This is a genomic window from Streptomyces regalis, from assembly GCF_001509475.1.
Lineage (GTDB): Bacteria > Actinomycetota > Actinomycetes > Streptomycetales > Streptomycetaceae > Streptomyces > Streptomyces regalis.
Genome location: NZ_LLZG01000373.1, coordinates 1 through 51,440, shown reverse-complemented (window position 1 = coordinate 51,440; position 51,440 = coordinate 1). Strand labels below are relative to the sequence as shown.

44 protein-coding genes and 3 pseudogenes are annotated in these 51,440 nt (G+C 70.8%); 18 read left to right on the top strand and 29 right to left on the bottom strand.

What is annotated here, in order from left to right:
• The 4 genes and pseudogenes from ADL12_RS36020 to ADL12_RS36010 all read right to left on the bottom strand — a co-directional run.
• Positions 1-421: pseudogene (locus tag ADL12_RS36020) on the bottom strand (integrase); the annotation flags it as partial.
• A gap of 162 nt (positions 422-583) precedes the next feature.
• Positions 584-970: a hypothetical protein gene (locus tag ADL12_RS36015; protein ID WP_159053388.1), complete on the bottom strand. Its 387-nt coding sequence runs from the start codon at positions 968-970 to the stop codon at positions 584-586.
• A 62-nt stretch (positions 971-1,032) separates the two neighbouring features.
• Complete coding sequence (locus ADL12_RS54420; RefSeq protein ID WP_159053387.1) at positions 1,033-1,182, bottom strand: hypothetical protein; 150 nt, start codon at positions 1,180-1,182, stop codon at positions 1,033-1,035.
• 72 nt (positions 1,183-1,254) lie between these two features.
• On the bottom strand, positions 1,255-2,328 hold the full coding sequence (locus ADL12_RS36010; protein ID WP_062710460.1) for an ADP-ribosylglycohydrolase family protein: 1,074 nt from the start codon (positions 2,326-2,328) through the stop codon (positions 1,255-1,257).
• Between the two features lie 235 nt (positions 2,329-2,563).
• Here ADL12_RS36010 and ADL12_RS36005 point away from each other — a divergent pair, with 235 nt between their 5' ends.
• Positions 2,564-3,682: a glycerate kinase gene (locus ADL12_RS36005; protein WP_062710478.1), complete on the top strand. Its 1,119-nt coding sequence runs from the start codon at positions 2,564-2,566 to the stop codon at positions 3,680-3,682.
• Positions 3,683-3,966: 284 nt separating this feature from the next.
• Here the strand turns inward: ADL12_RS36005 and pssA are convergent, their stop codons facing one another.
• The 9 genes and pseudogenes from pssA to ADL12_RS57090 all read right to left on the bottom strand — a co-directional run.
• On the bottom strand, positions 3,967-4,782 hold the full coding sequence (pssA, locus tag ADL12_RS36000) for a CDP-diacylglycerol--serine O-phosphatidyltransferase (RefSeq protein WP_062710457.1): 816 nt from the start codon (positions 4,780-4,782) through the stop codon (positions 3,967-3,969).
• Between the two features lie 22 nt (positions 4,783-4,804).
• Positions 4,805-5,461, bottom strand: coding sequence for a phosphatidylserine decarboxylase (locus ADL12_RS35995; protein WP_062710451.1), 657 nt, complete (start codon positions 5,459-5,461; stop codon positions 4,805-4,807).
• 169 nt (positions 5,462-5,630) lie between these two features.
• Entirely contained in the window at positions 5,631-6,836 is a 1,206-nt protein-coding gene (locus tag ADL12_RS35990) for an acyl-CoA dehydrogenase family protein (RefSeq protein WP_062710448.1), read from the bottom strand.
• Positions 6,836-7,363 carry a MaoC family dehydratase gene (locus ADL12_RS35985; RefSeq protein ID WP_062710445.1) on the bottom strand — a complete coding sequence of 176 codons (528 nt, stop codon included), beginning with the start codon at positions 7,361-7,363 and terminating at the stop codon, positions 6,836-6,838. The genes ADL12_RS35990 and ADL12_RS35985 overlap by 1 nt, the downstream gene beginning before the upstream one ends.
• 5 nt (positions 7,364-7,368) lie before the next feature.
• Positions 7,369-8,343 carry an HpcH/HpaI aldolase/citrate lyase family protein gene (locus ADL12_RS35980; protein ID WP_062710442.1) on the bottom strand — a complete coding sequence of 325 codons (975 nt, stop codon included), beginning with the start codon at positions 8,341-8,343 and terminating at the stop codon, positions 7,369-7,371.
• On the bottom strand, positions 8,340-10,388 hold the full coding sequence (locus ADL12_RS35975; protein WP_062710439.1) for a protein meaA: 2,049 nt from the start codon (positions 10,386-10,388) through the stop codon (positions 8,340-8,342). Before ADL12_RS35975 ends, ADL12_RS35980 begins: the two co-directional genes overlap by 4 nt.
• 31 nt (positions 10,389-10,419) lie before the next feature.
• On the bottom strand, positions 10,420-11,757 hold the full coding sequence (ccrA, locus tag ADL12_RS35970) for a crotonyl-CoA carboxylase/reductase (RefSeq protein ID WP_208614685.1): 1,338 nt from the start codon (positions 11,755-11,757) through the stop codon (positions 10,420-10,422).
• 399 nt (positions 11,758-12,156) lie between these two features.
• Positions 12,157-12,825, bottom strand: coding sequence for a PucR family transcriptional regulator (locus ADL12_RS57095; RefSeq protein WP_244188166.1), 669 nt, complete (start codon positions 12,823-12,825; stop codon positions 12,157-12,159).
• 111 nt (positions 12,826-12,936) lie between these two features.
• Positions 12,937-13,304, bottom strand: a pseudogene (locus tag ADL12_RS57090) (sugar diacid recognition domain-containing protein); the annotation flags it as partial.
• A 58-nt stretch (positions 13,305-13,362) separates the two neighbouring features.
• Between ADL12_RS57090 and ADL12_RS58170 the strand changes: the two are divergent.
• Positions 13,363-13,707: pseudogene (locus tag ADL12_RS58170) on the top strand (hypothetical protein); the annotation flags it as partial.
• A gap of 13 nt (positions 13,708-13,720) precedes the next feature.
• Here the strand turns inward: ADL12_RS58170 and ADL12_RS35960 are convergent.
• The 3 genes from ADL12_RS35960 to ADL12_RS35950 all read right to left on the bottom strand — a co-directional run bounded on the left by ADL12_RS35960 (position 13,721) and on the right by ADL12_RS35950 (position 16,846).
• Positions 13,721-13,939: a hypothetical protein gene (locus ADL12_RS35960; RefSeq protein WP_062710436.1), complete on the bottom strand. Its 219-nt coding sequence runs from the start codon at positions 13,937-13,939 to the stop codon at positions 13,721-13,723.
• A gap of 140 nt (positions 13,940-14,079) precedes the next feature.
• A complete protein-coding gene (locus tag ADL12_RS35955) occupies positions 14,080-14,892 on the bottom strand; it encodes a TetR family transcriptional regulator (RefSeq protein ID WP_062710472.1) in 813 nt (270 codons plus the stop codon).
• A gap of 136 nt (positions 14,893-15,028) precedes the next feature.
• Positions 15,029-16,846: a 3-hydroxyacyl-CoA dehydrogenase family protein gene (locus ADL12_RS35950; RefSeq protein ID WP_062710433.1), complete on the bottom strand. Its 1,818-nt coding sequence runs from the start codon at positions 16,844-16,846 to the stop codon at positions 15,029-15,031.
• A gap of 408 nt (positions 16,847-17,254) precedes the next feature.
• Here ADL12_RS35950 and ADL12_RS35945 point away from each other — a divergent pair, with 408 nt between their 5' ends.
• Complete coding sequence (locus ADL12_RS35945; protein WP_062710430.1) at positions 17,255-17,830, top strand: adenylosuccinate lyase; 576 nt, start codon at positions 17,255-17,257, stop codon at positions 17,828-17,830.
• Between the two features lie 54 nt (positions 17,831-17,884).
• On the opposite strand, the gene ADL12_RS35940 is transcribed toward ADL12_RS35945, so the two are convergent.
• From ADL12_RS35940 to ADL12_RS35925, 4 genes are all read right to left on the bottom strand, one after another.
• Positions 17,885-18,418, bottom strand: coding sequence for a GNAT family N-acetyltransferase (locus ADL12_RS35940; protein ID WP_062710427.1), 534 nt, complete (start codon positions 18,416-18,418; stop codon positions 17,885-17,887).
• A gap of 40 nt (positions 18,419-18,458) precedes the next feature.
• The gene (locus ADL12_RS35935) at positions 18,459-18,857 is read right to left on the bottom strand and encodes a RidA family protein (RefSeq protein ID WP_062710424.1); all 399 of its coding nucleotides are present in this window, start codon (positions 18,855-18,857) and stop codon (positions 18,459-18,461) included.
• A 73-nt stretch (positions 18,858-18,930) separates the two neighbouring features.
• Positions 18,931-20,508, bottom strand: coding sequence for an alpha/beta hydrolase (locus tag ADL12_RS35930; protein WP_062710419.1), 1,578 nt, complete (start codon positions 20,506-20,508; stop codon positions 18,931-18,933).
• Positions 20,509-20,644: 136 nt separating this feature from the next.
• Positions 20,645-21,688 carry an Rv2578c family radical SAM protein gene (locus ADL12_RS35925; protein ID WP_062710417.1) on the bottom strand — a complete coding sequence of 348 codons (1,044 nt, stop codon included), beginning with the start codon at positions 21,686-21,688 and terminating at the stop codon, positions 20,645-20,647.
• A gap of 217 nt (positions 21,689-21,905) precedes the next feature.
• Between ADL12_RS35925 and ADL12_RS35920 the strand changes: the two genes are divergently transcribed.
• The 4 genes from ADL12_RS35920 to ADL12_RS35905 all read left to right on the top strand — a co-directional run bounded on the left by ADL12_RS35920 (position 21,906) and on the right by ADL12_RS35905 (position 28,385).
• On the top strand, positions 21,906-22,349 hold the full coding sequence (locus ADL12_RS35920; RefSeq protein WP_062710414.1) for an SRPBCC family protein: 444 nt from the start codon (positions 21,906-21,908) through the stop codon (positions 22,347-22,349).
• A gap of 146 nt (positions 22,350-22,495) precedes the next feature.
• Positions 22,496-24,880 carry an MFS transporter gene (locus ADL12_RS35915; RefSeq protein ID WP_062710411.1) on the top strand — a complete coding sequence of 795 codons (2,385 nt, stop codon included), beginning with the start codon at positions 22,496-22,498 and terminating at the stop codon, positions 24,878-24,880.
• Between the two features lie 187 nt (positions 24,881-25,067).
• Positions 25,068-27,506: an ATP-binding SpoIIE family protein phosphatase gene (locus ADL12_RS35910; RefSeq protein WP_062710408.1), complete on the top strand. Its 2,439-nt coding sequence runs from the start codon at positions 25,068-25,070 to the stop codon at positions 27,504-27,506.
• Between the two features lie 153 nt (positions 27,507-27,659).
• The gene (locus tag ADL12_RS35905) at positions 27,660-28,385 is read left to right on the top strand and encodes a class I SAM-dependent methyltransferase (RefSeq protein ID WP_062710405.1); all 726 of its coding nucleotides are present in this window, start codon (positions 27,660-27,662) and stop codon (positions 28,383-28,385) included.
• Positions 28,386-28,447: 62 nt separating this feature from the next.
• On the opposite strand, the gene ADL12_RS35900 is transcribed toward ADL12_RS35905, so the two are convergent.
• The 4 genes from ADL12_RS35900 to ADL12_RS35885 all read right to left on the bottom strand — a co-directional run bounded on the left by ADL12_RS35900 (position 28,448) and on the right by ADL12_RS35885 (position 33,470).
• Positions 28,448-31,003 (bottom strand): immunoglobulin domain-containing protein, encoded by a 2,556-nt coding sequence (locus ADL12_RS35900; protein ID WP_062710403.1) that lies wholly within the window; start codon positions 31,001-31,003, stop codon positions 28,448-28,450.
• 14 nt (positions 31,004-31,017) lie between these two features.
• Entirely contained in the window at positions 31,018-31,560 is a 543-nt protein-coding gene (locus tag ADL12_RS35895) for a hypothetical protein (RefSeq protein WP_062710401.1), read from the bottom strand.
• Positions 31,561-31,660: 100 nt separating this feature from the next.
• Entirely contained in the window at positions 31,661-32,683 is a 1,023-nt protein-coding gene (locus ADL12_RS35890; RefSeq protein ID WP_062710397.1) for an HtaA domain-containing protein, read from the bottom strand.
• Between the two features lie 43 nt (positions 32,684-32,726).
• Entirely contained in the window at positions 32,727-33,470 is a 744-nt protein-coding gene (locus ADL12_RS35885; RefSeq protein WP_062710393.1) for a hypothetical protein, read from the bottom strand.
• Between the two features lie 145 nt (positions 33,471-33,615).
• Between ADL12_RS35885 and ADL12_RS35880 the strand changes: the two genes are divergently transcribed.
• A complete protein-coding gene (locus ADL12_RS35880) occupies positions 33,616-34,707 on the top strand; it encodes a heme/hemin ABC transporter substrate-binding protein (RefSeq protein WP_062710391.1) in 1,092 nt (363 codons plus the stop codon).
• Positions 34,708-34,730: 23 nt separating this feature from the next.
• Here the strand turns inward: ADL12_RS35880 and ADL12_RS35875 are convergent, their stop codons facing one another.
• A complete protein-coding gene (locus ADL12_RS35875) occupies positions 34,731-36,212 on the bottom strand; it encodes an APC family permease (protein WP_062710388.1) in 1,482 nt (493 codons plus the stop codon).
• Positions 36,213-36,375: 163 nt separating this feature from the next.
• Here ADL12_RS35875 and ADL12_RS35870 point away from each other — a divergent pair, with 163 nt between their 5' ends.
• The 6 genes from ADL12_RS35870 (at position 36,376) to ADL12_RS35845 (ending at position 44,142) form a co-directional block, all read left to right on the top strand.
• Positions 36,376-37,209: a M55 family metallopeptidase gene (locus tag ADL12_RS35870; protein ID WP_062710385.1), complete on the top strand. Its 834-nt coding sequence runs from the start codon at positions 36,376-36,378 to the stop codon at positions 37,207-37,209.
• Complete coding sequence (locus ADL12_RS35865) at positions 37,202-38,506, top strand: M20/M25/M40 family metallo-hydrolase (RefSeq protein ID WP_062710382.1); 1,305 nt, start codon at positions 37,202-37,204, stop codon at positions 38,504-38,506. The genes ADL12_RS35870 and ADL12_RS35865 overlap by 8 nt, the downstream gene beginning before the upstream one ends.
• Before the next feature lie 5 nt (positions 38,507-38,511).
• Positions 38,512-40,569, top strand: a complete 2,058-nt coding sequence (locus tag ADL12_RS35860; RefSeq protein ID WP_062710381.1) for a S9 family peptidase — start codon at positions 38,512-38,514, stop codon at positions 40,567-40,569.
• An 8-nt stretch (positions 40,570-40,577) separates the two neighbouring features.
• The gene (locus ADL12_RS35855; RefSeq protein ID WP_107120111.1) at positions 40,578-41,501 is read left to right on the top strand and encodes a S66 peptidase family protein; all 924 of its coding nucleotides are present in this window, start codon (positions 40,578-40,580) and stop codon (positions 41,499-41,501) included.
• 146 nt (positions 41,502-41,647) lie between these two features.
• Positions 41,648-43,426: a CocE/NonD family hydrolase gene (locus ADL12_RS35850; protein WP_208614683.1), complete on the top strand. Its 1,779-nt coding sequence runs from the start codon at positions 41,648-41,650 to the stop codon at positions 43,424-43,426.
• A 167-nt stretch (positions 43,427-43,593) separates the two neighbouring features.
• On the top strand, positions 43,594-44,142 hold the full coding sequence (locus ADL12_RS35845; protein WP_062710375.1) for a GNAT family N-acetyltransferase: 549 nt from the start codon (positions 43,594-43,596) through the stop codon (positions 44,140-44,142).
• On the opposite strand, the gene ADL12_RS35840 is transcribed toward ADL12_RS35845, so the two are convergent.
• Positions 44,120-44,467, bottom strand: coding sequence for a DUF6204 family protein (locus ADL12_RS35840; RefSeq protein ID WP_062710372.1), 348 nt, complete (start codon positions 44,465-44,467; stop codon positions 44,120-44,122). The two genes, ADL12_RS35845 and ADL12_RS35840, sit on opposite strands and share 23 nt — an antisense overlap.
• A gap of 89 nt (positions 44,468-44,556) precedes the next feature.
• Between ADL12_RS35840 and ADL12_RS35835 the strand changes: the two genes are divergently transcribed.
• Positions 44,557-45,456 (top strand): arginase family protein, encoded by a 900-nt coding sequence (locus tag ADL12_RS35835; protein ID WP_062710466.1) that lies wholly within the window; start codon positions 44,557-44,559, stop codon positions 45,454-45,456.
• Here ADL12_RS35835 and ADL12_RS35830 read toward each other — a convergent pair.
• The gene (locus ADL12_RS35830) at positions 45,447-45,794 is read right to left on the bottom strand and encodes a VOC family protein (protein WP_062710370.1); all 348 of its coding nucleotides are present in this window, start codon (positions 45,792-45,794) and stop codon (positions 45,447-45,449) included. The genes ADL12_RS35835 and ADL12_RS35830 overlap by 10 nt on opposite strands.
• 191 nt (positions 45,795-45,985) lie before the next feature.
• On the opposite strand from ADL12_RS35830, the gene ADL12_RS35825 reads away from it, so the two are divergent.
• Both ADL12_RS35825 and ADL12_RS35820 read left to right on the top strand, forming a co-directional pair.
• Positions 45,986-46,507, top strand: coding sequence for a phage holin family protein (locus ADL12_RS35825; protein WP_062710367.1), 522 nt, complete (start codon positions 45,986-45,988; stop codon positions 46,505-46,507).
• A 6-nt stretch (positions 46,508-46,513) separates the two neighbouring features.
• Complete coding sequence (locus tag ADL12_RS35820) at positions 46,514-47,668, top strand: SDR family oxidoreductase (RefSeq protein WP_244188165.1); 1,155 nt, start codon at positions 46,514-46,516, stop codon at positions 47,666-47,668.
• Positions 47,669-47,818: 150 nt separating this feature from the next.
• On the opposite strand, the gene ADL12_RS35815 is transcribed toward ADL12_RS35820, so the two are convergent.
• Both ADL12_RS35815 and ADL12_RS35810 read right to left on the bottom strand, forming a co-directional pair.
• Complete coding sequence (locus ADL12_RS35815; RefSeq protein WP_062710365.1) at positions 47,819-48,943, bottom strand: enolase C-terminal domain-like protein; 1,125 nt, start codon at positions 48,941-48,943, stop codon at positions 47,819-47,821.
• Between the two features lie 19 nt (positions 48,944-48,962).
• Positions 48,963-49,919 (bottom strand): LLM class F420-dependent oxidoreductase, encoded by a 957-nt coding sequence (locus tag ADL12_RS35810; protein ID WP_062710362.1) that lies wholly within the window; start codon positions 49,917-49,919, stop codon positions 48,963-48,965.
• A 198-nt stretch (positions 49,920-50,117) separates the two neighbouring features.
• Here ADL12_RS35810 and ADL12_RS35805 point away from each other — a divergent pair.
• Positions 50,118-51,440 (top strand): NAD(P)/FAD-dependent oxidoreductase (locus ADL12_RS35805; protein ID WP_159053386.1); only part of this gene is annotated, 1,323 nt, incomplete at its 3' end.

Sequence of the window (51,440 nt, the reverse complement as noted above, 5' to 3'; positions counted from 1 at the left end):
CGCCGACGCGGTGGCCCAGGCGCCGCAGCTCGCCCTGGATACGGGTTGAGCCCCAGGTCGGGTTCTCGCGGGCCTGGCGCAGGATCAGGGCGGTGAGTTTCTCGGAGATCGGCGGGCGGCCGGTCCGTGCGGGTTTCTGCTTCCACTTCCAGCGCAGTAGTCGCCGGTGCCAGGTGAGCAGGGTGCCGGGTGTGAACAGGCGGTGTCGGCGCAGCCGGGAGGGTAGGTGCCGGGCGAGGGCGGCGAGCACTGCGCGGTCCGGCCAGGTGAGGTGTGGCCGGACGCCGAGCTGGCGGCGCAGCACCGCGTTCTCGTGGCGCAGCGCGAGCAGCTCGGCGTCCTTGGTCTGCTGCGAGCGGGAGAGCAGCAGGAGCAGTCCGAGGAGTCGGAGGAAGACCAGGTAGAGCATGCGCAGTGCCATGGGGTCCGAGCTTGTCGTGATCGCCCGGAGTCGCAAAGTGCCTGGTCAGATGCTGTACGTCACTTCTGGAACCCTACAGGGAGGGTGCCCCCTGCGGGCAGGGCCGCCGCGCGAGTGGATAGGGGTGGTGGCCGCGCCCCGCTCTGGGCGCGGCCGAGGTCGTCAGCCGGTGGCGGGTCCGGCCGCCAGGTGCTGCAGGAGTTCGAGTTCGGCGAGCGCGTTGATGAGGGCGCTTCCGCATACGCCGTCGATCTCGGTGTCCGGCCCGACGGGTACCGCCCCGGCGACGGCGTCATGGAGGATGGCCAGGTCGTCGGTCTCCAGGTGCGTCACGCCGGCTGCTGCGTCGCGGCCGAGCCGTGCGTCGCCAGCCGGGTGTTCGCGCTGCAGCTTGGCCCGCGCTTCGAGCGCGGCGGGGTAGAGGCTGCCGGTGGTCGAGATCGCCGAGATGATGTCGTGAGAGTCGCTGCTGGTGTCTGCCGTAGTGGTGGGGTCCGTTTTTTGTTGGGGGCCCGGTCGCTGGCGAGCGAGAAGCCGGGCCTTCGGCATGTGCGGGATGGAATGGGCCCTGTCGGTCTGGTGCTGGAACACCGGCCTGGTGGGGGCCGCTTCTAGGCGGCGATTGGCTTCGACTCGGTCGGCTTGCGCCGGAGCAGGGCTTGTAGGCGGTCCCGCTGCTCGGGGGTGAGTGGGGGCGCCTGGTCGGCCAGTTCCTGGGCGTAGTGCCGAATGTCGGCGATCTCCGCAGCGGTCAACGCCATCAGTGAACTCCTCACCAAGGCGTACATCCCCAACGAAGTCTGGCGTGGAGGTCATCCAGACCAGCCCGGCCTCTACGGCTCTGCCTGCGCCAGCCGCACCGTCCTTTCCGCCAGCTCGCTGATGCGCACCCCGTCGAAGCCGAACACCGCGCTGCGGACCGTGTCCTCCAGCGGCTCCTTCCACTGCGTCGGAATCGCGTCCGCCCCGGTCAGCACGCCCGCCACCGAGCCGGCCGTCGCCCCGTTGGAGTCGGTGTCCAGGCCGCCGCGGACGGTCAGCGTGATGGTGCGGGTGAAGTCGCCGTCGCCGTACAGAAGCCCCGCGGTGAGTACGGCGGCGTTCGGGATGGTGTGGATCCAGCCGAGCCCGGCCGTCTCCTCGGCCACCGTCGTGAGCGTGTCCTCCCAGGCCATCCGCGTGTCGTGGAGGGAGACGACCCGCCGCACGGTACGGGCGAGCCGGCTGCTCGCCGGGATGACCGCCAGGGCCTGGTCGACCGCGTGCCGCACGGTGGGCGCGGTGAACGCCGCCGCAATCAGCGCCGCCGCCCACGTCGCGCCGTACACCCCGTTGCCGGTGTGCGACAGCACCGCGTCCCGGCGGGCGAGGGAGGCGGCGCGGCGCGGGGCGCCCGGGCAGGTCCAGCCGTAGATGTCGGCGCGGATGAGGGCGCCGATCCACTCCTGGTACGGGTTGTCGTACGTCGCCGTGAGCGGCGGTTTCAGACCGTTCGCGAGGTTGCGGTACGCGGCCCGCTCCGCGGTGAAGGTCTGCAGATACGGCAGGCGCAGCAGCCACAGGTCGCCGACCTGCTCGGTGCTGAAGCCGAAGCCGTGGGTCTCCAGCAGGTCGAGGCCGAGGATGGCGTAGTCGACGTCGTCGTCGCGGCAGCTGCCGTGGATCCGGCCGCGCACGCACTGGCGCCACTCCGGGCGCAGCTCGAACCCGTCGCTCTCGCTGACCGGCTCGGGCAGATAGTCGGTGAGGGGCAGGGCTGCGGCCTGCCGCAGATAACGGTCGATACGGTCCCGCGTCCACAGGTCGCCCTGCTCGACCGGCTTGCCGAGCATGTTGCCCGCGATCCGGCCCAGCCAGCCTCCGAGGACGCGGTCGGCGAGCTCTGGCTCAGTGCCCACAGGGGTCATAGGACCGGTTTACCCAATTCCGGGGGCGTTCGCGCGGGGTCCGGCCGTCCGCACAGGGGGCGCGCAGGACGTCCAGAGGGCGCTCGTACGGCGTTCTCAGGGTCCGGTCGGCGCATGACGGAGGGGGCGTCCTCCGGTTAAGGTCGCAGCGGCGCGACTGGCTCCCACCTGTGCGGGGCCCGGAGAGCAAGGGGAAGACAAGGTGGCGAACGCTGCAGTGAACGGTGCCCACAGGGTGCTCATCGCCGCGGACAAGTTCAAGGGCTCGCTCACGGCCGTACAGGTCGCCGAGCGGGTGACGGCTGGTCTGCGCCGGGTCGTGCCGGGCCTCGAGGTCGAGGCCATGCCTGTGGCCGACGGCGGCGACGGGACCGTGGACGCGGCGGTCGCGGCCGGCTTCGAGCGGCGCGAGGTACGGGTCGCCGGGCCCCTCGGGCACGAGGTGACGGCGGCGTTCGCGCTGCGCGGCGACACGGCGGTCGTGGAGATGGCGGAGGCGAGCGGCCTGCAACGGCTGCCCGCGGGCGTCTTCGCGCCGCTCACGGCGTCCACGTACGGCTCCGGCGAACTCCTGCGGGCCGCGCTGGATGCCGGCGCCCGCACGATCGTCTTCGGCGTCGGCGGCAGCGCCACCACGGACGGCGGCGCCGGCATGCTGACCGCGCTGGGCGCGCGCTTCCTGGACGCCGACGGGGAGCCGGTGGCGCCGGGCGGCGGGGGCCTGGGTGACCTGGCCACCGCCGATCTGTCGGGCCTGGACCCGAGGCTGGCCTCGGTCGAGCTGGTGCTCGCCAGCGATGTCGACAACCCCCTGACCGGCCCGAAGGGCGCGCCGGCGGTGTACGGACCGCAGAAGGGCGCCTCGCCGGACGACGTGGAGACGCTGGACACCGCGCTCGCGCACTTCGCGAAGGTGCTGGAGAGGTCGGTCGGCCCCAAGGCGGCCGAGCACGCTGCCTCGCCGGGTGCGGGGGCGGCGGGCGGCATCGGCTACGGTGCGCTGCTGATCGGCGCGGGCTTCCGGCCCGGCATCGAGGTCATGCTGGACGTCCTGGGCTTCGCGCCCGCGCTGGAGCGGGCCGATCTGGTCATCACCGGCGAGGGTTCCCTGGACGAGCAGACCCTGCACGGCAAGGCTCCCGCGGGCGTCGCGGCCGCCGCCCGCGCGGCCGGCAAGGAGGTCGTCGCGGTGTGCGGCCGCCTCGCGCTGGCGCCGGAGGCGCTGGGGCGGGCCGGGATCCGGCGGGCGTACCCCCTGACGGAGATCGAGCCCGACGTGACCAAGTGCATCGCGGACGCGGGACCGATCCTGGAGCGGTCGGCGGAGCGGATCGCACGGGACTTCCTGTCCTGACACCGGGTTTCCTCGCCCCCGCCGCCCCTACCCGTCCCATCCCCCAGGGGGCTCTGCCCCCTGCACCCCCGCTCCTCAAACGCCGGAGGGGCTGATTTCAGCCCCTCCGGCGTTTGAGGACGAGGCCCGTTCAGGGCCGAAGCGGGGGTCTGGGGGCGGCAGCCCCCAGGGACGGGACGGGTAGGGGCGGCGGGGGCGAAACCCGTGGCCGGCCCCGGTGCCGGGTGCCGGAACATGCGTAGGGCCCCGAACCAACCCGGTCCGGGGCCCTACGCAGCAAAGCACTACGGAAGCTGCGCCGCCCGCGCCTCACGACGGTTGTCGCGGAAGTTGTTCACCCGGCGAGCCGTGGCGAACAGCGGAATCACCGCGCCCATGACCAGCTGCAGCGCGCAGCCCGTCTGGAGCAGAAGCTGACCGCTCGGGGCGTCGAAGGCCCAGGCCGCCAGCAGGCCCATCGACACGACGATCCAGGACAGCATCGCCACCGCGAGCCGCCCCCGCGGCTTCGGGTACTCGACACGGCTCACCATCAGCCAGGCCGTACCCAGGATCGCCAGCAGCGTCGCCACGAAGGGCAGCTCGAGGAGCACGATCGAGACCACCGTCAGCGCCCCGAACGGCGAGGGCATGCCCTGGAACATGCCGTTCGGCACCGTCACACACGAGAACCGCGCGAGTCTCAGCACCACCGCCAGCAGAACCACGATCGCCCCGACCGCCGCCACCCGCTGGTGCGCGTCGTTGGCGACCATGCCGTAGACGAGGACGAAGTACGCCGGTGCCAGACCGAAGCTGATCAGGTCGGAGAGGTTGTCCAGCTCCGCGCCCATGGGGGAGGAGCGCAGCTTCCTCGCCACCAGGCCGTCGAACAGGTCGAAGACAGCCGCGCACAGCATCAGTATCACGGCCGTGGCCGCGCTGTTGCGGGCCATGCCCGAATAGTCACCCGAGAGGTGCGGGATGAGGATGCCGGTGGTGGTGAAGTACACCGCCATGAAGCCGCACGTGGCGTTGCCGAGGGTGAGGGTGTCCGCTATCGACAGGCGGAGAGAGAGGGGCATCTCCTCCTCTTCGTCCACCTCGTCGGCCTCGGGCACCCAGCCCGCCTGAGTATCAGGATCAATCACGGTCAATGCGAGTCACCCCAGCCACGGTCCTCTGGCCGACCTCGACCGCGACCTCCACGCCCTCGGGCAGGTAGATGTCGACGCGCGAGCCGAAGCGGATCAGACCGATACGGTCACCCTGCTCGACCTTCGTGCCCTGCGGGATGTACGGCACGATGCGGCGGGCCACCGCGCCGGCGATCTGGATCATCTCGATGTCGCCGAGTTCGGTGTCGAAATGCCAGACTACGCGCTCGTTGTTCTCGCTCTCCTTGTTGAACGCCGGAACGAATCCGCCCGGGATGTGCTCCACGGACGTGACCGTGCCGGAGAGCGGCGCGCGGTTCACGTGGACGTTGAGCGGGCTCATGAAGATCGCGACGCGGGTGCGGCCGTCCTTCCACGGCATGATGCTCTGCACCACACCGTCGGCGGGCGAGATGACCCGGCCCTGGGCGATCTCGCGCTCGGGGTCGCGGAAGAACCACAGCATGCCCGCCGCGAGAGCGGTGGCGGGCACGGCGACGGCCTTGGCGACGCCGGAGCGGCGTGCGCGCAGCAGGCTGACGGCTGCGGTGGCGACGGTCGGGAGAAGCCACGGCGATGCTCCGCGCGCGAGGCGTACGCCGGCCCGGCTGTCGCGTGGTGCAGAGGTTTGGCTGTGGGGCATGGATGACCTTCGTAGCGGATGATGCCGCGCGGTATCAGGGGACGGCGGCTTTCCCGGGATCGTACCGGTCGCAGGCCACAACTGGGCAAGCCAGGAAGTCGAGTCGGCGGCTGAAGAGTGTTGACGGGGTGTGATCTTCTTCTCCAAGAAACACCCCGTATACGGACAATCAGCCCTGGAACCGATACTCTTCGAGCAACCTGCGACCAATGATCATTTTCTGGATCTCGGCGGTACCTTCACCGATAAGCAGCATCGGAGCCTCTCGGTAGAGGCGCTCGATCTCGTACTCCTTGGAGAAGCCGTAGCCGCCGTGGATTCGGAAGGCATCCTCCACGACCTCCTTGCAGTACTCGGAGGCGAGGTACTTCGCCATCCCAGCCTCAAGGTCGTTTCGTTCCCCAGAGTCCTTTTTGCGTGCCGCGTTCACCATCATGGCATGCGCGGCCTCGACCTTGGTAGCCATCTCGGCCAGCTTGAACTGGATCGCCTGGTGCTGAGCGATCGGCTTGCCGAAGGTGTGACGCTGCTGGGCGTACTGGACACCGAGCTCGAACGCACGCTGAGCGACGCCACAGCCACGCGCCGCCACATTGACGCGCCCGACTTCGACGCCGTCCATCATCTGGTAAAAACCTCGGCCCGTTTCGCCGCCGAGCACCCGATTGGCCGGAATTCGTAGGCCGTCCATGATGAGCTCGGTCGTGTCGACGCCCTTGTAACCCATCTTGTCGATCTTGCCCGGGATGGTGAGGCCGGGGCGGACCTCGCCGAAGCCGGGCTCCTTCTCCACGAGGAAGGTCGTCATCGACTTGTGGGGCGCGGTGCCCTCGGGGTGTCCTTCGTCACTTCGGACGAGGACGGCGACCAGACTTGACGTTCCGCCGTTCGTCAGCCACATCTTCTGGCCGTTCAGGACGTACTCGTCGCCGTCCTTGACCGCCTTCGATGTGATGGCCGACACATCGGATCCCAGGCCCGGCTCCGACATGGAGAAGGCGCCGCGGATGTCGCCGGCCGCCATGCGGGGCAGGAAGTGGTCCTTCTGCTCCTGCGTGCCGTGCTGCTTGAGCATGTACGCCACGATGAAGTGCGTGTTGATGATGCCGGAGACCGACATCCAGCCGCGGGCGATCTCCTCGACGCACAGGGCGTACGTCAGGAGCGACTCGCCCAGACCGCCGTACTCCTCGGGGATCATCAGGCCGAAGAGGCCCAACTCCTTGAGGCCGTCGACGATCTGCTGCGGGTACTCGTCGCGGTGCTCCAGCTCGGTCGCGACCGGGATGATCTCCTTGTCGACAAAGTCCCGGACGGTGGAGAGGATCTCCTGCTGGATGTCCGTCAGACCGGCGGTCTGGGCGAGGCGCGCCATTACTTCTCCGTCTTCTTATCCGCAGGTGCGGTCAGCTCGGGGCGGCCGGGCTGCTCGCCGCCGCGCTCCTTGATGTAGGTCTCGGTGGGGACCATGACCTTGCGGCGGAACACGCAGACCAGCGTGCCGTCCTGCTTGTAGCCCTTGGTCTCGACGTAGACGATGCCGCGGTCGTTCTTCGACTTCGACGGCCACTTGTCGAGCACGGTCGTCTGGCCGTAGATCGTGTCGCCGTGGAAGGTCGGCGCCACGTGCTTGAGCGACTCGATCTCCAGGTTGGCGATCGCCTTGCCGGAGATGTCCGGCACGCTCATGCCGAGCAGCAGCGAGTAGATGTAGTTCCCGACGACGACGTTCTTGCCGAAGTCCGTCGTCTTCTCCGCATAGTTCGTGTCCATGTGGAGCGGGTGGTGGTTCATGGTGAGGAGACAGAACAGGTGGTCGTCGTACTCCGTGACCGTCTTGCCCGGCCAGTGCTTGTACGTCGCCCCGACCTCGAACTCCTCGTAGGTGCGTCCGAACTGCATCGCGCTCAGGCCTCCGGGATCTCGAACTTGCCGGTGCGCTGCATACCCGCCGCGCGACCCTTTCCTGCAATGACCAGGGCCATCTTGCGGCTGGCCTCGTCGATCATCTCGTCGCCGAGCATCGCCGAGCCCTTCTTGCCGCCGGCCTCGGACGTGTAGTAGTCGTACGCGTCCAGGATCAGCTCGGCGTGGTCGTAGTCCTCCTGCGAGGGCGAGAAGATCTCGTTGGACGCCTCGACCTGGCCCGGGTGCAGCACCCACTTGCCGTCGAAGCCGAGGGCCGCGGCGCGCTGGGCGACCTCGCGGTAGCCGTCGATGTTGCGGATCTGCAGGTAGGGGCCGTCGATCGCCTGGAGGTTGTTGGCGCGGGCGGCCATCAGGATCTTCATCAGGATGTAGTGGTAGGCGTCCGCCGGGTAGCCGGGCGGCTGCTCGCCCACGACCAGCGACTTCATGTTGATCGACGCCATGAAGTCGGCTGGGCCGAAGATGATCGTCTCGACACGCTGGGACGCCGTGGCGATCTCGTTGACGTTGTTCAGACCCTGCGCGTTCTCGATCTGCGCCTCGATGCCGATCTTGCCGACCTCGAAGCCCATCGTCTTCTCGATCTGGGTCAGCAGGAGGTCGAGGGCGACGATCTGCTCAGCCGTCTGCACCTTCGGCAGCATGATGCAGTCGAGGTTCTGGCCGGCACCCTCGACGACCGTGACGACGTCGCGGTACGTCCACTCGGTCGTCCAGTCGTTGACGCGCACGACCCTCGTCTTGCCCGTCCAGTCGCCCTCGTTGAGGAACTTGACGATGGTGTGCCGCGCCTCGGGCTTGGCGAGCGGGGCGCACGCGTCCTCCAGGTCCAGGAAGACCTGGTCGGCGGGGAGGCCCTGGGCCTTCTCCAGGAAGCGGGGGTTGCTTCCCGGCACGGCGAGGCAGGAGCGCCGCGGGCGAAGGCGGTTGACCTGCGGGGCGGGCGTGGTCATGCGGGGACCTCCAGGGGGTCGAGCTTGTTCGCTTTGCGGATCTCGTCGACGATGCGGCCGATGATTCCGGTGATGTCGAAGTCCTTCGGGGTGAAGACGGCGGCCACACCGGCTGCCCTGAGCTGCTCGGCGTCACCATTCGGGATGATGCCACCGGCGATCACCGGTATATCTGTGGCACCTGCCACACGGAGCCGTTCCAGCACGTCCGGCACCAGCTGCGCGTGCGAGCCGGAGAGGATCGACAGGCCGACCGCGTGCACGTCCTCCGCGAGGGCCGCGTCCACGATCTGCTCGGGCGTCAGGCGGATGCCCTGGTAGACGACCTCGAAACCGGCGTCACGGGCCCGCACGGCGATCTGCTCGGCGCCGTTGGAGTGCCCGTCCAGGCCGGGCTTGCCGACCAGGAATCGGAGCTTGCCGACGCCGAGGTCCTTGGCCGTCAGGTCGACCTTGCGGCGCACCTCGGACATGGCCGAGCCCTCCTCGGCGGGGACCGCCACCGGAGCCGACGACACGCCGGTCGGCGCCCGGAACTCGCCGAACACCTCGCGCAGGGCCCCGGCCCACTCGCCGGTCGTGACACCGGCGCGGGCGCACTCCAGAGTGGCCTCCATGAGGTTGCCGGTGCCCTTGGCGGCCTCCTTCAGCTTCTCCAGCGCCTTGCAGGGGCGCGGGTGGTTGAAGGGCGGCTGATAGCGGGTGTCGCGCCAGTGCTGGAGCGAGGCGATGACGCGGGCCTCGACGGCCGGGTCGACCGTCTGGATGGCCGTGTCGAGATCCGCCGTCAGGGGATTCGGCTCGGTCGTCTCGAAGATGTTGACGCCGATGATCTTTTCCTGCCCGGACTCGATACGGGCCCGGCGCTCGGCGTGCGAGGAGACGAGCTGCGACTTGAGGTAGCCCGACTCGACGGCGGCCATCGCGCCGCCCATCTCCTGGATCCGGTCGATCTCCGCGAGTGACTCCTCGACCAGCTTGGTCACCTTCGCCTCGATGACGTGCGAGCCCTCGAAGATGTCCTCGTACTCCAGCAGGTCGCTCTCATGCGCCAGGACCTGCTGGATGCGCAGCGACCACTGCTGGTCCCAGGGCCGGGGGAGCCCCAGGGCCTCGTTCCAGGCCGGCAGCTGGACGGCACGCGCGCGTGCGTCCTTGGAGAGGGTCACGGCCAGCATCTCGAGGACGATCCGCTGGACGTTGTTCTCCGGCTGCGCCTCGGTCAGACCGAGGGAGTTGACCTGGACGCCGTACCGGAAGCGGCGCTGCTTGGGGTTCTCGATGCCGTACCGCTCGCGCGTGACCCGGTCCCAGATTCGCCCGAACGCCCGCATCTTGCACATCTCCTCGATGAAGCGGACGCCCGCGTTCACGAAGAAGGAGATACGGGCCACGACGTCCCCGAACTTCTCGGCGGGGACCTGCCCTGAGTCGCGTACGGCATCGAGAACCGCGATCGCGGTGGACATCGCGTACGCGATCTCCTGGACCGGCGTGGCGCCCGCCTCCTGCAGGTGATAGCTGCAGATGTTGATCGGGTTCCACTTCGGGATGTGGGAGACCGTGTACGCGATCATGTCCGTCGTCAGCCGGAGTGAGGGCCCCGGCGGGAAGACGTGTGTCCCCCGCGACAGGTACTCCTTGACGATGTCGTTCTGGGTCGTGCCCTGGAGCTTGGTGATGTCCGCGCCCTGCTCCTCGGCGACGACCTGGTAGAGCGCCAGCAGCCACATGGCGGTGGCGTTGATCGTCATCGAGGTGTTCATCTGCTCCAGGGGGATGTCCTGGAACAGCCGGCGCATGTCACCGAGGTGTGCGATCGGCACGCCGACCCGGCCGACCTCGCCGCGGGCGAGGATGTGGTCGGAGTCGTAGCCGGTCTGGGTCGGCAGGTCGAACGCCACCGACAGACCTGTCTGCCCCTTGGCGAGGTTGCGCCGGTACAGCTCGTTGGACGCCTCGGCCGTGGAGTGGCCGGCGTACGTGCGCATGAGCCACGGCCGGTCCTTCTCCCGCTTGCCTTCGGCAGGCTGACGCTCAGTCATCTATGACCTCGGGTGTCTCAGATGTTGCGGATCAGATGTTGCGGAAGCGGTTGATGGCGTCGATGTGCTTGGCGCGCATCTCCTCGTCGCGCACGCCGAGTCCCTCCTCGGGGGCCAGGCACAGCACGCCGACCTTGCCCTGGTGGAGGTTGCGGTGCACGTCGTACGCGGCCTGGCCGGTCTCCTCCAGGGAGTAGACCCTCGACAGAGTCGGGTGGATCTTGCCCTTCGCGATGAGCCGGTTGGCCTCCCAGGCCTCGCGGTAGTTGGCGAAGTGCGAGCCGATGATCCGCTTCAGGGACATCCACAGGTAGCGGTTGTCGTACTCGTGGTTGTACCCGGAGGTCGAGGCGCAGGTGACGATGGTGCCGCCCTTGCGCGTGACGTACACAGAGGCGCCGAAGGTCTCGCGGCCCGGGTGCTCGAAGACGATGTCGACGTCCTCGCCGCCGGTGAGCTCGCGGATGCGCTTGCCGAAGCGCTTCCACTCCTTCGGGTCCTGGGTGTGCTCGTCCTTCCAGAACTTGTAGCCCTCGGCGTTGCGGTCGATGATCGCCTCGGCGCCCATCGCCCGGCAGATCTCCGCCTTCTGGTCGCTGGAGACGACACAGATCGGGTTGGCGCCACCGGCCAGGGCGAACTGCGTGGCGTACGACCCGAGGCCACCGCTCGCGCCCCAGATGAGGACGTTGTCGCCCTGCTTCATGCCGGCGCCGTTGCGGGAGACCAGCTGGCGGTATGCCGTGGAGTTCACGAGCCCGGGGGCCGCGGCCTCCTCCCAGCTCAGGTGGCCGGGCTTCGGCATCAACTGGTTGGACTTGACGAGGGCGATCTCCGCGAGGCCGCCGAAGTTCGTCTCGAAGCCCCAGATGCGCTGCTCGGGGTCGAGCATGGTGTCGTTGTGGCCGTCGCTGGACTCCAGCTCGACGGACAGACAGTGCGCGACGACCTCGTCACCGGGCTTCCAGGCGTTGACGCCCGGGCCGGTGCGCAGGACGACGCCCGCGAGGTCGGAGCCGATGATGTGGTACGGCAGGTCGTGGCGCTTGGTGAGCTCGCTGAGCTTGCCGTAGCGCTCCAGGAAACCGAAGGTCGGCAGCGGCTCGAAGATCGAGGTCCACACCGAGTTGTAGTTGACCGAGGAGGCCATGACGGCCACCAGGGCCTCGCCCGGGCCGAGCTCCGGCAGCGGCACGTCGTCCAGGTGGATCGACTTGCGCGGGTCCTTGTCACGGGTCTCCAGGCCCGCGAACATCTCCGTCTCGTCCTTGTGCACGGTGATCGCGCGGTACGACTCGGGGAGCGGCAGAGCGGCGAAGTCGTCCGGCGTCGAGTCCGGCGACTGGATCGCGTCCAGGATGTCCTTCACGGTCACGGTGTTGCCTCCGGCGATGCGCACCCTGAGGGAGGGGTGCTGAGGGTTACGTCGGTGCTGCTGAGGGTTTTGGGTGTGTTGCCGTCGGTTCGGCGGGTGGTGCTGTTCGGCAGCGCTTTGTGGCGCGGGAGGTTGCCTGTGACGCAGGCGTCCGGGCGCGCAGGCCCGGGAGGGGGCTTGCGGGGACAGCCGGCGTACGAATGGTCTCTGCACGCCGGCCGCCCGGACTCTTTCAACGTATGGCACCGCGTGTCACCTGGCAAGGCACTGGGTGCCAGAACTTGCTCTCAGATGAAATCTTTACGTAACAAATGAGCGATGATCGATCAAAGCTACCGGCGAGTAGGTGCTATTCGGGCGCTATCGGTCGCCCAGCGGCCGCCCAACGGCCGCCTAAAGGGCATCGGCCAGGCAAGCCAGGTACATGGCCATCGCGGTGCGAGGCTCCCGCACCCCGCGCCCGGTCAGCTCCTCGATCTTCGTCAGCCGGTAGAGCAGCGTGTTCCGGTGGACGGCGAGCCGCTGCGACGTGCGGACCAGCTGGAAGCCGCCCTCCGCCCAGGCGATCAGCGTCTCCCGCAGCACCGGCCAGTCCTCCCGCTCACGCAGTCCCGCAAGGACCGCGGCCGCGTACCGGGCGCGTTCCTGCCGTACGACCGACGCCACGAGCTGGGGCACGCGCAGGTCGGCCACGGCGAAGACGCGGCTGTCCGGCTCCAGCCGGGGACCGGTACGCAGTGCCAGCGCCGCGTCCCGGTACGAGTCGTGCGTCCCGGTGGCGCCACGCCCGGGCTCACCGATCCCGGCCCGAGCGTCGGCCCCGTGCCGTTCGCCGAGGCGCCCGACCAGCGTGGAGCACCGCTCGACGAGCCGCTCGGGGCGTCCGGCCGAGGCGTGCAGGACGGCGTACCGGCCGACGGCGAGCTCCCCGGTCACGTCCTGAGCGGAACCGAACACCTCCCGTACCGTCCGCAGCAGCGACATCCGGGACACCCCACCCGCCCGGACGTCCGGCACGACCGCCGTGCGCGGGATCCGCGGATCGGCCCCCAGTTCCGCCATCCGCGCCTCCACCGTCTCGGCGTCGACGACCTCGGGGTCGTACAGCGCGATGTCCCGTACGCAGTCGTCGACCGCCCGCTCGTGCAGGAGCCGGGAGCGCAGCAGGGTCGCCTCCTCCAGGAGGATCTCGGTCTGCCGCTGGACGACCAGCCCGAAGCGCCGCACCTCGTCCGGGTCGCCGGTGAGGCAGACAGTGCCCACCGCCTGGGCGCCGACGGTGATCGGCAGGCTCACCCCGACAGCACCCCGCGCATCCGCCGCGCCTGCTCGGCCGTGTGCGTGGCGGGGCGACGGGTGCGCAGCACCTCGTACGACGCCTCGTGGACCGTGCCCAGGCGGGCGGTGTCGCCGCAGCCGATGACGACCGCCTCGCGGTCCGTGATCAGCACGTTGAAGCCGGTGATGCGCCCGATGTCGCAGGCGATCTCCTGGGCGAGTTCGGGCGTGAGGACGGGTGTGCGGGCATCGCCGGCTGCCATGTACGGAAGGTACAGGCGTCAGCCGTGAACACGGCAGCGTCGTCGTGCACTTCGTACGATGACGCCGGACGCCGGGATCCATACCTTCTTCCGTCAACGGGCGGCCCGCACCTTCCCCACCCCACCCTCGCAGTCCCCTCCCCAGGATCCCCAGGAGACGGTCATGCCCGCATCACTGGAGAAGTCCCGGCCCACCAGAACTCATTGGCTGATCACCCTGTACGCGGGTGGCGGCGAGTTCTGCGACGGCTACATCCTCAGCATCATCGGCGTCGCGCTCCCGCTCGTCACCAGCGACTTCGACCTCGGCTCCACCATGTCCGGGCTCGTCGGATCGGCCACGCTGCTCGGCATGTTCGTCGGCGGGCTCGTCTTCGGCTACGTCACCGACCGCGTCGGCCGGCAGAAGGTGTTGCCTAGGCGCCGAGGCCGAGCAGCGCCACCTGCAGGGGGAGCGCCGGCTCCTCGGGGAGGGCGGGCGGCTCCTCACCGCGGCCCGTGTGGGTGGGCGGGACGGCGCGCAGGCCCTGTATGCCGTCGGCGGCCCACTTCGCGTCCGTCGCGGGGAGGGACAGGGTCATGCGCCGCCCGTCGGCCAGCGTGGCTTCGAGCTTGGTCGAGTCTTTCGCCTGCATGGCAACTCACTTCCGTCGCGCACCATGAAGATCGTGCTCTCGACATGGAGGACGGATGAGCCGACGCAATGGTTCCCACCGAGGGATCCCTCGTGAGCACCCTGCGTAACGCCCTGCGTAAGGCCCTGGGCCCGTTCGCCCTAGCCCCGCTCCTTCAGCGCCTGCTCGATGGTCCGCATCACCTCGTCGAGCGGCGCGTCGGTCCTGGCCACCGTCACCAGAACCTCGCCCTGCGTGGCCACGGAGGCCGGCGCCGTACGCGGCGCGGTCTCCCGGCCCACCCCGATGCCCGTCCCGAACGTCCTCTGTACGATCGCGAAGGCATGGTCGAGCTGCGCCTCCACGTCGCCTTGACCCCCGGCCCGCAGCCAGCGCCGCAGGACGTGATTGTGGGCGGTGACCACGGCCGACGCGGCGACCTCCGCCAGCAACGGGTCGTCGTTGGCGTCGTCGTCGTGCGCGTGCTCGTCGAAGTGGCCGAGGAGATAGCGGGTGAAGAGGCGTTCGTAGCGGGCCACCGACGCGATCTCGGCCTCGCGCAGGGTGGGCACCTCGCGCGTGAGCTTGTAGCGGGCGACCGAGATCTCCGGCCGGGCCGCGTACATCCGCATGACTTCCTTGATGCCGCGGCACACCGTGTCGAGCGGGTGCTCATGGGCCGGGGCGGCGTTGAGCACCGCCTCGGCGCGGACCAGGGTGTCGTCGTGGTCCGGGAAGATCGCCTCTTCCTTGGAACGGAAGTGACGGAAGAACGTGCGGCGGGCGACCCCGGCCGCGGCCGCGATCTCGTCGACGGTGGTCGCCTCGTACCCCTTGGTCGCGAACAGCTCCATCGCCGCGGCCGCCAGTTCGCGGCGCATCTTGAGCCGTTGGGCGGCCGCGCGACTGCCGGCGGCACTTTCCGGCGCGTCGGGCGTGGCTGGTGTACGTGAGGACTTGGCGGGCTGGGACATGACCCGAACGTACTGCATGTGCGCAGCTTGATGCGCATGCACCGGGTTTCCCCCGCCCCGGGCGGGCGGGGGCGGGCTGCCGGGGTCCAGCAGCCCGCCCCACTCCTGACCGCTTCTGAACCAGTCGCCGGGCCGCTCAGCGCCGGGCATATTCGCGGAAGCCGCGGCCGGTCTTGCGGCCGAGGCAGCCCGCGGCCACCAGGTGCTCCAGGAGCGGCGCCGGAGCGAGGCCGGGGTCGCGGAACTCGCGGTGCAGGACCTTCTCGATCGCGAGGGAGACATCGAGCCCGACGACGTCCAGCAGCTCGAACGGGCCCATCGGGTAGCCGCCGCCCAGCTTCATCGCCGCGTCGATGTCGTCGAGCGTCGCGTAGTGCTCCTGCACCATCTTGATCGCGTTGTTCAGGTACGGGAACAGCAGGGCGTTCACGATGAAGCCCGCCCGGTCACCGCAGTCCACGGCGTGCTTCTTGATCCTGCCGCAGACCTCGCGGACCGTGGAGTGGACGTCGTCGGCGGTCAGCACCGTGCGGACGACCTCGACCAGCTTCATCGCCGGCGCCGGGTTGAAGAAGTGCATGCCGATCACGTCCTGCGGACGCGAGGTGGCGCGGGCGCAGGCGACGACGGGCAGCGACGAGGTGGTGGTGGCGAGCACCGCGCCCGGCTTGCAGACCTTGTCCAGCGCCGCGAACAGCTGCTGCTTGATCTCCAGGTCCTCGGCGACGGCCTCGACGGCCAGATCGACGTCGGCGAACGCGTCGTACGAGCCCGCCGCTGTGATCCGGTCCAGGGTCTGCGCGGCGGCCTCGGCGGTCATCCGCCCCTTGTCGACAGAGCGGGAAAGCGACTTGCCGATACGGGCCTTCGCGGCCTGCGCCTTCTCCTCGCTGCGGGCGGCCAGCACGACCTCGTACCCGGCCTTGGCGAAGACCTCGGCGATCCCGGACGCCATGGTGCCGGAGCCCGCGACACCGACAGAACGGACCGTGCGGCCGGGGGCCAGGGCGGCGCCGTCCAGCGGCGTCAGCGCGTCCCGCACGACGGCGGCGTTGCCCGGCGCCTCGTACGTGTAGAAGCCGCGGCCCGACTTACGGCCCGTCAGGCCCGCCTCGCTGAGCTGCTTGAGGATCGGCGCGGGGGCGTGCAGGCGGTCGCGGGACTCGGCGTACATGGCCTCCAGGACCCGGCGCGCGGTGTCGATGCCGATCAGGTCGAGCAGGGCCAGCGGCCCCATCGGCAGCCCGCAGCCCAGCCGCATCGCGGCGTCGATGTCCTCGCGGGAGGCGTACTTCGCCTCGTACATCGCGGCCGCCTGGTTGAGGTAGCCGAACAGCAGCCCGTCGGCGACGAAGCCGGGCCGGTCACCGACCGCGACGGGCTCCTTGCCGAGGTCGAGGGCGAGGTTCGTGACCGCGGTGACGGCCGTCGGCGCGGTCAGCACGGACGAGACGACCTCGACGAGGCGCATCGCAGGCGCCGGGTTGAAGAAGTGCAGTCCCAGCACGCGCTCGGGGCGGGCCGAGTCGGCGGCCAGGCGCGTGACCGAGAGGGCGTTGGTACCGGTCGCCAGGATCGTCTCGGGGCGCACGATCCCGTCCAGCTCGCGGAAGATCTGCTGCTTGATCTCGTACGACTCCGGCGCCACCTCGATGACCAGGTCCGCGTCGGCCGCGGCCCGCAGGTCGGTGAAGGTGCGGATGCGGGCGAGGGCGTCCGCGCGCTCCTCCTCGGTGAGCCGGCCGCGCTCCACGGCGCGGGCGGTCGAGGACTCCAGGGCGGCGACGGCCTTGGCGGCCGCGGCCTCGCTGATGTCGATGCCGATGACCTCGCGACCGGCCTTGGCCAGGACCTCGGCGATGCCGCTGCCCATGGTGCCGAGGCCGACGACGGCGACGGTCTTGAGCGGGGACAGAGGGGTGTCGGACGCGGTGTCGGACAGGGGAGTGGCCATCGCGGGACTCCAGGAATGAGGGTGACGACTGGAAGCGCGCCCGGGTGCGCCGAGGGGCGCACCGGGTGCGAAAAGGAGTGAGTGCGGGTGTTGCCGGGCTACTGGCGCACACGCCCGGTGCCGTCACCGGGGGCGCGCACACGCCCCGGGGAACGGTGGATCCGACCGGCCCTGTCCCGGAGCCGAGTCGTACTGAGGTACGTGATGTACCGAACCGACCAGCGCCCCCACTGCCTTGAAGGCATGGGAGGTGCCCCCTTGCAGTGGCTGCGTCACCAGGCCGCTGCAAGCAAATCAGCGAGTGGGTAACTCGCTCGTATGAGCTTAACCGGAGGGTAACGAGCGCGCCAGACCTCGTCTTTGTGATGTAGGTCCCGCGAGGCGCGCCGCTTGCATACGCTCGGCTTCATGGACGAAGAGTTGCGATCACTCACGGAGCGCTTACGGCAGGAGTCCGGAGCGTCGGCCGCGTACGACCGCCTCGTGGCGACCGAGGACCTCGACGAACTCGCCGATGTGCTCACCGCGCCCGGCCAGCCGTTGTGGGCCAGGGAGTTGGCCGCGTTCCGGCTGGGCCTCGCCGGGGACCGCCGGTCCTTCGAGTCTCTCGTCCTGCTCCTGAACCACCGTGATCCGGAGCGCTGTGTCTCCGCCGCCCACGCCCTCGCCCGGCTGGGCGACCCGCGCACGGCCCGCGCGGCGGCGGCTCTCGCCACCAACGAGCTCCGCGTCGCCTACGCCCTGCACCCGGTCCGGCTCCTGGTGGAGCTGCGCGCCCCCGAGGCCGTGCCCGCCCTCATCACCACCCTGGAGCGCCGCCTGCGCCCGCACGACCCCTACCGCCGCGTGGCCCTCGCCTGCGTGGAGGGTCTCGGCACACTGGGCGACGCCCGGGCCAGACGCGTCCTGAACGAGGCGCTGGCCCACCCGGCACTCGCGGAGGCGGCGGTCCATGCGCTGGCGCGGATCCCGAGACAGCGGTGAAACGCCGGGCGGCGGTGAAGCCCGGACCGACCGCCGGTGACTCGGGCTGACCCGTCAGCCGGCCGGCAGCTCCCGCGCGTACCGCACCTCGGGCACCTCCACGCCGTCCACTTCGAAGGGCTCCTCGGCGCCGTCCGCCCCAAAGCCCGCCCGCTCGTAGAAGTGCCGGGCACGGGTGTTGTGCTCGAGGACCCAGAGCAGCATGCGAGCGTGCCCGGCGGCCGTGCACCGGCGTACCGACTCCTGGAGCAGGGCGTGGCCGATGCCGTCGCCGTACCGTCCGGGGTCCACGTAGAGGGCGTACAACTCGGCGTCCTCGGTGCGTACTTCGCCGTCGCGGTACGGGCCGTGGCAGACCCAGCCCACGACCTCGCCGTCTCGCTCGGCGACCAGGTTGACCACGCTCCCGTCGGCCTGTGAGAGGTGGGCGCGACGGCGCTCGGCGTCCTGTGTCACGTCCAGGGCGTCCAAGTAGGACTGAGGTACCAGGCCCTGGTAGGCGCTCTGCCAGCCGCCGATGCGGATCTCGGCGACGCGGTCGCAGTCGGCCTGGGTCATGGGGCGGATCAGTATGCCGTCGTGGTCCATGACGGCACCGTAGACACCACCCCCCTGGGTTCGCCTTCGATTAACCGGGCACCACCGCGAACGCCTCGACCTCCATCAGGAACTCCGGCCGCACCAGCCCGGCGACCTGCACCGCCGAAGCGGCCGGCAGCCGGTCGTCGGGTATGTGCTCGGCGCGGGCCGCACGGATCGCCGGCATGTGCGCCATGTCCGTGACGAAGTAGGTGAGTTTGACGACATCGTCGAAGGTCCCGCCCGCCGCGGCCAGGCAGCGCCGCAGGTTCTCGAAGACCTGGCGGGCCTGGGCCGCCGGATCGCCCTCGCCGACGAGTTCACCGTCCTCGTCCAGGGCGAGCTGGCCGGAGACGGCGACGAAACGGCCGGTGCCGAGCACGACATGTGTGTACTGGGCGTCGGGGGCGACTCCGTCGGGGGCGGGAATCCTGGTCAGCTCACTCATGCGTCCATGGTGGACCATGGGTCTGACAACGCCCCCGACGGGCCGTCAGGCCCTCAGAGCCTGTGAACAAGCTCTAGCGGCGGAAGCCGACCAGCTCGTGCAGTTCGGCGCCGCGTGACGACGTCGACGCGACCTTGGAGCTCAGTGGCTTCGGGTCGGGCAGCGCCTCGCACACCGCGTCGACCGCACCTCGGCGGCGCGGCACCGTGCCGTCGGTCAGGTACGCCGTGAGGTACTTGTCCAGGCAGGCGTTCCCGCCCAGCGTGATGCCGTGGTTACCGCCGCCCTGCTCGACCACCAGACTGGAGCGGGCCAGCAGGCGGTGCGCCGTGACGGCGCCCGCGTACGGGGTGGCCGCGTCCTCGGTCGCCTGGAACAGCAGCACCGGCGGCACCTTGGCGTTGGCGACGTTCATCGAGTGGAGCGAACTCGTCGGCCAGAATGCGCACGGCGCGTTGTACCAGGCGTTGCTCCAGGTCATGAACGGCGCCTTCGCGTACACGACCCAGTTGTCCGCCCGCCACACGTGCCAGTCGCGCGGCCAGGCGGCGTCACGGCACTGCACCGAGGCGTAGATGCTGTAGCCGTTGTCGTCGGACGCGTCGGCGGCGCCGAGCTTGTCGTACGCCTCGATCAACAGGTCGGCGTTCTTGTCGTTCACGTACGCCGCGAACGCCTCCGCGAGGTGGGGCCAGTGGCCGTTGTAGTAGCCACCGGGGACGTAGGTGTCATCCAGCTCGGAGGCGCCCACCTTGCCGCCTGCCGCCGTCCTGGCGAGAGCCGCCCGCATCGCGTACCACTTGGCCCCGACCAGCTCCGGATGGGTGCCGAGCCGGTACGTCGAGTTGTGCTTGGCGACCCATGCCATGAACGCGCGGTGCCGGGCGTTGAAGGCGTGGTCCTGCGCGAGGTTCGACGCGTACCAGACGCCGGTGGGGTCGACGACCGAGTCCAGGGCCGCCCGCCGCACCCGCTCCGGGAAGAGCTTCGCGTAGACCGCGCCGAGATAGGTACCGTACGAGTAGCCGAAGTAGTTGATCTGTCGCGCGCCGAGTGCCGCACGGATCCGGTCCATGTCCCGCACGGTGCTGACCGTGTCGATGTACGGCAGCACGTCCCCGTACTTCTCGCCGCAGGCCCGCGCGAAGGTCTCGGCGCGCCGGAGGTTGGCCTGCTCGATCTGAAATGTGCTCGGCACGGCGTCACCGCGCACCGCGGCGAAGTGGCCGGGCCTGCAGTCGAGGGCGGGCTTGCTCTTGCCGACTCCGCGCGGGTCGAAGCCGATGACGTCGTACTGGGCCGCCACCGCCCTGGGCAGTGTGGAGGCCACGAATCCGGCGAGATTCAGACCGCTGCCGCCGGGGCCGCCCGGGTTGACCAGCAGAGGGCCCTGGAACTTCTTCGCGGTGTGCGGGACACGCGACAGCGCGAGCGTGATCTGCCGTCCCCGCGGACGGGAGTGGTCGAGCGGCACCTTCAGGGACGCGCACTGGAGCGTCGGGTACTTCTTGGTGCCGCACTTCTTCCAGGTGAGGGGTGCGGCGTGAGCGGTGTCCGCGGTGGGCGGGGTGCTCGCCTCGGCGGGGACGGCCGTCAGGGCCCCGGCCACGACGGCGGCGGCGCCGCACAGTACGGCTGCGCGTTCTCTCATGGGGTCCTTCCAGGACGGAGGGGCGCGGGCCGCGAGTGTCGCGGTCCCTGCCGCATTCGTCCCGGAAAGGACCACCGGAAGAACTCGTTCCGGCGGGACTTGACCCGATTGGGTCGAGGGATGCGCTCCAATGCCCTCAGATGAGTGAGAGTTGGGTCGGTTCGGGCCGCGCGTGCTCGGCGGGCTGCGGCTCGGGCTCGCGGATCCGGCGGGGCATGCCCGCGCTCGTGGGTCCGATGCCGTACTCCTGCGCCAGGTCGTGGACCTGGCGGGTGATCCGGCGCTGGTACCACTTCGGCGCGTAGGCGCCGTCCGCGTACAGCCGCTCGTAACGGCGGACCAGATACGGATGGTGCCGTTCGAGCCAGGCCATGAACCACTCGCGGGCCCCCGGCCGCAGATGCAGCACCAGCGGCGTGACGGAGGTGGCTCCCGCGGCGGCGATCGCCCGCACGGTGGCCCGCAGTTGGGCCGGGTCGTCGCTCAGGAACGGGATCACCGGCGCCATCAGCACACCGCACCCGAGGCCGTGCTCGGTCAGGGTCCGTACGACGTCCAGGCGACGCTCGGGGGCGGGCGTGCCCGGCTCCACGGTGCGCCACAGCTCGGGGTCGGTGAAGCCGACCGAGACGGATATGCCGACGTCCGTCACCTCGGAGGACTGCTTCAGCAGGTCGAGGTCGCGCAGGATCAGCGTGCCCTTCGTCAGGATCGAGTAGGGGTTGGCGTGGTCGCGCAGGGCGGCGAGGATGCCCGGCATCAGGCGGTAGCGCCCCTCGGCACGCTGGTAGCAGTCCACATTCGTGCCCATCGCTATGTGCTCGCCCTGCCAGCGGCGCGAGGAGAGCTGGCGGCGCAGCAGCTCCGGGGCGTTCACCTTGACCACGATCTGGGAGTCGAAGCCGAGGCCCGTGTCGAGGTCCAGATAGCTGTGGGTCTTGCGGGCGAAGCAGTACACGCACGCGTGCGTGCAGCCCCGATAGGGGTTGACCGTCCATTCGAAGGGCATCCGCGAGGCGCCCGGCACCCGGTTGAGGATCGAGCGCGCCCGGATCTCATGGAACGTGATCCCGGCGAACTCGGGCGTGTCGAAGGTGCGGGTCACTACGGCGTCCGCGCCGAACAGCGCGGAGTCGGCCCGGCTGTGGTCGGAGTCCAGGGTGAGGTTCTCCCAGCGCATGACGCCTCCTCGGTAGCACTGCCCCCAGAATAGAACACATGTTCCCTTGGTCGTGCGACCTGTCCCTGACTTCTGTCCCTGGCTTCTGTCCGCGGCTTCGTTTTCGATCGATGTGTGATCGCTTCGGGGAGCTGAGCGGGACCCCGATTTGGGCGGTCCGGGAGCGGGGTGGTTGGCTTGCCCCAACCCCCGAGAATTCTGGTCCTGGAGGAAGTCAATGGCGCAGGTCGAGGCCACTACGGAGCGGGTCGTCGCGGCGGACGCGGAGAAGGTGTTCGACGCCCTCGCCGACTACAGCGGCACGCGCGCGAAGCTGCTCCCCGAGCACTTCAGCGAGTACGAGGTGCGCGAGGGGGGCGACGGCGAGGGCACCCTCGTCCACTGGAAGCTCCAGGCCACCAGCAAGCGTGTGCGCGACTGCCTCCTGGAGGTCAGCGAGCCCACCGACGGCGAGCTCGTCGAGAAGGACCGCAACTCCTCCATGGTCACCACCTGGCGGGTCACCCCGGCCGGCGAGGGCAAGTCCCGGGTCGTCGTCACCACCACCTGGCAGGGTGCCGGCGGTATCGGCGGCTTCTTCGAGAAGACCTTCGCACCCAAGGGTCTCGGCCGGATCTACGACGCGCTGCTCACCAAGCTCGCCACCGAGGTCGAGCAGTAAGTCTCCGGTGTTCGGGGGCCTTTGGCCTCCTCACCGGATCGAGTGGATCTCGGTCGTGTCCGGGACAGCGCCGTAACTCGCCGTGCTTGCTCGTAGTTGTCGCCTAATGCGGGAATTGTGAGCAGGTACGGCGAGGGGAGCGGTCCGTGGGCGGCGCGACTTTGGTGCAGGACGAAATCGTCACCGCACCTCCTCCACAGGCTCCGCCCCAGAGTGCCGAGACCCCACTGAGTCCGCGCCGGGTCCGGTTGGTCTTCTTCGGGCTGATGCTCGCGCTGCTGCTGGCCGCGCTGGAGCAGATGATCGTCGCCACCGCGCTGCCGAAGATCGTCGGCGAGCTGCACGGCCTGGACAAGATGTCCTGGGCGATCACCGCCTACCTGCTCACCGCCACCGTCGGCCTGCCCGTCTACGGCAAGCTCGGCGACCTCCTCGGCCGCAAGGGCGTCTTCCAGTTCGCGATCGTCGTCTTCGTCATCGGCTCCGCGCTCGCGGGCCGGGCGCAGACCATGGACCAGCTGATCGCCTCCCGCGCGATCCAGGGCGTCGGCGCGGGCGGGCTCATGATCGGCGTCCAGGCCATCATCGCGGACATCGTGCCGCCCCGCGAGCGCGGCCGCTTCATGGGCCTGATCGGCGCCGCGTTCGGCCTCGCCTCGGTCGCCGGACCCCTGCTGGGCGGCTACTTCACGGACCACCTCTCCTGGCGGTGGTGCTTCTACATCAACGTCCCCTTCGGCCTCGTCACCCTGGCCGTCGTCACTGTCGTCCTGAAACTGCCGAAGCCCAAGGCCAAGGCCCGGCTCGACATCCTCGGCTCCCTCCTGCTCGCCGCCGCCTCCACCTGCCTGGTCCTGCTGACCAGTTGGGGCGGCACCGAGTACGCCTGGGACTCCCGCGTCATCCTCGGCCTCGGCGCGGGAGCGGTCGTCTCCACCGTCCTGTTCCTCGTCGTCGAGCACTTCGCCGTCGAACCCCTCATGCCGCTACGGCTGTTCAGGGACTCCGTCTTCAACGTCACCGGTCTGGTCGGCCTCGTGATCGGCGTCGCCCTCTTCGGCGCGGCGAGTTATCTGCCGACGTTCCTGCAGATGGTCGACGGGGCCACGGCCACCGAGTCGGGGTTGCTGATGCTGCCGATGATGGCCGGCATCGTCGGCACCTCGATCGTCGCCGGCCAACTCATCAGCCACACCGGCCGCTACAAGATCTACCCCGTGCTCGGCAGCGCGCTCTCGGCCGTCGGCATGTGGCTGCTGTCCCGCCTCGAAGTCGACACGCCCCGGCTGCACTACAGCCTCTGGATGGCCGTGCTCGGCGCGGGCATCGGCATGGTGATGCCGGTCCTGATCCTCGCCGTGCAGAACTCCGTGCGCCCCGCCGACCTCGGCACCGCCACCAGCGCCAACAACTACTTCCGGCAGATCGGCGGCAGCGTCGGCGCGGCGATCTTCGGCACCCTCTTCGCCGCCCGGCTCGCCGACGCCCTCGCCGAACGCCTGCCCGCGCGCGCGAACGGCGAGCTGCCCGACCCCGAGTCCATCACCCCCCAACTCGTCCACGCCATGCCTCCGGCACTGCGCGACGGCTACATCCGGGCCTACGCCGACGCCATGCCGAGGGTCTTCCTCTACCTCGTGCCGGTGCTGGTGCTCGGCCTGCTCATCGCCTTCTTCCTCAAGGAGAAGCCCCTGGTGTCCCACGACGCCCCCGCCCTGGAGACGGATACGGCGCCCGTGGACGGCCAGGTCCCGCCGGCACGTTCGCCATACACCGCCGGGGATCCCCTCTGCGGCACAGTTCAGCACCCGGACGGGACGGGCGTACCACGCGCAGCGCTCACCCTGATCGACGTCGCCGGGCAGCAGGTCGGGCGCGGCGCGAGCGGCGAGGACGGGCGGTACGGGCTGGCCACGCCGGGCGCGGGGACGTACGTGCTGATCGCCGCGGCGGGCGGCCACCAGCCGCAGGCCGTCTCCGTGACCGTCGGTGAGTACCCCGTCGAGCTGGACATCGTCCTCGGCGGCGCCGGACGCCTCGCCGGGAACGTGCGTACACCGGACGGTACGCCCGTGGACGCCACCGTCACGCTCACCGACGTGCACGGCGACGTCGTCGCCACGACCCGCAGCGGTCGCGACGGCGGCTATGTCATCACCGAGTTGGTGGCCGGCCAGTACACCCTCGCCGCGAGCTCGCCCGCCTTCCGTCCCACCGCTGTCCCCGTCACCGTCCAGGTGGCCCGTGAGACCCGCCAGGACATCGAACTCGCCGGCGGCGCCGTGCTGCGCGGCACCGTGCGGGCGGGCGGTGGGCGGCCCGTCGAGGACGCGCGCGTGACGCTGCTCGACCCGGCCGGCAACGTCAGGGACACGCTCACCACCGGCCCCGACGGAACCTTCCGGTTCGTCGACCTGTCCTCCGGCGAGTACACCGTCATCGCCGCGGGTTACCCGCCGGTCGCCACCGTGCTCCAAGTCGCCGGAGGAGATCGAACGGAACGCGACCTTCTGCTCGGGCATGACGACTGAGCCGGTGACCGGCACCCCGTGCTGTCCTGCGCGGACGTGGCGCGGGCGGGTCGATCGGTCCCGTCGCGGGCAGCTGTGATCCCGTCACACCAATTCCCGTGTTGCCGCACATCGCCACCGCCGGGAGCCGTACGGTGGAGTAGGCGGCACAGATCTTGCGGAGCCGTGGGGAGAGAGGGCCTGGGCCATGGACCGTGGCACCGAGAGGGACGACGCGGTGACGGAGCACGCCGTGGCCGGCCGCGTCCCGCTGGCCGTCGTCGTGGTGAACCGCGAGGGTCTCGTCTCCCACTGGAGCTCCGGCGCACGCCGCCTGTTCGGCGCCGCCAAGGAGGAGGCGATCGGACGCCCGGCCGTCGATCTGCTGCCCGTCTCCGGAGCGCTGCCCGAGGAGGACGACGTCACGCCGTACGGCGCGTACGGGGCCTACGACGGTTTCGGTCACGATCTCGAAACCTCCCTCGACGGGCGGCTGTTCTACCCTGCCGCCGGCCGCGCCCGCCTCACCGTGTTCGAGCGTGACCGGGTCGACGTCCTGTGGTGGGCCTACCCGTTGGTGGGGCCCGGGCCGGAGCGGCTGCTGGTGCTCGGCGCCGATGTGGGCGCACTCCAGCAGGGCAGCGAGCCCGACGAGAACACCGGCTTCGAGCGCGTCGCACCCGGTTTCGCCCTGCACACCGACTTCCCCGGCGCCGAGGAACTCTCCCGCCGCCTCCCCGAGATCCTGCCCAGCATGAGCGTCGAGGAGGGCGCCCGCATCGTCGGGCAGATCCTCGAACTCGGCTATCCGGTCCTGGAGTTCAGCCAGAACGACCGGGTGCCCGTCACCCCCGACTGGGGCGTGCCCCGGCGCGTCGAGCGCAAGGCCCGCCGGGAGCGGGCCGCCCGCGCCGCCGCTGAAGGCCTGCCGTTACCGCAGGAGTACACCGACGAGGTCGAGGACCTCGAGTACACCGCCGTACGCGAACGCCTGGAGTTCCTCAACGAGGTCAGCGGCCGCATCGGCACCTCTCTCGACCTGGCCCGGACCATCACCGAGGTCAGCAAGGCCGTCGTGCCCCGCTTCACCGACGTCGCCGGCACCTACCTGCGCGAACAGGTCGTCGCCGGCGAGGGATTCCCCGAGGGCGTGCCGGACACGACCACCATGTGGCACCGGGTCGCCGTCGAGCACACCGACGAACCCGGCCGCTGGGACGACGTCGTACCGGTCGGCGAGGCCATGCCGTTCCCCGCGCACACGCCGTTCTTCCAGTGCATGACCAGCGGCGAGCCGGTCCTCGTGCCGCGCATCAGCGAGCAGATGGGCCATGCGATCGCCTCGCAGTTCGAGAAGCGCGACATCCGGCCGCTCATCACGGGCCGTTCGATGCTGGTGGTGCCCCTGAAGGCACGCAATGTCGTCCTCGGCTTCATGATCCTGCTGCGGCACCCGGAGCGCGTCGAGTTCAACGACATGGACCGGGTCACCGGCGCCGAACTCGCCGCCCGCGCGGGCCTCGTGCTGGACAACGCGCGCATGTACACCTACCAGGAGAGCGTCGCCGAGACCCTCCAGGACAGCATGCTGCCGCACATCCCGCCGCGCATGGCGGGCTGCGACATCGCCACCCGCTATCTGCCCGGCACCCTCCTCGGACGGGTCGGCGGCGACTGGTTCGACTCCGTGAAGCTGCCCGGCGCCCGCACCGCCCTGGTCGTCGGCGACGTCATGGGTCACGGCCTCAACTCGGCCGCCATGATGGGACAGTTGCGGACGGCCGTACAGACCATGGCCGCCCTCGATCTGCCGCCCGCCCAGCTGCTGCGCAACCTCGACGACCTCGCTCAGCGCCTCGGCGACACCCACCTCGCGACCTGCCTGTACGCCGTCTACGACCCGATCGCGAGCGAACTGCAGATCGCCAACGCCGGTCACATCCCGCCCGTCCTGGTCCGCGCGGAGGACGGGCGCAGCGAGCTGCTCGACCTGCCCACGGGTGCGCCGATCGGCGTCGGTGGTGTGCCCTTCGAGGCGGTACGTGTGCGCGTGGAGCCCGGCGACCGGATCGTGATGTGCACCGACGGGCTGGTCGAGGTGCGGGGCGAGGACATCGGTGTGGGCCTCGCGACCCTGTGCGAGTCCGCCGCCCACCCGGCCGCGTCCATGGACGACGCCTGCGACACGATCATCCGCGCCCTCAACACACGAGGCGGCCGCAAGGACGATGTCGCCCTGCTGATGGCCCGCCTCAACGGCATCGAGCCGGACGACGTCGCCGAGTGGCGCATCGACCTCGACCCGAGACAGGTCGGCCGGGCCCGCGCCGTCGTCCGTGAACAGCTGCACGAGTGGGGCCTGCCCCGCCTCGTGCACACCGCCGAACTGCTGGTCAGCGAGCTCGTCACCAACGCCGTACGGCACTCCCACAGCCGTTCCGTCGAACTGCGCCTCGTCCGCGGTGACACGCTGCTGTGCGAGGTGGACGACGACGATCACGACCTGCCGACCCTGCTCAACGCCGGACCGGGTGACGAGTCCGGGCGGGGGCTGCGTGTGGTGAGCACGCTCGCGCGCGCATGGGGCACGAGCCGTACGAGCGCCGGAAAGACCGTCTGGTTCGAACTCACGCTCCCGCGACGCTGATCATCTGTACTCCGAGGGGCGTACGACGGCGTACCGGTCTCGAATGCGGAGTGAAGGAATGCGCCACGCGCTTGTAGCCGTGACCAGGCCGCGATAAACCGTACTCGCCCGTCACTCGACGACGGGCCGGCGTCGCACCCTGGGGAGTTGGGCATGAGCGTGACCAGTCGATACCGGGAGGCCTGGGACGGCTTCTGGAGTGAAGCCCCCGACGAACAGGGGGCGGTGTTCTGGGACGCGGAGCCGGCCCTGACCGCCGGCCGTCACCTGCCCCTCTTCGAGGCGCACCTGGCCGATCCCGGCCTGCCGATGGTGGACCTCGGCTGCGGCAACGGCACTCAGACCCGTTTCCTCGCCGACCGCTTCCGGCGCGTCCTCGGTGCGGACCTGTCCGCCGCGGCCCTCGACCACGCCCGGCAGGCTGACCCCGCCGGGCAGGCGGCGTACCGGCTGTTCGACGCCGTGGAGAAGACCGAGGCCGAGACGCTGCACGCCGAACTCGGCGACGCCAACATCTACATGCGGGGCGTACTGCACCAGGCCGAGCCCGACGACCGGCAGCCCATGGTGAACGGCATCGCCACGCTGGTCGGCGAGCGCGGCCGGGCCTTCCTCGTCGAACTCTCCGAGTCCGCCAAGCCCGTCCTCATGGGCCTCGCCCAGAACCCGGCGGGTCCGCCGCCCAAGCTCGCGCCCATCTTCCGGCACGGCATCGCCCCGGGCGAGGTCGCCGACGACGCCGTGCCCGAGTATCTGCGCGCGGCCGGACTCACCGTCCTCGCGAGCGGCGAACTGCCGCTGGTCACCACCGAGTACGGGCCCGACGGCACGCGGATCGAGCTGCCGTCGACGTGGGTGGTGGCGGGCCGGACGGCCTGATGGTGCCGGCCCTCCGGCGCGTCCGTGCGCGCGCCGGAGGACGAACTCGCCGTATTTGCCGATCAGTTGACGGTACGGCCCCTGCGGTATGCCACCCACCCGGTGGCCAGCAGGGCGGCCGCGAGTGCGGCGACGGAAAGCACGGTCACGCCGGTGGAGGCGAGGCTGCCGCCCCCGGTGCCGGTGCCGCCGGATCCACCCGTGGTGGAGGCGGTGTCCGTGCCGCCGGTGGTTCCGCCCGTCGAGCCCGTGCCTGTGCCGGAGCTGCTGTTGCCGCCGGTGTCGTCGTCCGTGTCCACCGGATCCTGCCCGACGAAGCCGACCGGGACCTTGACGTCCTGGGAGCGGTCGCCGGAGAGGGTGTGGTCGCCCCGCGTGGCCAGGACGCACGTGGCCTTGAAGCAGTCGGTGTACTCGTCCTTGGCATCGACGGTCAGCTCGACCTCGAAGGTGCCGCCCTCGCCGTACGGGATCGCCAGGTCCTCGCCGTAGTCCGGCGGGTTGGAGGAGATCCACGCGGAGGAGTGCGAGCCGCCGGTCATGTCGACGCCGCCGATGCACGGCGTGGGCAGTTCGCCGTCGCCGTTGTCGACGCACAGGGCGACGTAGATGCCCTTCTTCGTGTGGTAGCCGGTGCCGGTGACCTTGAGGGTCTGGTTCTCGGTGGCGAGGTTGTTGACCGGGGTGACGGTGAGCTTCTGGCCGTTCGGGCCGGTGACGGTCTTGGTGCCGGACGGCTCGGACTCCTCGCCGTCGTCGCCCCCGTCATCGCTGCCCCCGTTGTTGCCGTCGCCGGGTTCGGTGACCGTGAGGGTGATCGGCGAAGTGCGGGTCGTGCCCGTCGAGTTGGTGAACTCGGCACGGTATCGGTAGCCGTCCTGGGCCGTCTTCGCGGTGAAGGAGTACGCGTTCTGCGTCGCGCCCTCGACCGCGGACCAGGTCTGGCCGCCGTCGGGGCTGACCTGCCAGCGCACGGTGGGCTCCGGGGAGCCCTCGGCGGCCGCGACGAAGGTGGCCTTGTCGCCGGGCGCGACGGACTGGTCGGTGGGGGACTGGACAACCTTGGGGGAGACGCGGCGGTCGAGCTTGACGACCTTGCTCTCGGCCTGGTCGGTGACGTAGACGGACGCGGCGCCCGGGGTGACGGCGACGCCCGCGTAGGCGCCGGCGCGGCTGCCGGGCAGGGCGACCGGCTCGGCCGCCTGCCGGGCCGTGGCGCTGTCGTAGACCTCCAGGGCGCCGACGTTGTCCGCGCCGTCCTGGGCGGTGCCCCAGTCCTCGCGCAGGACGAAGGCCTCGCCGGTGGACTTGACGAAGGCCATGGCCGTGGCCCGGTCCTTGCCGGTCAGCTCGGCCAGTTGCTTGCCGTCCTTGTCGAAGACGAGGACGTCGTACGAGCTGCCCACCCACACGTTGCCCGTCGTCGGGTCCGTCTCGACGAAGTAGACGGAGGCCGACGGGAGTTCGGCGGTGGCGGTCACCGTGAGGGAGCCGGTGTCGACGCGGTACAGCTTTCCGCCCGCGGGGTCCGCCGACCAGGCGGCGGCGCGCGTGGTGTCCACGCCGAGGATGCCGCCGCCTTCCAGGGTGGTGGTCTTCTCGACCGTTCCGGTGGCGGTCTCGACCTCGGACAGGACGGCGCCCTGGGCGACCAGCGTGGTGGACGCGTCGGTGCCGGGACCGACGCCGGTGACCGTGCCGCCGGTCAGCCACACGCCCTGCGCGGCCGTGTCGCCGTCCTTCGCGGTGCCTATGCCCCGCAGCGGATAGTGGAAGACGACGCCGTCGCCGGCCAGCGGGGCGGCGAGCCGGCGGACCACGCGGGCCGCGAGCGCGCCGGTGGCGCCGGGGGCCTGCTGGACGTGGCCGAGGAGCTTGCCGTCCTTCGGGTCGAGGGCGTACAGGCCCTGCTCGGCGACGTCCGCGGTGTCGGGGATGTTGTCCGAACCGACGTACAGCTTCCCGGAGTCGGGGTGCAGCAGCAGGTCCAGCGGGCGGCCCGCGGTGGTGAACTCGGCGGCCTGCGCGTAGCTGACGGTGCCCGGCGGCACGTCCACGCCGTCGCCGCCGCCGTCCCCGTCGCCGGGGTCCTGGCCCTCGAAGGTGACCGGGATACGCACGTCCTGGGAGCGGTCGCCGGGGTTGCGGTGGTCGACGCGGGTGACGACCGAGCAGGTGACCTTGGTGCAGTCCAGGCTGCTGTCCTTGCCCTTGACGGCGATCCCGACGTCGAAGGTGCCGCCCTGGCCCCAGTGCACGGCGAGGTCGCCCGCGTACTCGTCGCCCTCGGGAACGATCCACTGGGAGGAGCTGCCGGTACCGTTCTGGTCGGCGCCGCCGAGGCACGGGGTGGGGACGCGGTTGTCGCCGTTGTCCTTGCACAGGGCGACGTAGATGGCCTTGGTCGCGTCGTAGCCGGAGCCGGTGATGCGGAGCGTCTCGCCGGCAGGGTCGAGGCCCGCGGAGGCGGAGACTGTGAGCTTCTGGCCGTCCTTGCCGAGCGCCGTCTTCGGTGTGTCGGAGGCCTGCGCGGCCGTACCGACGGCCAGGAAGGCGGCCACGGAGGCGGCCACGAGCGCGGCGGCGCTCAGGAGCGCCGCCGGTCGTGTGTGCTGCATGGGGGTCCCTTCGGTCACTGGAAGGTGATCGGGACGTGGACGTCGTACTTGCGGTCCTCGCTGTCGAAGTGGTCCGCGCGTGTCACCACGGCGCACTCGACGTCCTGGCCGCAGACGCTGCCGTCGTCGAGCGTGGCCTCGACGTAGATCTGCACGCTGAAGGTGCCGCCCGTGCCGAACTTGGAGCTGTTGGCGAACATGCCGCCGAAGGTGTTGTTGACCCAGTGCGAGGCACCGGTGGAGCCGTTCTCGTCCTGCCCGCCCAGACACGGGGTGGGCTTGTTGGCGCCCTGCGCCCCGTCGACCACGCACAGGCTGACGTAGATGCCCTGGCCGGTGTTGTAGCCGGAGCCGGAGACCGTGATGACCTGGCCCGCGGCGGCGGCCGTGCCGGGCGAGGTCAGCGACAGGTTGTACGTCGTGCCGCCGTCGGTGACCGTGCGGGTCGAGGTGGCGGCGGAGGCCGAGGTGGCCAGGCCCAGGGTCAGCGCGGCGGAGGCGGCTACGGCGAGAGTGGCGCGGGCGGCAACAGGACGGGCGGAGGGAACGGATCTCATGGTGAGCTGGTCACCTTTCTCGGTGCGGGTGCCTCGGTGTTGACCGAGACACCCATCGCGGTTAGGTAAGGCAAACCTAAGTACTAGTTCCGTTTGTTTGTCAACGGACGGCAAAGAGTCCCAATGCTCTTAAGTCGTAAGGGAGTTGGGCATGCCTCACGCCGAAGTCCACGACGGCCCTGCGTTCCCCGGTCACCGCCGAGAGCTCGACGGTGTGCGCGCCCTCGGTGGCCGTCGCGTACACCGGGAACGTCCGGGAGACCCGCCCCGCCTCGTCGGCCACCGCCTGGTACCGGGTGTCCCCGTCGATCGCGACGAGGACGACCTCGCCGGGCTCGAACCCCGTGCCGGTGACGGTCTGTTCGCCGCCCGCTGTCAGCTCCTCGACCGCCACGGCTGCGGCGGGGGCCGACTGTTTCGGCTCCTGCGGGGCGGTGGTGGCCGGCAACGGTGTCGGCGCCTCGGCGGGCGGTTGCGATCCGGTGGGGTCGGGTGGGGTCGTGCTCCCGGTCCCGACCGTCACATCGAGCAGGCCCAGCCCGTCGCCCTCGGCGAACGGCTCCCCGCTCCACTCCGCCAGCAGCCGCGCGCCCTCGTCCGTGAGCGACGCCCGCAGGCCGGTCCACGTCACCCCTCCTGCCCGTACGGCAGGACCGGCGCCGCTCGCGGCGACATCCGCCAATGTCACCTCGCGTGCTTGGCCGTCGGCGACCGTACGGGCGTAGAGCGCACCGCCGTTACCGTTACCGTCACCGTCGCCCAGGCGCAGCCGCAGAGCGCTCAGCGTCAACGGCTGTACCGGGTCGGCGGACGGAACGAAGCGGGCCGCGCCGCCCAACTCGACGTCCACGGCGCCGGTTTCGGGGTCCGCGCTGCCGCCCGTGGCCGGGAGCCAGGTGCGGTCCGTGGATCCCCGTACGGCGGGCTCGGTGACGTCGATCGACATGCCGTGGTCGGTCGGCTCCGAGCCGGTCGTCGTCCAGCTCGCGTATCCGCCGGACACCGGGCGCGGGGACGCCTGCGAGTCCTGGGCCGCCTGTGCGGCCGCCGACCCCGCGCCCGGGTACAGCAGCGCGAGCAGGGCGCCGCCTGTCACGGCGGCGGCGCCGGGTCTTTTCGCCATCTTCAAGTCTCCCTGCCGAATGTGAAGTTGAGCCGAGTGCGCGTCAGCCGGCGCTCGACGTGCGGCGCCTGCGTGCCCAGAGCCAGGTTCCGGCGCCGGCTGCGACCAGGGCCGCCGCGGTCGCGCCGGCCGTCAGGGCCACGGAACCGGTACGGGCGAGCGGGCCGTCGGAGGTCTTGTCGTCGCCGTCGCTCGAAGCGCCCGTGTCACCACCGCCGGTCGTCCCCGCGCCGGCCGTAGGGGTCGGAGTCGCCGTGGCGCCATCACCGCTCGCCGTGCTCCCGCCGTTGCCGCCGAAGGTCACCGGGATCCGTACGGTCTGGCTCTGGTCGCCGCCCCGGGTGTGGTCGTTGCGGGTGATGACGGCGCATTTCACGCCGGACTCGGTGCAGTCGGTGTTCGAGTCCTTGGCGCGCACCTTGAGCTGCACGCTGAACGAGCCCTTGTGGCCGCTGCCTGTGTACGGCTTCGCCAACCCCTCGCCGTACGAGGGCGGGTCGGAGGAGATCCACGCGGACGCCCCGGACTCGCCGGACATGTCCACTCCGCCCACGCAGGGTGTGGGGGTCTTTCCGGCGCCGTTGTCCACGCAGAAGGCGACGTAGATGCCCTTCTCGGTGTTGTAGCCGGTGCCGGACACGGTCACGGTCTCGCCCGCCCGGTTGAGGCCGGAGGACTTGGAGACCGCGAGTTTCTGGCCCTCCGGGCCCGTCGCGGAGGCGCCCGCCGCGGCTGCCGGGGTGGCGGCCGGAAGCACCAGGAGGACGGCGGCGGCCGAGGCCGCCATCACGGTCGTACGGGCAACTCGCCTGCCACGCAGGCCACATGGCGATTTCACGTCGCACCCCCACCAGGAGTTAATAAGGTAAACCTAACCTAAGCTATTGATCAACTGGGTGCGATACGAGAGACCGGAGGGCCGAGCGATGCGAATGACCGGAAGACCCCACCTGTGGGCCGGAAGACCCCACCGGTTGTCCGGAACGGCCCACCCCGGGCCCCGGCGCCGCCGGGTCCTCGCGCCCCTCGCTCTGGCGCTCGCGCTGCTGACGGGTGCCTGCGGCGGCGGGGGCGGCGGCTCCTCGGCGCCGGACGCGTCGCCCGCCTCCGCGGGCGAACGTGCCGCCGCTGCCGAGAAACAGCTCGCGAAGAACACCCTCGTCCCCCTCGAAGGCGAGTCGCCGGCCCCGAAGTTGCCGGTCACCGTCGACTCCTCCGACGGGCGCGAGGTGACGGTGAAGGATGCCTCGCGCATCCTGCCGCTCAACGGGGGTGTCGCGGAGATCGTGTTCACGCTGGGCCTCGGGGACCGTGTCGTCGGCCGCGACATCACCGCCACCTTCGCGGAGGCGAAGAAGCTCCCGCAGGTCACCAAGGCGCACGACGTGAGCGCGGAGAGCGTGCTCTCGCTGCGGCCGACGGTCGTGCTGGCCGACACCGACACCGGCCCCGGCGAGGCCCTCGACCAGATTCGCGACGCCGGTGTCCCCGTCGTCGTGCTGGAGCCGGCCAGCGAACTCGCCGACGTCACCACGCGCACCACCCGTATCGCCGAGGCGCTCGGCGTCCCCGACGCGGGCAAGGCCCTCAACCGGCGGATGAGCGACGAACTCACCGCGGCCCGCGCCGCCGTGCCCGAGGGCAGCAAGCCCAAGGTCGCCTTCCTGTACATGCGCGGCAGCGCGGCCGTCTATCTGATCGGCGGCAAGGGTTCGGGTGCCGACTCGCTGATCGAGGCCGCCGGGGCGGTGGACGCGGGCAAGGAGGCCGGGCTGGACAAGCCGTTCACGCCGATCACCAGCGAGGCCCTGGTGCGGGCGCAGCCGGACGTGATCCTGATGATGACCAAGGGGCTGGAGTCGGTCGGCGGCATCGACGGGCTGGTCGACATTCCCGGGATCGGTCAGACGCCGGCGGGGATGAACCGGCGGGTCGTGGACATGGAGGACGGCGTGCTGCTGGGGTACGGGCCTCGGACGCCGTTGGTGATCGACATCCTGGTCGACCGGATTCATCGGGCGTGAGTTTCGCGGCGACGTCGACCTCTTCAGGACTCCGGGTCGACCACGCCGGGGCGTTCCGACCAGAACGCGGGAGCCGCCAGCCGCCAGATGGTCATGAGGATGACGCCCGTGGCGGTGATGCCGATGCCGATGACGAGCGGGGGGCCGAGCCCGAACCACGAGTCGCCGCTGTAGGAGTTGGCGGGGTCGGACATGTCGATGACCGATTCCGCCAACAGCCAGGTCAGCAGCCCGGCGCCGACGAGCGGGCCGAGGCCGATGAGGACGAAGTGGTGGAGGCTTCTGGTCAGTTGGCGGCGGTAGTAGACGGCGCAGGCGACACCGGTGAGCGCGTAGTAGAACGCGATCAGCAGCGAGAGCGCGGTGAGTGAGTCGAACAGCGCGTTGGCGCTGATCTCGTTGACGACGAGATACCAGGCGATGGCGATGGCCGCGACCCACCAGGTGCTCACGTCGGGTGTGCGGAATCGCGGATGGATACGGGCGAAATACGCGGGCAGCGCATGACGGCGCGCCATGGACAGCGCCGTGCGTGACGCCGGGATGATCGTGGTCTGGGTCGACGCCAGCGCGGACGTCGAGACCGCGAGCAGGACCACCCAGTCCCAGCCGCCCATCACCTCGTCGGCGAGCAGCGCGAAGACGAACTCCTCCTCCGCCGCGTTCTCGGCCAGGAAGGCCGTACCCGCGTAGGCGACCACCGCGAAACCCACCGCGACATAGGTGACCAGCAGAACGACCGTCGACCACACGGCCGCCCTGCCGGGCGCGGTGGCGGAGTCCTCGACCTCCTCGGTGAGATTGACGGCCGACTCCCAGCCCCAGTAGATGAACACGCCCAGCAGCAGGGCCCCGGTCAGGTCCGCCCCTCCGGCTCCGAAGGGGTCCAGCCAGCTGAGCGGCGGTTCGACGGAGTCGAGCGTGCCGGTTTCGGCGTAGACGCGGTACAGCGCCACCACGGCGAAGGCGAGCAGGCAGACGACCTGGGCGAGGATCAGGACGTTCTGGACCTTGGCCGACACCTCGGTGCCGATGACGCAGACGGCCGTCATCACCAGGATGACCAGCACCGTGAGCAGCCGGCGTACGGCTTCGTCGTCCGCCCAGCTGTCGAGGCCGAAGGCGAGCAGGGCAAAGGTCGCGGCGACGTCCGCCAGCGACCCGACGACCAGAACCCCCGTCATCGTGATCGCCCAGCCGCCGAGCCAGCCGGCCCACGGCCCCATGGCCCGGGTGACCCAGGAGAAGGTGGTGCCGCAGTCCTGGTCGGCCTTGTTGAGGTAGTAGAAGGCCGACGCGATCAGCAGCATCGGCACGAACGACGCGAGCATCACCCCGGGGGCGTAGATCCCCACCAGCGCCACGACCGGGCCGATGACCGCCGCAACCGAGTACGCCGGGGAGGTGGAGTTGAGTCCGATGACAAGCGCGTCGACGAACCCGATGGCATCGGGCTTCAAGCCGGCGGACGGCGACGGTCCCGTGTCCGCGATGTCGTCGGCCATGTTCCTTCACTCCCTGGTGTGCGTGCATCCATACAACAGGGGGCGAAGGGACATTCAGGTCATTGAGCGCACCAGGGCCGCACCCGTCCAGGGCGGCAGCGAGATCGCCGGCGTTCATCCGCTTCATGGCGGGTTCCCCCCTCGGCGCGTAACGTGACGGAGCATGAAGATCCTCATCAGCGCCGACATGGAGGGCGCCACCGGCGTGACCTGGCCGGCCGACGTGCTGCCGGGGACGCCGCAGTGGGAGCGGTGCCGGGGGATGTTCACCTCGGACGTCAATGCGGCGGTGCTGGGGTTCTTCGAGGGTGGTGCCGACGAGGTCGTCATCAATGAGGCCCACTGGACCATGCGCAACCTGCTGCTCGAACGGCTCGACGAGCGCGCGGAGATGCTCACCGGCCGGCACAAGACGCTGTCCATGGTCGAGGGCGTGCAGCACGGCGACGTGGACGGCATCGCCTTCGTCGGCTACCACGCGGGCGCCGGTATGGAGGGTGTCCTCGCGCACACCTACCTCGCCAACTCCATCACAGGGGTGTGGCTGAACGACGTACGAGCGAGCGAGGGGCTGCTGAACGCGCACGTCGCCGCCGAGTACGGCGTGCCCGTCGTGCTCGTCACCGGCGACGACGTGGCCTGCGAGGACGCGCTCGGATACGCGCCCGAGGCGCTGAAGGTCGCCGTCAAGGATCACGTCTCGCGGTATGCCGCCGTGTGTCGTACGCCTGCCAGGACCGCCGCCGACATCCGGGCCGCCGCCAAGGAGGCGGCCGCGCTGGCGGTCCGTCAGGCGCCGGTGAGCGGCGGCCCCTTCACCGTCGCCGTCGAGTTCGACGCCGAGCATCTCGCCATGGCCGCCACCGTCGTCCCCGGTGTCGAACGTATCGGCGAGCGAAAGGTGGCGTACACCAGCGAGCGCATGTACGAGGGAATCCGTACCTTCAAGGCAGTGACCACGATCGCCTCGGCCGCGGTGGAGGAGCAGTATGGCTGATCAGCAGGCGCTGGACGAGGTCGTGACGTTCACCTCCGACCTCATCCGCATCGACACGACCAACCGGGGCGGCGGCGACTGCCAGGAGCGCCCCGCAGCCGAGTACGCCGCCGCGCGGCTCGCCGAGGCGGGCCTGGAGACCAGCCTGCTGGAGCGCACCCGGGGCCGTACGAACGTCGTCGCCCGCATCGAGGGCACCGACCCGTCGGCGGACGCGCTGCTCGTGCACGGTCATCTCGACGTGGTGCCCGCGCAGGCCGCCGAGTGGAGCGTGCATCCCTTCTCCGGGGAGATCCGGGACGGGGTGGTCTGGGGCCGGGGCGCGGTCGACATGAAGAACATGGACGCGATGATCCTGGCCGTGGTGCGGGCCTGGGCCCGGGAGGGCGTACGGCCCCGGCGGGACGTCGTGATCGCGTTCACCGCCGACGAGGAGGCGAGTGCCGAGGACGGCTCCGGATTCCTCGCCGACCGGCACGCCGCACTCTTCGAGGGCTGCACCGAGGGCATCAGCGAGGCCGGCGCGTTCACCGTCCACGACGGCAGCGGGCGGCAGATCTATCCGATCGCGGCGGGGGAGCGCGGCACCGGCTGGGTCAGGCTCACGGCCCGCGGGCGGGCCGCGCACGGCTCCAGGCCCAACCGGGCGAACGCGGTGACCCGCCTCGCCGCGGCCGTCACCCGCATCGGCGCCCACGAGTGGCCGCTGCGGCTGACGCCGACGGTCCGCGCCGCCCTCACCGAACTCGCCGCGCTGTACGGCCTGGAGGCCGACCTGGACGACGTGGACGGCCTGCTGGAGAAGCTCGGCCCGGTGGCCAGGCTCGTCGAGGCCACCGTCCGCAACAGCGCCAACCCGACCATGCTGGAGGCGGGTTACAAGGTCAATGTAATTCCGGGGGAGGCCATCGCCTACGTCGACGGCCGGTATCTGCCCGGCGTGGAGGACGAGTTCCGGGCCACCCTCGACGAGCTCACCGGGCCCGACGTGGAGTGGGAGTTCCACCACCATGAGGTGGCCCTCCAGTCGCCGGTGGACTCGCCTACGTACGCCAAGATGCGCGCCGCCGTCGAGGAGTTCGCGCCCGAGGGGCATGTGGTGCCGTACTGCATGCCCGGCGGCACGGACGCCAAGCAGTTCTCGCGGCTCGGCATCACCGGCTACGGTTTCTCCCCGCTGAGGCTGCCGGAGGGCTACGACTACGGGGCCATGTTCCACGGCGTCGACGAGCGGGTGCCGGTCGAGGCGCTGCATTTCGGCGTCCGTGTACTCGACCGATTTCTCCGGACGGCCTAGGGGAGTTGAGGCAGACAGTGCGGACGCTGGCGTACGGTTCCTGGCCCTCGCCCATCGACGCGGCCCTCGCCGCCACGCACGACGGGCACCCCGAGTATGTGGGCTTCGTCGGCGACGAGGCGTGGTGGACCGAGCCGCGGCCCACCGAGGGCGGGCGGCGCACGCTGGTGCGGCGGCGGAATGAGGAGGCGGGGCGCGAAGCGCCTCCTTGGAAGGGCGGTGGTGGGAGACGGGCGGGCGGCCGGGAGGAGTCCGTGCTGCCCGCTCCGTGGAACGTGCGCAGCCGGGTCGTCGAGTACGGCGGACAGCCGTGGGCCGGCGCGGTGGTCGACGGCCGGCCGCTCGTCGTCTTCGTCAACTTCGCCGACCAGCGGCTCTACCGGTACGAGGAGGGCGGCGAGCCGCGTCCGATCACTCCGGTGTCGCCGGTGGGCGGTGGACTGCGCTGGGCGGAGCCGCAGTTGCGGCTGGAGCTCGGTGAAGTGTGGTGCGTGCTGGAGGAGTTCACGGGGGACGGACCTACCGATGTGCGGCGCGTCCTTGCCGCCGTGCCGCTGGACGGCTCTGCGGCAGGGGACCGGGACGCCGTACGTGAACTCACCGACGACCGGCACCGGTTCGTCACCGGACCGCGGATCTCGCCCGACGGGCGGCGCGCGGCATGGCTCGTCTGGGACCATCCGCGGATGCCGTGGGACGGCACGGAGCTGCTGGTCGCCGACGTCGGCGCCGACGGCACGCTCGGCGGCCCGCGGACCGTCGCCGGCGGGCCGGAGGAGTCCATCGCGCAGGTCGACTGGTCGCAGGACGGACGGCTGCTGTACGCGAGCGACCGCAGCGGCTGGTGGAACCTCTACCGCGACGGCGAACCCCTGTGCCCGCGCGAGGAGGAGTTCGGCGGGCCGCTGTGGAAGCCGGGCCTGCGCTGGTTCGCCCCGCTGGCGGACGGGCTCGTCGCCGTCGTGCACGGACGCGGGTCGACCGCCCTCGGGGTACTGGACCCCGAGACCGGTGAGATCGTCGACGCGGCGGGCCCCTGGACGGAGTTCGAGCCCACACTCGCGGTGTACGGCGAGCGGGTGGTCGCCGTCGGCGCCAGCCCGCGCAGCGCGCACGAGGTGGTCGAACTCGACACCTGTACGGGACGGACCAGGGTCATCGGCGCCGAACACGACGACGCCGTCGACCCCGCCTACTACCCCGAACCGCAGATCCGCACCTTCACCGGCCCCGCCGGACACGACATCCACGCGCACATCTACCCGCCCCACAACCCCGGTTGTGTGGCCCCCGGTGACACACCGCCGCCGTACGTCGTCTGGGCGCACGGCGGGCCGACCGGCCGGGCGCCCCTCGTGCTCGACCTGGCCATCGCCTACTTCACCTCGCGCGGCATCGGCGTCGCCGAGGTCAACTACGGCGGCTCCACCGGGTACGGCCGGGCGTACCGCAACCGGCTGCGCGAGCAGTGGGGCGTGGTCGACGTCGAGGACTGCGCGGCCGTCGCGCTCGCCCTCGCCGACGAGGGCACCGCCGACCGCGACCGGCTCGCCATCCGCGGCGGCAGCGCGGGCGGCTGGACCGCGGCCGCGTCGCTCACCACGACCGACGTCTACGCCTGCGGCACGATCCTCTACCCCATCCTCGACCTGGCCGGCTGGGGCGACGGGGAGACCCACGACCTCGAGTCGCGGTACCTGGAGACCCTGGTCGGACCTCCCCCACCCTCCGGGCGGGGGGACCCCCATCTCGCTTCGCTCGCCGAGGTGCCGGCACGCTACGCGGAACGGTCGCCCGCCGCGCACGCCGACCGTCTCACCGTGCCCTTCCTGCTGCTGCAGGGCCTGGACGACGTCATCTGCCCGCCCACCCAGTGCGAGCGGTTCCTGGCCCGCCTGGAGGGGCGCCGGGTGCCGCACGCCTACATCGCCTTCGAAGGGGAGGGCCACGGCTTCCGGCGGGCGGAGACGATGATCCGCGTCCTGGAGGCGGAACTCTCGCTGTACGCCCAGGTCTTCGGGCTGAATCCGCCCGGGATCCCGACCCTGGAGCTCGCCAAGTGAAGGCGCCCATACGGCCACTTGTACGGCCGTCCCGGCTCGCCCCCGGCGCCCGCGTGGCCGTCGTCGCCCCCAGCGGGCCCGTGCCCGAGGAGCGGCTGCAGGCCGGGCTCGACGTGCTGCGGGGCTGGGATCTCGACCCGGTGGTGGCGCCCCATGTGCTGGACCGGCACGGCGAGTTCGGCTATCTGGCGGGTACGGACGCCGACCGGGCCGCCGATCTGCAGACCGCGTGGTGTGATCCGTCCGTGGACGCGGTGCTGTGCGCCCGGGGCGGTTACGGAGTGCAGCGGATGATCGACCTGCTCGACTGGGACGCGATGCGCGCGGCCGGTCCCAAGGTGTTCGTCGGCTTCAGCGACATCACCGTGCTGCACGAGGCGTTCGCCACCCGGCTGGGTCTGGCCACGCTCTACGGGCCGATGGCCGCGGGCATCGACTTCATCAAGAACACGCGGGCGCAGGAGCATCTGAAGGCCACGCTGTTCGCACCGGAGTCGGTGCGCACGCTCACCTCCACCGGCTCCGCGCTGGTCCCCGGCCGGGCGCGAGGTGTCACGCTCGGCGGCTGTCTCTGCCTGCTCGCCGCCGAGGCGGGCACCCCGCAGGCCAGGACCTCCGCACGCGGCGGACTGCTGTGCCTGGAGGACGTGGGCGAGGAGACGTACCGGCTCGACCGCTATGTCACCCAACTCCTGCGCGCCGGCCTGTTCGAGGGCGTGCGGGGCGTGCTGCTCGGGTCGTGGCAGGAGTGTGAGCCGTACGCGCGGGTGCGTGCGCTGCTCTTGGATCGATTGGGTGGCCTCGGTGTCCCCATTGTGGAGGAGTTCGGGTTCGGGCACTGTGAAGGTGCGCTGACCATCCCCTTCGGTGTGAGCGCCGAACTCGACGCCGATGCAGGGACCTTGACCCTCGACGAGCCCGCCCTCGCCTGACCCCACCTTCACTGAATTTCCGTCAAGAAACCTCCGTCACGGCGATTGACCTCGCCTGACACGTGTCACACCATGACAACCAGCCAGTACTTACTGGTCGGTAAGCAGGGCTGTCCTCAGTGTGGATCCTCAGTGTGGAGGTCTCCGTGTCCCGTCGTGTGCCCAGATTTCGAACCCCACTCGCTCTCGTCCTCGGCGCCACGCTCACCGCACCCCTCGCGCTCACCGCTCCGGCCGCCGCCGCGACCGGCCAGTTCACCGTCACCGCCCTGAAGTTCACCGTCCAGGCAGGCGGCCGCACGTGCACGGTCGACGCCGACCTGTACCGGCCCGCGGGCGTGGACCGTGCCCACCGGGCACCCGCCGTCCTCGCCACCAACGGCTTCGGCGGCAGCAAGTCCGACGGCTCGACCGACGCCGTCGGCAAGGCCTTCGCTCAGCGCGGGTACGTCGCACTCGTCTACTCGGGGCTCGGCTTCGGCAGGTCCGGCTGCCTCATCTCGCTCGACGACCCCACCATCGACGGCGTCGCCGCCTCCCGGCTGGTCGACTTCCTGGGCGGCAGGCGCGCCGCCGACGACGGCACGAAGGCCGACTTCGTCACCCTCGACGGCCCCGGCGACCCGCGCATCGGCATGGTGGGCGGCTCCTACGGCGGGGCCATCCAGCTGGCCACGGCCGCAGTCGACCAGCGCCTCGACGCCCTGGTCCCGATGATCACCTGGAACGACCTGGCGTACTCCCTCGACCCGAACAACGCCATAGGCAGCGGCAGCGTGCCCGGCGCCTTCAAATGGCAGTGGGCCAACGGCTTCTATCTCATCGGCGAGGGCCAGCCCCTGCTGGAGCCGAACCTCGACCCCTCCCGCATCAACTCCCTCGCCTGCCTGCACTTCGTCACCAAGGCCTGCGACACCGTCCGCACCCTCAACTCCGGCCGCTACCCGGCGAAGCAGACCGCCGAGCTGCTCGCCTACGCACGCAGCGTCTCCCCGGTGTCGTACCTGAACCGCGTCAAGGCACCCACCCTCCTCGTCCAGGGCCAGGCCGACAGCCTCTTCAACCTCAACGAGGCGACGGCGACGTACAAGACGCTCAAGGGCCAGGGGACACTGACGAAGATGATCTGGCAGTCCTGGGGCCACAGTGGCGGCATCACCGACCCGGCCGCCGGTGAACTCAACCTCGGCCAGGGCAACTTGGAGACCAGTTACGTCGGCCGCCGCATCCTCGCCTGGTTCGACCGCTACCTGGGGAAGAAGAACGTCGACACGGGCCCCGCCTTCGCCTACTACCGCGACTGGATCACCGACCCCAACGGCGCCTACGCCACCGCCGACCACCTCCCCGCCCCGAGCCGGACGCTCTACCTCTCCGGCGACGGCAAACTCGTGGACAACCGCAGCAAAGTGGCGCGCGGCAGCCGTACGTACACCAACTGGCTCGTCTCCACGAGCCATTCGGAGAGCTCGCTGTACGGGATCCTCGGGCTGCCGGACCCGGCGCCGTACGACACCCCCGGCACCTACCTCGGCTGGACCAGCGAGCCGCTCACGCGCACCACCGACGTGGTGGGCGCACCCCGGGCCACGCTGAAGGTCGTCTCCCCGAAGGCCGAGCGGACCCAGCGCTCCGAGGACGCCGCCGACAAGCTCGTCCTGTTCGCCAAGCTGTACGACGTCGCCCCCGACGGGAGCCGGACGCTGGTGCACCGGCTGGTCGCGCCGGTGCGGGTGCCGGACGTCACGAAGAGCTTCACCGTGACCCTGCCGGGGATCGTGCACCGGTACGAGAAGGGGCACCGGCTGCGGTTCGTGATCGCTGCGAGTGACGACGCGTACTTCGGAAACCGGGGGATCAAGCCGGTGACCGTGGTCAGCGCGCCCGGGGACACGGGGGTGCTCCAGCTGCCGGTGATCGACTGAGCGACCCGGGAGGACCGCTCACCGTGCGTGATCGCTCCTTTCGGAGCATCCTTTTCCTATGACCGCGAAGACGTCGGAGAACGGCGGGAAGGCCGGTGGGCTGCGCAGGGGCCTGGGCGGCGCGTACTTCATGGGCCGGCGCCGCTAGCGGGTCGTAGGCTGGCCGAATGCCCCATCTCGTGTCCCGTTATCTCGCCGAAGGCCCCCGTGCAGGCATACGCCACTTCACCTACGAGGACGCCGGCGAGTTCACCGCGCGTGCCCGGGAGAGCAAGGAACTGCATCAGCCCTGGCTCTTCCCGCCGGACAGCGCCGCGGCGTACGCCGCCTACGCCGGGCGGCTGATCGAGGATCCGACCAAGGCGGGGTTCCTGGTCTGCGAGAAGGACGACGACGGGGGCATCGCCGGGTTCATCAACATCAACAACATCGTCGCCGGCGCCTTCCAGAGCGGGGCCCTCGGCTACGGCGCCTTCGCCCACGCGGCCGGGCGGGGCCTGATGCGGGAGGGCCTGGACCTGGTCGTGGGCCACGCCTTCGGGCCGATGCGGCTGCACCGGCTGGAGATCAACGTCCAGCCCGCCAACACCGCCTCGATCGCCCTCGCCCGCGCCTGCGGCTTCCGCCTGGAGGGGTTCTCGCCGAGCATGCTCTTCATCGACGGGGCCTGGCGGGACCATCAGCGGTGGGCCGTCACCGCCGAGATGCGGGCTTGAAGTTGATCTTCATCGTGTCGAGGTCGGTGACCGTCGACTTCAGATCGCCGAAGCCGTAGCCCAGCTCCCTGAGCGTGGTCTCGGCGCGGTCCTCCGCGATCGCGCCGGCCATCTCCTCGCCGTCCGCCGCGTCCGAGACCACCACGTACCGCATCGAGAAGTGCTTGAGCGGTGACGGTTCATAGGAGAGCGAGCCCCCCTCGGTGAACCGCATGCTGGTCAGACCGTGCTCGGCGGCCTCGGCGAGCAGCCGCGCCCGGGCCTCGTCGGTGAGCCCTTCCCAGGTGCCGCGGACGATCACCCGGTAGGTGTGCTGCTCACTCATGTTCCGTCCACCCGCTTCCACCCGCTCCTGTGTTCGGCGCTTGTGTATTGCCGTTGAGGGCCGACTCTACGTCGGCGAGGATGAACCGCATGCGGAATTTCGTCGTGTTCGACGCCCCCTCCAACCTGGGTCTGCGCCCGCCCGCGCCCGGTACCGTGCCCGGCTGTTACAAGCTCGCCGGCGCCCTGCGTGAGCAGCGGATCGTGCAGCGGCTGCGGGCGCTGGAGGGCGGGGTGGTGGTGCCGCCGCGGTACGACCGGGGGGACTGGCGAGAGGGCGACGGTGTCTTCAACGCGGCCGCCATCGCCGCCTACACCGGCAAGCTCGCCGACCGCATCGAGCGCCATGTGCGCGCCGGGGACTTCCCCGTCGTTCTGGGCGGCGACTGCTCCATCAACCTCGGGGCCGCCCTCGCGCTGCGTCGCATCGGCCGGTACGGGCTGGCCGTCCTGGACGCCTCGCCCGACTTCCGGCATCCGGGCAACTCCGACCACGTCGGCGCGGCGGGCGGCGAGGAGGTCGCCCTGGCCACCGGGCGGGGCCAGGAGGACCTGACGGACCTGGAGGGCCTCAAGCCCTACCTACGGGACGAGGACGTGCGGTACTTCGGCATCCGCGACTGCTTCGAGGAGGAGCGGGCCGAGCTCGCCGATCTGAAGATTCCCGTGGTGACCGTCGGGGACCTGCGGGAATGGGGCGCGGAGGCGCTGGCGTCGGTCACCAGGCAGGCCTTCGAGATCCCGCAACTGGACGGCTTCTGGGTGCACCTGGACGCAGACGTCCTCGACCCGTCCGTCATGCCCGCCGTCGACAGCCCCGACCCGGACGGCCTCACGCCCGACGAACTCGTCGCGCTGCTGAGGCCGTTGCTCGGCTCGGCGCACTGCGTCGGGCTCAACATCACCATCTACGACCCCGATCTGGACCCGGAGGGCACGGCCGGGGCGCTGCTCACCGACATCGTCGTGGCGGCGTTCGATCAGCCCTGACGGTCCGCGTACTCGTAGATCGCCCCGTCCGGATGCATGGCGATCAGATTGCGTCCCACCGGCGTCGGGACCGGACCCGCGATGATGTGCGCGCCCAACTCGCCGAGCACCCGGTGGGCCTCGTCGACGTCCTTGACGGCGATCGTCGCCGCGACCTTGCGCAGCACCTCCAGCTCGGCCTCCGGCCCGCTCATCAGCAGGAAGCAGCCGACCGCGGCCACCTGCACGCCGCCGCGTTCGAAACGGAGGGCTGTGCCGCCCGCGAGGCGTTCGTAGAAGGGGACCGCGGTCTCCAGGTCGTCGACGCAGACGCGCAGCGTGGCTCCCAGAATGTCCATGCGACGAGCCTAGTTGGGACCGGCCGGGGAGGGAGATCGTTTCACGCGATCCCCTCACTCCGGCCGCGGTTGCTCGGGTAGGCCGCTTGCGGGGGGCGGGAGGGGGGAGCCGGAAGGACGGCGGGCTCACGTGCCGGTGCGGGGCGTGACGGAGCGCGTTATGCGTACGGGAGTACGGGTACTCGGCGGCCATGAACCGCTTGGATCACCTTGAGCACCTGGACAAGCAACTGGTCGACGAGCTGGCGCAGGTGGCGCGGGAGACCGTGCGTGACGAACTGCGTGAGCAGACGCGCAGGCAGCGCCGCCGGGCCATGCTGTACGCGGGCTCCGGCGCCGTCGCCCTGTACGCGGGCGCGGCCCTCGCGCTCGCCCTGGGGCTGGGCCTCGCCACCGGGCTGCCGGACTGGGCCGCCGCGCTGATCACCGCGGTGATCCTCGGCGCGGTGGCGTATGTGCTGCGCGGCGCGGCCCGCCCGTCGGCGTCCCGGCCGACGCCGGAGCGCGAGGCAGAGTTGGCCGCCGCCCACGGACGCACCGTCGGCGGCACGGCACCGGTCGCCCCGCCGGGTGGCCTCGGCCTGCCGTACCCGCCGATGCCGGCCGGCCCGCCCGGGACGGGAGTACCCGGCGCGGTGACACCGGACATGCCCGATGCACGGCCGCCGCATCCGGACGACATCGACCCCGAGCAGCCGCACCACCGGGCGTGATGTGCAGTGCGCAGGCCATGGGAGGTCGCCCTGCCGGGGCGCGGCAGGACCGTCGTGGTCACGGGCGCCAGCGGCGGCGTCGGCCGGGCCGCGGCCCTCGCCTTCGCCGCGCGGGGCGACCGGGTCGCCCTGCTCGCGCGGGGGCGCGAGGGCCTCGCCGGGGCGGCGGACGAGGTGCAGCGGGCCGGTGGTGAGGCCCTGGTCGTGAGCGTGGACATGGCCGACGCGAAGGCCGTCGACGACGCGGCGCAGAAGGTCGTCGACGAGTTCGGACACATCGACGTCTGGGTCAACAACGCCTTCGCCGGCATCTACGCGCCGTTCACCGAGGTCACCCCGGACGAGTTCCGGCGGGTGACCGAAGTGACGTACCTGGGCTATGTGTTCGGCACCCGGGCCGCCCTGCACCACATGCTGCCGCGCGACCGGGGCACGATCGTGCAGGTCGGGTCCGCGCTCGCCTACCGGGGCATTCCGCTGCAGTCGGCGTACTGCGGCGCCAAGCACGCCATCCAGGGCTTCAACGAATCGCTGCGGTGCGAGCTGCTGCGCGACGGCAGCCGGGTGCGTACGACGATGGTGCAGCTGCCGGCGCTCAACACCCCCCAGTTCGACTGGGTGCTGAACCGGCTCCCGGGGCGGGCCCGGCCGGTGGTGCCGGTGTACCAGCCCGAGATCGCCGCACGGGCCATCGTGCATGCGGCCGGGCACGGTCGGCGGCGGGAGTACTGGGTGGGGGGCTCCACGGTGGCGACGCTGGTGGCCAACGCGGTCGTTCCCGGGCTGCTGGACCGGTATCTGGCTCGGACCGGTTTCGAGGCGCAGCAGGACGAGGCACAGCAGGACGAGGGAGAGCAGCTGGGGCCGGGGAACCTGTGGACGCCGACGGACGGGGCGCGGGGTCGGGACTTCGGGGCGCATGGGCGTTTCGACGAGGAAGCAGTGGACGGCAGCCCGCAGGAGTGGCTGTCGCGCAACCGCGGGCGGATGGGGGCGGGCGTGCTGGTCGGCGGGTTGGGCGCCGCGATGACCGCCGGACTGCGCCGATGGGGGTCCCCCGCGCGCCGGCGAAGCCGAGTGCTTGGGCTGCCTGGTCGCCATGGCGGCGGAACTGACCTGATGCGCGGCGGAATTGATGTGGGGAGGTCGCGGAGGGATTGATGTGCGGAGGGCACGGAGGGGATGAGCTGCCGCTGCCCGGCCGTGCGGACTGGGCCGAGCCGCTGGTGGAGGTCGGGTGCCCGCGCGCTGGAGCGGACACGGGAGCACACTGGCACTGTAGCGAGAGCAGGCGGTGGTCGGGGCCGACTCTCACGCCACCCGGTACTCCTGTACCTCCTCCGCCCTCAGCGTCAGCCCGTGGCCGATGCCCTGTGTCGGGGTCACCGTGCCGCCCGTCGGGTCCAGGGCGCCGTCGAAGAACATGTCCTCGATGCGGACGTGGTCGTGGAACCACTCCATGTGGCGGAGGTTGGGGATCGCGGCGCACGTGGCGGCGTGGGCGTGCGGTGCGCAGTGGGCCGAGACCTGCAGGCCGTGGGCCTGGGCCAGGCCGGCGGCGCGGAGGAACTCGGTCAGGCCGCCGCAGCGGGTCGCGTCGATCTGGAGGCAGTCGACCGCGCCCGCGGCGATCATGCGGGCGAAGTACGGGAGGTCGTAGCCGTATTCGCCGGCCGTGACGTCGCACGGCAAGGCGTCGCGGACCAGGCGCAGGCCGGTCAGGTCGTCCGAGGACACCGGCTCCTCGAACCAGCCGACGCCGTGCTCGGCGAGGGCCTGGCCGACGCGGACCGCCTGCTTACGGGTGTAGGCGCCGTTGGCGTCGACGTACAACTCGGCCTCGGGGCCGATCACCTGGCGGGCGGCTTCGACCCGGGAGATGTCGCGCAGGACCGCGCGGCCCCAGTCCTCGCCGATCTTGATCTTCACGCGTGGGATGTGCTGGCCGTGCACCCAGCCGTTCAACTGCGCGGCCATGGGGGCACCTCCCACGCCTTTAAGGCAGTGGGGGAGTGTGTCGTGGTACGTCGTGAAGCCTCCGCTGCCGTAGACCGGGACGCGTTCCCGGCAGATGCCCAGCAGCCGGGCCAGGGGCAGTTCGAGGAGACGGGCCTTGAGGTCCCACAGGGCGATGTCCAGTGCCGAGATCGCGCAGGCGGCGACGCCCGGGCGGCCCGCGTTGCGGATCGCGCGGGACATCGCCTCGTGCGCGGCCGGGATGTCCAGGGCGCTTCGTCCCTCGACGAGGGGTGCGAGGTGGTCGCGCAGGAAGTCGCCGACGGCCGCCGGGCCGTACGTCCAGCCGGTGCCGGTCGCGTCGCCCGCCGTCACCTCGGCGATCACCACGGTCGTGGAGTTCCAGGCCAGCGTCCCGTCCGCCTCGGGGGCGTCGGTGGGCACCGTGTAGACGGAGACGACAGGGAGGTGGAGTTTCATCGCGTGGGCCCGTCCCTCGTCACTGCTGCAGCTGCGGCAGCACCTTCGTACGGTAGAAGTCGAAGAAGCCGCGCTGGTCGGGGCCTATCTGGCTGACGTAGACCCGGTCGAAGCCCGCGTCGGCGAAGGCGTTCAGCTCGGACACGTGCTCGTCGACGTCGTCCCCGCACACCGTGTTCTCGCTCACCATCTGCTCGGTGACCAGCGGTTCCAGCTGCTCGAAATGGCGCGGCGAGGGCAGGATCTGGGCCATCTCGCCGGGCAGCAGCTGGTTGGACCACAGCCGCCGTACGGTCCGTACGGCCTCGTCGCGGTCGGTGCCGTAGCAGACCTTCGTACCGCCCATGACGGGCTTGCCGCGCCCGCCGCTTTTGCGGAACCGGGTCACCAGTTCCTCGTCCGGCATCATCGTGATGAAGCCGTCGCCGACCCGGGCCGCGAGCGACGTCGCCGCCGGGCCGAAGCCGGAGATGTCGATCTGGACCGGCTCGTCGGGGACCGTGTAGAGGCGGGCGTTCTCCACCCGGTATTGGCTGCCGTAATGGCTGATCTCCTCGCCGGTGAACAGCCGGCGCATGATCAGGACGGCCTCCTCCAGCATCTCCAGGCGGACGCTCGCGGACGGCCACACATGGCCGAGGATGTGCTCGTTGAGGGCCTCGCCGGAGCCGATGCCGAGCCGGAAGCGGCCGTTGGTCATGACCGCGGAGGTCGCCGCCGCCTGCGCCACCACCGCCGGGTGGATCCGCACGGTCGGGCAGGTCACGGCCGTCTCGATCGGCAGCGACACCGCCTCCGAGATCGCGCCGATCACCGACCACACGAACGGGCTCTCGCCCTGAGCGTCGTTCCACGGGTGGTAGTGGTCCGAGATCCACAGCGACTGGAATCCGGCCTGTTCCGCCATCCTCGCCTGCTCGACGAGTTCGGCGGGACGGAACTCCTCGCACGCCAGGAAGTAGCCGTACTCGGGCATGGGGACACCTCCGGGACTGCCGCGTCGAGTCAGCGGCGGGGACGGGTCGCCGTTCGGGTACCCGGCGGCCCGGCGGGAAACCGGGCAGGCCGGGTCGGCCCGCCGGAAACCGGCGCTGCCCGGGGGCGACGTTTGGGGGCCTTGGCCAGGGGGACGCGGAAGGCTCCCGAGGTACGCGAACAGCCCCGGAGGCCAACCGTGAGTCGACCCCGCACAGTGATCGTCGGCGCCGGATTCGCCGGGTACCGGGCGGCCCGCACCCTGTCCCGGCTCACCCGGCACAAAGCCGACATCACCCTGCTGAACCCGACCGACTACTTCCTGTATCTGCCCCTGCTGCCACAGGTCGCCGCCGGCATCCTGGAACCGCGCCGGGTGACCGTCTCGCTCTCCGGCACCCTGCCCCATGTACGGCTCGTACTGGGCGAGGCCGACGCCATCGACCTCGACGGGCACACCGTGCACTACACCGGCCCCGAGGGCGACGGCGGCACACTGGCCTTCGACCGGCTGATCTTCGCCGCGGGCAGCGTCAACAAACTGCTGCCCATCCCCGGCGTCGCCGAGCACGCGCACGGCTTCCGCGGTCTGCCCGAGGCGCTGTACCTGCGGGACCACGTGACCCGGCAGGTGGAGCTGGCGGCCGCCGCCGACGACCCCGAGAACTGCTCGGCGCGGTGCACCTTCGTGGTGGTGGGCGCCGGATACACCGGTACGGAGGTCGCCGCGCAGGGCAAGCTGTTCACCGACTCCCAGGTGCGCAAACACCCCCTGCGGGCAGGCATACGGCCGCGCTGGCTGCTGCTCGACATCGCCGAACGCGTCCTGCCCGAGCTGGACGAGCGGCTGTCGCGCACCGCCGACCGGGTGCTGCGGCAGCGGGGCGTGGAGGTGCGGATGGGCACCTCCGTGAAGGAGGCCACGCACGACGGGGTCCTGCTGACCGACGGCGAGTTCCTCGACACCCGCACGCTGGTGTGGTGCGTCGGCGTACGGCCCGATCCGCTCGCCGAGTCCCTGGGGCTGCCCCTGGAGCGGGGCCGCCTCCTCGTCGACCCGCACCTCCAGGTGCCGGGCCGGCCCGAGCTGTTCGCCGCCGGGGACGGGGCCGCCGTGCCCGACCTGGAGAAGCCCGGCGAGTACACGCCGCCGACCGCCCAGCACGCCTGGCGGCAGGGCAAGGCCGTGGCCCACAACGTCGCCGCGTCCCTCGGCATCGGCGAGCGGCGCGCCTACCGCCACCGCGACATGGGCTTCGTCGTGGACCTCGGCGGCGTCAAGGCGGCCGCCAACCCGCTCGGCGTCCATCTGTCCGGCGTGGCGGCGGGCGCGGTCACCCGCGGCTACCACCTCGCCGCGATGCCCGGCAACCGCATCCGCGTCGCCGCCGACTGGCTCCTGGACGCCGTACTGCCGCGCCAGGCCGTGCAGTTGGGCCTCGTACGGGCATGGTCGGTACCGCTGGACACCGCGTCACCGGAGGTGGCTCGGGTGCCGGGGCGGGGGGAGAAGGAGGGGGAG

What these genes read in the sequence shown, in the direction of transcription:
- ADL12_RS35880 (WP_062710391.1), top strand. Translation starts at nt 33,616, where the DNA reads ATGACCGGAAGACCCCACCTGTGGGCCGGAAGACCCCACCGGTTGTCC.
- ADL12_RS35980 (WP_062710442.1), bottom strand. Translation starts at nt 8,343, where the DNA reads ATGACCACGCCCGCCCCGCAGGTCAACCGCCTTCGCCCGCGGCGCTCC.
- ADL12_RS35865 (WP_062710382.1), top strand. Translation starts at nt 37,202, where the DNA reads ATGGCTGATCAGCAGGCGCTGGACGAGGTCGTGACGTTCACCTCCGAC.
- ADL12_RS35935 (WP_062710424.1), bottom strand. Translation starts at nt 18,857, where the DNA reads ATGAGTGAGCTGACCAGGATTCCCGCCCCCGACGGAGTCGCCCCCGAC.
- ADL12_RS35830 (WP_062710370.1), bottom strand. Translation starts at nt 45,794, where the DNA reads ATGGACATTCTGGGAGCCACGCTGCGCGTCTGCGTCGACGACCTGGAG.
- ADL12_RS35885 (WP_062710393.1), bottom strand. Translation starts at nt 33,470, where the DNA reads ATGGCGGCCTCGGCCGCCGCCGTCCTCCTGGTGCTTCCGGCCGCCACC.
- ADL12_RS35945 (WP_062710430.1), top strand. Translation starts at nt 17,255, where the DNA reads ATGGACGAAGAGTTGCGATCACTCACGGAGCGCTTACGGCAGGAGTCC.
- ADL12_RS35910 (WP_062710408.1), top strand. Translation starts at nt 25,068, where the DNA reads ATGGACCGTGGCACCGAGAGGGACGACGCGGTGACGGAGCACGCCGTG.
- ADL12_RS35900 (WP_062710403.1), bottom strand. Translation starts at nt 31,003, where the DNA reads ATGCAGCACACACGACCGGCGGCGCTCCTGAGCGCCGCCGCGCTCGTG.
- ADL12_RS54420 (WP_159053387.1), bottom strand. Translation starts at nt 1,182, where the DNA reads ATGGCGTTGACCGCTGCGGAGATCGCCGACATTCGGCACTACGCCCAG.
- ADL12_RS35940 (WP_062710427.1), bottom strand. Translation starts at nt 18,418, where the DNA reads ATGGACCACGACGGCATACTGATCCGCCCCATGACCCAGGCCGACTGC.
- ADL12_RS35960 (WP_062710436.1), bottom strand. Translation starts at nt 13,939, where the DNA reads ATGCAGGCGAAAGACTCGACCAAGCTCGAAGCCACGCTGGCCGACGGG.
- ADL12_RS35810 (WP_062710362.1), bottom strand. Translation starts at nt 49,919, where the DNA reads ATGCCCGAGTACGGCTACTTCCTGGCGTGCGAGGAGTTCCGTCCCGCC.
- ADL12_RS35930 (WP_062710419.1), bottom strand. Translation starts at nt 20,508, where the DNA reads ATGAGAGAACGCGCAGCCGTACTGTGCGGCGCCGCCGCCGTCGTGGCC.
- ADL12_RS35955 (WP_062710472.1), bottom strand. Translation starts at nt 14,892, where the DNA reads ATGTCCCAGCCCGCCAAGTCCTCACGTACACCAGCCACGCCCGACGCG.
- ADL12_RS35920 (WP_062710414.1), top strand. Translation starts at nt 21,906, where the DNA reads ATGGCGCAGGTCGAGGCCACTACGGAGCGGGTCGTCGCGGCGGACGCG.
- ADL12_RS36015 (WP_159053388.1), bottom strand. Translation starts at nt 970, where the DNA reads ATGCCGAAGGCCCGGCTTCTCGCTCGCCAGCGACCGGGCCCCCAACAA.
- ADL12_RS35985 (WP_062710445.1), bottom strand. Translation starts at nt 7,363, where the DNA reads ATGCAGTTCGGACGCACCTACGAGGAGTTCGAGGTCGGGGCGACGTAC.
- ADL12_RS35890 (WP_062710397.1), bottom strand. Translation starts at nt 32,683, where the DNA reads ATGGCGAAAAGACCCGGCGCCGCCGCCGTGACAGGCGGCGCCCTGCTC.
- ADL12_RS35995 (WP_062710451.1), bottom strand. Translation starts at nt 5,461, where the DNA reads ATGCCCCACAGCCAAACCTCTGCACCACGCGACAGCCGGGCCGGCGTA.
- ADL12_RS35840 (WP_062710372.1), bottom strand. Translation starts at nt 44,467, where the DNA reads ATGAGTGAGCAGCACACCTACCGGGTGATCGTCCGCGGCACCTGGGAA.
- ADL12_RS35835 (WP_062710466.1), top strand. Translation starts at nt 44,557, where the DNA reads ATGCGGAATTTCGTCGTGTTCGACGCCCCCTCCAACCTGGGTCTGCGC.
- ADL12_RS35825 (WP_062710367.1), top strand. Translation starts at nt 45,986, where the DNA reads ATGAACCGCTTGGATCACCTTGAGCACCTGGACAAGCAACTGGTCGAC.
- ADL12_RS35845 (WP_062710375.1), top strand. Translation starts at nt 43,594, where the DNA reads ATGCCCCATCTCGTGTCCCGTTATCTCGCCGAAGGCCCCCGTGCAGGC.
- ADL12_RS35870 (WP_062710385.1), top strand. Translation starts at nt 36,376, where the DNA reads ATGAAGATCCTCATCAGCGCCGACATGGAGGGCGCCACCGGCGTGACC.
- ADL12_RS36010 (WP_062710460.1), bottom strand. Translation starts at nt 2,328, where the DNA reads ATGACCCCTGTGGGCACTGAGCCAGAGCTCGCCGACCGCGTCCTCGGA.
- ADL12_RS35895 (WP_062710401.1), bottom strand. Translation starts at nt 31,560, where the DNA reads ATGAGATCCGTTCCCTCCGCCCGTCCTGTTGCCGCCCGCGCCACTCTC.
- ADL12_RS35975 (WP_062710439.1), bottom strand. Translation starts at nt 10,388, where the DNA reads ATGACTGAGCGTCAGCCTGCCGAAGGCAAGCGGGAGAAGGACCGGCCG.
- ADL12_RS35905 (WP_062710405.1), top strand. Translation starts at nt 27,660, where the DNA reads ATGAGCGTGACCAGTCGATACCGGGAGGCCTGGGACGGCTTCTGGAGT.
- ADL12_RS35925 (WP_062710417.1), bottom strand. Translation starts at nt 21,688, where the DNA reads ATGCGCTGGGAGAACCTCACCCTGGACTCCGACCACAGCCGGGCCGAC.
- ADL12_RS35815 (WP_062710365.1), bottom strand. Translation starts at nt 48,943, where the DNA reads ATGAAACTCCACCTCCCTGTCGTCTCCGTCTACACGGTGCCCACCGAC.
- ADL12_RS35950 (WP_062710433.1), bottom strand. Translation starts at nt 16,846, where the DNA reads ATGGCCACTCCCCTGTCCGACACCGCGTCCGACACCCCTCTGTCCCCG.
- ADL12_RS35990 (WP_062710448.1), bottom strand. Translation starts at nt 6,836, where the DNA reads ATGGCGCGCCTCGCCCAGACCGCCGGTCTGACGGACATCCAGCAGGAG.
- ADL12_RS57095 (WP_244188166.1), bottom strand. Translation starts at nt 12,825, where the DNA reads ATGGCGGAACTGGGGGCCGATCCGCGGATCCCGCGCACGGCGGTCGTG.
- ADL12_RS35875 (WP_062710388.1), bottom strand. Translation starts at nt 36,212, where the DNA reads ATGGCCGACGACATCGCGGACACGGGACCGTCGCCGTCCGCCGGCTTG.